Annotated in this window: 60 protein-coding genes, 6 tRNA genes and 3 rRNA genes (2 of these 69 running past the window's edge); 11 read left to right on the plus strand and 58 right to left on the minus strand. The window is 55.7% G+C overall.

Annotation, left to right across the window (positions count from 1 at the left end; genetic code table 11):
* The 8 genes from IH404_RS25340 to IH404_RS25375 form a co-directional block, all read left to right on the plus strand.
* On the plus strand, window positions 1–113 hold the 3' end of the coding sequence (locus IH404_RS25340) for a hypothetical protein (RefSeq protein WP_005791891.1). Its footprint begins 931 nt before the window's first position; 113 of the gene's 1,044 nt are visible here — the last part of the coding sequence; its start codon lies beyond the left edge, outside the window; the stop codon is at window positions 111–113.
* A gap of 13 nt (window positions 114–126) precedes the next feature.
* On the plus strand, window positions 127–750 hold the full coding sequence (locus IH404_RS25345) for a LysE family translocator (protein WP_005791894.1): 624 nt from the start codon (window positions 127–129) through the stop codon (window positions 748–750).
* 89 nt (window positions 751–839) lie between these two features.
* A complete protein-coding gene (locus tag IH404_RS25350) occupies window positions 840–2,681 on the plus strand; it encodes a carbamoyltransferase (RefSeq protein WP_005791895.1) in 1,842 nt (613 codons plus the stop codon).
* A gap of 31 nt (window positions 2,682–2,712) precedes the next feature.
* Window positions 2,713–2,856 (plus strand): hypothetical protein, encoded by a 144-nt coding sequence (locus IH404_RS25355; RefSeq protein WP_005791897.1) that lies wholly within the window; start codon window positions 2,713–2,715, stop codon window positions 2,854–2,856.
* 26 nt (window positions 2,857–2,882) lie between these two features.
* On the plus strand, window positions 2,883–4,202 hold the full coding sequence (locus IH404_RS25360) for an aspartate aminotransferase family protein (protein ID WP_194439370.1): 1,320 nt from the start codon (window positions 2,883–2,885) through the stop codon (window positions 4,200–4,202).
* A gap of 66 nt (window positions 4,203–4,268) precedes the next feature.
* Window positions 4,269–4,871, plus strand: a complete 603-nt coding sequence (locus IH404_RS25365) for a formyltransferase family protein (RefSeq protein WP_005791900.1) — start codon at window positions 4,269–4,271, stop codon at window positions 4,869–4,871.
* Between the two features lie 77 nt (window positions 4,872–4,948).
* Window positions 4,949–5,578 carry a LysE family translocator gene (locus tag IH404_RS25370; RefSeq protein WP_005791901.1) on the plus strand — a complete coding sequence of 210 codons (630 nt, stop codon included), beginning with the start codon at window positions 4,949–4,951 and terminating at the stop codon, window positions 5,576–5,578.
* An 86-nt stretch (window positions 5,579–5,664) separates the two neighbouring features.
* The gene (locus IH404_RS25375) at window positions 5,665–6,276 is read left to right on the plus strand and encodes a LysE family translocator (protein WP_032879215.1); all 612 of its coding nucleotides are present in this window, start codon (window positions 5,665–5,667) and stop codon (window positions 6,274–6,276) included.
* 104 nt (window positions 6,277–6,380) lie between these two features.
* Here the strand turns inward: IH404_RS25375 and IH404_RS25380 are convergent, their stop codons facing one another.
* Window positions 6,381–6,896 (minus strand): single-stranded DNA-binding protein, encoded by a 516-nt coding sequence (locus IH404_RS25380; protein ID WP_005791904.1) that lies wholly within the window; start codon window positions 6,894–6,896, stop codon window positions 6,381–6,383.
* 9 nt (window positions 6,897–6,905) lie between these two features.
* On the minus strand, window positions 6,906–8,300 hold the full coding sequence (locus IH404_RS25385) for an MFS transporter (RefSeq protein ID WP_194439372.1): 1,395 nt from the start codon (window positions 8,298–8,300) through the stop codon (window positions 6,906–6,908).
* Window positions 8,301–8,478: 178 nt separating this feature from the next.
* Between IH404_RS25385 and uvrA the strand changes: the two genes are divergently transcribed.
* Window positions 8,479–11,313, plus strand: coding sequence for an excinuclease ABC subunit UvrA (uvrA, locus tag IH404_RS25390; RefSeq protein WP_005791907.1), 2,835 nt, complete (start codon window positions 8,479–8,481; stop codon window positions 11,311–11,313).
* A gap of 66 nt (window positions 11,314–11,379) precedes the next feature.
* Here uvrA and bfr read toward each other — a convergent pair whose 3' ends face one another.
* The 55 genes from bfr to tyrS all read right to left on the minus strand — a co-directional run bounded on the left by bfr (window position 11,380) and on the right by tyrS (window position 53,956).
* Window positions 11,380–11,844 carry a bacterioferritin gene (bfr, locus tag IH404_RS25395; RefSeq protein WP_003176400.1) on the minus strand — a complete coding sequence of 155 codons (465 nt, stop codon included), beginning with the start codon at window positions 11,842–11,844 and terminating at the stop codon, window positions 11,380–11,382.
* Window positions 11,845–11,999: 155 nt separating this feature from the next.
* Window positions 12,000–13,448: a catalase gene (locus IH404_RS25400; RefSeq protein WP_005791910.1), complete on the minus strand. Its 1,449-nt coding sequence runs from the start codon at window positions 13,446–13,448 to the stop codon at window positions 12,000–12,002.
* Between the two features lie 236 nt (window positions 13,449–13,684).
* Window positions 13,685–14,071, minus strand: coding sequence for a 50S ribosomal protein L17 (rplQ, locus tag IH404_RS25405; RefSeq protein ID WP_003176402.1), 387 nt, complete (start codon window positions 14,069–14,071; stop codon window positions 13,685–13,687).
* A gap of 41 nt (window positions 14,072–14,112) precedes the next feature.
* Window positions 14,113–15,114 (minus strand): DNA-directed RNA polymerase subunit alpha, encoded by a 1,002-nt coding sequence (rpoA, locus tag IH404_RS25410; RefSeq protein ID WP_003176403.1) that lies wholly within the window; start codon window positions 15,112–15,114, stop codon window positions 14,113–14,115.
* Window positions 15,115–15,136: 22 nt separating this feature from the next.
* The gene (rpsD, locus tag IH404_RS25415) at window positions 15,137–15,757 is read right to left on the minus strand and encodes a 30S ribosomal protein S4 (RefSeq protein WP_003176404.1); all 621 of its coding nucleotides are present in this window, start codon (window positions 15,755–15,757) and stop codon (window positions 15,137–15,139) included.
* A gap of 18 nt (window positions 15,758–15,775) precedes the next feature.
* Window positions 15,776–16,165, minus strand: coding sequence for a 30S ribosomal protein S11 (gene rpsK / locus IH404_RS25420; RefSeq protein WP_002555466.1), 390 nt, complete (start codon window positions 16,163–16,165; stop codon window positions 15,776–15,778).
* Between the two features lie 30 nt (window positions 16,166–16,195).
* Window positions 16,196–16,552: a 30S ribosomal protein S13 gene (gene rpsM / locus IH404_RS25425; protein ID WP_003194635.1), complete on the minus strand. Its 357-nt coding sequence runs from the start codon at window positions 16,550–16,552 to the stop codon at window positions 16,196–16,198.
* Window positions 16,553–16,681: 129 nt separating this feature from the next.
* A complete protein-coding gene (gene rpmJ, locus IH404_RS25430; RefSeq protein WP_002555468.1) occupies window positions 16,682–16,798 on the minus strand; it encodes a 50S ribosomal protein L36 in 117 nt (38 codons plus the stop codon).
* Between the two features lie 28 nt (window positions 16,799–16,826).
* Window positions 16,827–18,155 (minus strand): preprotein translocase subunit SecY, encoded by a 1,329-nt coding sequence (gene secY / locus IH404_RS25435; RefSeq protein WP_003194637.1) that lies wholly within the window; start codon window positions 18,153–18,155, stop codon window positions 16,827–16,829.
* The gene (rplO, locus tag IH404_RS25440; RefSeq protein WP_003176407.1) at window positions 18,156–18,593 is read right to left on the minus strand and encodes a 50S ribosomal protein L15; all 438 of its coding nucleotides are present in this window, start codon (window positions 18,591–18,593) and stop codon (window positions 18,156–18,158) included.
* 3 nt (window positions 18,594–18,596) lie between these two features.
* Window positions 18,597–18,773, minus strand: a complete 177-nt coding sequence (gene rpmD, locus IH404_RS25445) for a 50S ribosomal protein L30 (protein ID WP_003176408.1) — start codon at window positions 18,771–18,773, stop codon at window positions 18,597–18,599.
* A 2-nt stretch (window positions 18,774–18,775) separates the two neighbouring features.
* On the minus strand, window positions 18,776–19,276 hold the full coding sequence (gene rpsE / locus IH404_RS25450) for a 30S ribosomal protein S5 (protein ID WP_003176409.1): 501 nt from the start codon (window positions 19,274–19,276) through the stop codon (window positions 18,776–18,778).
* Between the two features lie 3 nt (window positions 19,277–19,279).
* Entirely contained in the window at window positions 19,280–19,630 is a 351-nt protein-coding gene (gene rplR / locus IH404_RS25455) for a 50S ribosomal protein L18 (protein WP_003186037.1), read from the minus strand.
* Window positions 19,631–19,640: 10 nt separating this feature from the next.
* Window positions 19,641–20,174 (minus strand): 50S ribosomal protein L6, encoded by a 534-nt coding sequence (gene rplF, locus IH404_RS25460; protein WP_003194640.1) that lies wholly within the window; start codon window positions 20,172–20,174, stop codon window positions 19,641–19,643.
* Window positions 20,175–20,186: 12 nt separating this feature from the next.
* Window positions 20,187–20,579, minus strand: coding sequence for a 30S ribosomal protein S8 (rpsH, locus tag IH404_RS25465; protein WP_003176413.1), 393 nt, complete (start codon window positions 20,577–20,579; stop codon window positions 20,187–20,189).
* A gap of 208 nt (window positions 20,580–20,787) precedes the next feature.
* Window positions 20,788–21,093 (minus strand): 30S ribosomal protein S14, encoded by a 306-nt coding sequence (rpsN, locus tag IH404_RS25470; protein WP_003176414.1) that lies wholly within the window; start codon window positions 21,091–21,093, stop codon window positions 20,788–20,790.
* Between the two features lie 13 nt (window positions 21,094–21,106).
* A complete protein-coding gene (gene rplE, locus IH404_RS25475) occupies window positions 21,107–21,646 on the minus strand; it encodes a 50S ribosomal protein L5 (protein ID WP_003194642.1) in 540 nt (179 codons plus the stop codon).
* A gap of 22 nt (window positions 21,647–21,668) precedes the next feature.
* Complete coding sequence (gene rplX, locus IH404_RS25480) at window positions 21,669–21,983, minus strand: 50S ribosomal protein L24 (protein WP_003176416.1); 315 nt, start codon at window positions 21,981–21,983, stop codon at window positions 21,669–21,671.
* Window positions 21,984–21,994: 11 nt separating this feature from the next.
* Window positions 21,995–22,363: a 50S ribosomal protein L14 gene (rplN, locus tag IH404_RS25485; protein WP_002555479.1), complete on the minus strand. Its 369-nt coding sequence runs from the start codon at window positions 22,361–22,363 to the stop codon at window positions 21,995–21,997.
* A gap of 23 nt (window positions 22,364–22,386) precedes the next feature.
* Window positions 22,387–22,653, minus strand: a complete 267-nt coding sequence (rpsQ, locus tag IH404_RS25490) for a 30S ribosomal protein S17 (RefSeq protein ID WP_003176419.1) — start codon at window positions 22,651–22,653, stop codon at window positions 22,387–22,389.
* Window positions 22,654–22,655: 2 nt separating this feature from the next.
* Window positions 22,656–22,847: a 50S ribosomal protein L29 gene (gene rpmC / locus IH404_RS25495; protein ID WP_002555481.1), complete on the minus strand. Its 192-nt coding sequence runs from the start codon at window positions 22,845–22,847 to the stop codon at window positions 22,656–22,658.
* A complete protein-coding gene (gene rplP, locus IH404_RS25500) occupies window positions 22,847–23,260 on the minus strand; it encodes a 50S ribosomal protein L16 (RefSeq protein WP_003176421.1) in 414 nt (137 codons plus the stop codon). The genes rpmC and rplP overlap by 1 nt, the downstream gene beginning before the upstream one ends.
* 12 nt (window positions 23,261–23,272) lie before the next feature.
* A complete protein-coding gene (rpsC, locus tag IH404_RS25505; RefSeq protein ID WP_003176422.1) occupies window positions 23,273–23,959 on the minus strand; it encodes a 30S ribosomal protein S3 in 687 nt (228 codons plus the stop codon).
* A 13-nt stretch (window positions 23,960–23,972) separates the two neighbouring features.
* Window positions 23,973–24,305: a 50S ribosomal protein L22 gene (gene rplV, locus IH404_RS25510; RefSeq protein WP_003103908.1), complete on the minus strand. Its 333-nt coding sequence runs from the start codon at window positions 24,303–24,305 to the stop codon at window positions 23,973–23,975.
* 11 nt (window positions 24,306–24,316) lie between these two features.
* On the minus strand, window positions 24,317–24,592 hold the full coding sequence (rpsS, locus tag IH404_RS25515; protein ID WP_002555486.1) for a 30S ribosomal protein S19: 276 nt from the start codon (window positions 24,590–24,592) through the stop codon (window positions 24,317–24,319).
* A gap of 16 nt (window positions 24,593–24,608) precedes the next feature.
* The gene (gene rplB / locus IH404_RS25520; protein WP_003186055.1) at window positions 24,609–25,433 is read right to left on the minus strand and encodes a 50S ribosomal protein L2; all 825 of its coding nucleotides are present in this window, start codon (window positions 25,431–25,433) and stop codon (window positions 24,609–24,611) included.
* Window positions 25,434–25,447: 14 nt separating this feature from the next.
* On the minus strand, window positions 25,448–25,747 hold the full coding sequence (gene rplW, locus IH404_RS25525; RefSeq protein ID WP_002555488.1) for a 50S ribosomal protein L23: 300 nt from the start codon (window positions 25,745–25,747) through the stop codon (window positions 25,448–25,450).
* The gene (gene rplD / locus IH404_RS25530; RefSeq protein ID WP_003176424.1) at window positions 25,744–26,346 is read right to left on the minus strand and encodes a 50S ribosomal protein L4; all 603 of its coding nucleotides are present in this window, start codon (window positions 26,344–26,346) and stop codon (window positions 25,744–25,746) included. Before rplD ends, rplW begins: the two co-directional genes overlap by 4 nt.
* 12 nt (window positions 26,347–26,358) lie before the next feature.
* Window positions 26,359–26,994: a 50S ribosomal protein L3 gene (gene rplC / locus IH404_RS25535; protein WP_003194649.1), complete on the minus strand. Its 636-nt coding sequence runs from the start codon at window positions 26,992–26,994 to the stop codon at window positions 26,359–26,361.
* Between the two features lie 81 nt (window positions 26,995–27,075).
* Window positions 27,076–27,387 (minus strand): 30S ribosomal protein S10, encoded by a 312-nt coding sequence (gene rpsJ / locus IH404_RS25540; protein WP_003186070.1) that lies wholly within the window; start codon window positions 27,385–27,387, stop codon window positions 27,076–27,078.
* 157 nt (window positions 27,388–27,544) lie between these two features.
* Window positions 27,545–28,738, minus strand: coding sequence for an elongation factor Tu (gene tuf / locus IH404_RS25545; protein WP_005791980.1), 1,194 nt, complete (start codon window positions 28,736–28,738; stop codon window positions 27,545–27,547).
* Between the two features lie 30 nt (window positions 28,739–28,768).
* Window positions 28,769–30,874, minus strand: a complete 2,106-nt coding sequence (gene fusA / locus IH404_RS25550; protein WP_005791981.1) for an elongation factor G — start codon at window positions 30,872–30,874, stop codon at window positions 28,769–28,771.
* 30 nt (window positions 30,875–30,904) lie between these two features.
* Complete coding sequence (gene rpsG, locus IH404_RS25555) at window positions 30,905–31,375, minus strand: 30S ribosomal protein S7 (protein WP_002555493.1); 471 nt, start codon at window positions 31,373–31,375, stop codon at window positions 30,905–30,907.
* Window positions 31,376–31,493: 118 nt separating this feature from the next.
* On the minus strand, window positions 31,494–31,865 hold the full coding sequence (rpsL, locus tag IH404_RS25560; RefSeq protein ID WP_002555494.1) for a 30S ribosomal protein S12: 372 nt from the start codon (window positions 31,863–31,865) through the stop codon (window positions 31,494–31,496).
* A 216-nt stretch (window positions 31,866–32,081) separates the two neighbouring features.
* Window positions 32,082–36,281 carry a DNA-directed RNA polymerase subunit beta' gene (gene rpoC, locus IH404_RS25565; protein WP_005791982.1) on the minus strand — a complete coding sequence of 1,400 codons (4,200 nt, stop codon included), beginning with the start codon at window positions 36,279–36,281 and terminating at the stop codon, window positions 32,082–32,084.
* 64 nt (window positions 36,282–36,345) lie between these two features.
* Entirely contained in the window at window positions 36,346–40,419 is a 4,074-nt protein-coding gene (gene rpoB / locus IH404_RS25570; protein WP_034109566.1) for a DNA-directed RNA polymerase subunit beta, read from the minus strand.
* 219 nt (window positions 40,420–40,638) lie between these two features.
* Entirely contained in the window at window positions 40,639–41,004 is a 366-nt protein-coding gene (gene rplL, locus IH404_RS25575) for a 50S ribosomal protein L7/L12 (protein ID WP_005791984.1), read from the minus strand.
* A gap of 78 nt (window positions 41,005–41,082) precedes the next feature.
* Complete coding sequence (gene rplJ / locus IH404_RS25580) at window positions 41,083–41,583, minus strand: 50S ribosomal protein L10 (protein WP_003232405.1); 501 nt, start codon at window positions 41,581–41,583, stop codon at window positions 41,083–41,085.
* Between the two features lie 199 nt (window positions 41,584–41,782).
* Window positions 41,783–42,478 (minus strand): 50S ribosomal protein L1, encoded by a 696-nt coding sequence (gene rplA / locus IH404_RS25585; RefSeq protein ID WP_003176434.1) that lies wholly within the window; start codon window positions 42,476–42,478, stop codon window positions 41,783–41,785.
* The gene (gene rplK / locus IH404_RS25590; RefSeq protein WP_003176435.1) at window positions 42,478–42,909 is read right to left on the minus strand and encodes a 50S ribosomal protein L11; all 432 of its coding nucleotides are present in this window, start codon (window positions 42,907–42,909) and stop codon (window positions 42,478–42,480) included. Before rplK ends, rplA begins: the two co-directional genes overlap by 1 nt.
* A 117-nt stretch (window positions 42,910–43,026) precedes the next feature.
* Window positions 43,027–43,560 carry a transcription termination/antitermination protein NusG gene (gene nusG, locus IH404_RS25595; protein WP_003176436.1) on the minus strand — a complete coding sequence of 178 codons (534 nt, stop codon included), beginning with the start codon at window positions 43,558–43,560 and terminating at the stop codon, window positions 43,027–43,029.
* A gap of 9 nt (window positions 43,561–43,569) precedes the next feature.
* Complete coding sequence (gene secE, locus IH404_RS25600) at window positions 43,570–43,938, minus strand: preprotein translocase subunit SecE (protein WP_005791990.1); 369 nt, start codon at window positions 43,936–43,938, stop codon at window positions 43,570–43,572.
* 45 nt (window positions 43,939–43,983) lie between these two features.
* Window positions 43,984–44,059: transfer RNA gene (locus IH404_RS25605), tRNA-Trp, on the minus strand.
* 163 nt (window positions 44,060–44,222) lie between these two features.
* Window positions 44,223–44,298 (minus strand) — tRNA-Thr (locus tag IH404_RS25610).
* A 26-nt stretch (window positions 44,299–44,324) separates the two neighbouring features.
* A tRNA-Gly gene (locus IH404_RS25615) sits at window positions 44,325–44,398 on the minus strand.
* Between the two features lie 24 nt (window positions 44,399–44,422).
* A tRNA-Tyr gene (locus tag IH404_RS25620) sits at window positions 44,423–44,507 on the minus strand.
* 142 nt (window positions 44,508–44,649) lie between these two features.
* Complete coding sequence (locus IH404_RS25625; RefSeq protein WP_005791992.1) at window positions 44,650–45,096, minus strand: hypothetical protein; 447 nt, start codon at window positions 45,094–45,096, stop codon at window positions 44,650–44,652.
* A gap of 7 nt (window positions 45,097–45,103) precedes the next feature.
* Window positions 45,104–45,853, minus strand: a complete 750-nt coding sequence (locus IH404_RS25630) for a pantothenate kinase (protein WP_005791994.1) — start codon at window positions 45,851–45,853, stop codon at window positions 45,104–45,106.
* Window positions 45,843–46,802 carry a bifunctional biotin--[acetyl-CoA-carboxylase] ligase/biotin operon repressor BirA gene (birA, locus tag IH404_RS25635; RefSeq protein ID WP_005791996.1) on the minus strand — a complete coding sequence of 320 codons (960 nt, stop codon included), beginning with the start codon at window positions 46,800–46,802 and terminating at the stop codon, window positions 45,843–45,845. Before birA ends, IH404_RS25630 begins: the two co-directional genes overlap by 11 nt.
* Before the next feature lie 166 nt (window positions 46,803–46,968).
* Window positions 46,969–47,084, minus strand: a 5S ribosomal RNA gene (gene rrf / locus IH404_RS25640).
* A gap of 157 nt (window positions 47,085–47,241) precedes the next feature.
* Window positions 47,242–50,133 (minus strand): 23S ribosomal RNA (locus tag IH404_RS25645).
* Between the two features lie 247 nt (window positions 50,134–50,380).
* A tRNA-Ala gene (locus IH404_RS25650) sits at window positions 50,381–50,456 on the minus strand.
* Window positions 50,457–50,486: 30 nt separating this feature from the next.
* Window positions 50,487–50,563, minus strand: a tRNA-Ile gene (locus IH404_RS25655).
* Window positions 50,564–50,723: 160 nt separating this feature from the next.
* Window positions 50,724–52,260: ribosomal RNA gene (locus IH404_RS25660) — 16S ribosomal RNA — on the minus strand.
* The 16S, 23S and 5S rRNA genes sit together here with 2 tRNA genes alongside, the layout of an rRNA operon.
* 496 nt (window positions 52,261–52,756) lie before the next feature.
* The gene (tyrS, locus tag IH404_RS25665) at window positions 52,757–53,956 is read right to left on the minus strand and encodes a tyrosine--tRNA ligase (RefSeq protein ID WP_194439374.1); all 1,200 of its coding nucleotides are present in this window, start codon (window positions 53,954–53,956) and stop codon (window positions 52,757–52,759) included.
* Window positions 53,957–54,164: 208 nt separating this feature from the next.
* Here tyrS and IH404_RS25670 point away from each other — a divergent pair, with 208 nt between their 5' ends.
* Together IH404_RS25670 and IH404_RS25675 are read left to right on the plus strand one after the other, a co-directional pair.
* On the plus strand, window positions 54,165–55,577 hold the full coding sequence (locus IH404_RS25670) for a peptidoglycan DD-metalloendopeptidase family protein (protein ID WP_005792000.1): 1,413 nt from the start codon (window positions 54,165–54,167) through the stop codon (window positions 55,575–55,577).
* A gap of 3 nt (window positions 55,578–55,580) precedes the next feature.
* The gene (locus tag IH404_RS25675; RefSeq protein ID WP_032879209.1) at window positions 55,581–56,672 is read left to right on the plus strand and encodes an anhydro-N-acetylmuramic acid kinase; all 1,092 of its coding nucleotides are present in this window, start codon (window positions 55,581–55,583) and stop codon (window positions 56,670–56,672) included.
* Between the two features lie 69 nt (window positions 56,673–56,741).
* Here the strand turns inward: IH404_RS25675 and erpA are convergent, their stop codons facing one another.
* Window positions 56,742–57,014 carry the 3' portion of an iron-sulfur cluster insertion protein ErpA gene (erpA, locus tag IH404_RS25680; protein WP_003176443.1) on the minus strand. The gene runs 78 nt beyond the window's last position, so the window shows 273 of its 351 coding nt (coding positions 79–351); its start codon lies beyond the right edge, outside the window; it ends in the stop codon at window positions 56,742–56,744.

A 57,014-nucleotide genomic window follows, 5' to 3' on the forward strand; every position in this document is an offset into this window, starting at 1 on the left:
ACGGCATCGATGTGGCACCGCTGAAGATGCGCCACGCGCGCAGTCTGAGCGGCGGTTTCCATTGTGTGTCCGTGGACATTCGTCGACAGGGCACGCTGGAAGATTACCGTTGAGCAGGGCATGACCATGCAGGCACTGGATTACTACTCGATCGTGCTGTTCGTGATTGCCACCTGCGTCACGCCAGGCCCGAACAACGTGATGTTGATGTCGTCCGGGGCCAATTTCGGCATCGGCCGTACCTTGCGCCATGTGGCCGGTATCAACATCGGCTTTCCGCTGATGCTGGTGGCGGTCGGGTTGGGGGCCGGGGCGGTGTTCCGCCAGTACCCGTGGTTGCATGACGGCTTGCAGGTGGTCGGCGCGTTGTACCTGTTGTTCCTGGCGTATCAGATTGCCAGTGCCCCCACCACCGATCTGGGTGACCAATCAGGCAAGCCTTTGGGGTTCACCGCTGCGGCGCTGTTCCAGTGGGTCAACCCGAAAGCCTGGGTGATGGCGGTAGGCGCAGTGCTGGCCTACACCTCGCCCTTGGGCTCGTACACGGTGCAGGTGTTTCTGATTGCGCTGTTGTTTTTTTTATTCGGTTCACCGTGTTCGATGGTCTGGGTGTTTTTCGGGCAGTACCTGCGGCGCTTCCTGACCCAGCCACAACGTTTGAAGGCGTTCAATATCACCATGAGCCTGGTGCTCGTGGTGTCCTTGATCCCGGTTCTACGAAGCCTGCCATTCGCGCAATGGTGGCCTTGATACGCAGAGAAGGTTGCCTACACGCCAGCAGTTCGATTGGCGCAGGCGACTCCATGGATTGGCGGAATGTGATGAGGATGCACAGTTAAATGGCTAATTATGTTTTAGGGATTTCTGCCTTCTACCACGACAGTGCTGCCGCCCTGGTCAAGGACGGCGTGCCCGTCGCTGCCGCCCAGGAAGAGCGCTTCACTCGCGTGCGCCATGACCCGGCGTTCCCGGCCCAGGCGATTGCCTATTGCCTGGACGCCGAGGGCATCAGCCTGGATGACCTGGAGGCGGTGGTTTATTACGAAGACCCCCAGGAAAAATTCTCCCGGGTGATTTCGTCGTTTGCCAGCGGCGGCATCGGCGGCGCACGTACGTTCATCAATGCGATGCCGGAATGGATTCGCTGGAAGTGGAACGTGCTCAAGTTCGTCGACGAGCAACTCGAAATCCTGGGCCGGGGCAAGGCGCCGCGCACCCAGGCCTCCCAGCATCACCGCTCCCACGCGGCGGCGGCGTTTTACCCGTCACCGTTCAAGAACGCGGCGGTGTTGTGCATCGACGGCATCGGCGAATGGCATTCGACCACGATCTGGCACGGCCAGGGCACCAATCTTGAACTGAAAAACTCGATTTCCTACCCACATTCGGTGGGTTTGCTGTATTCGGCCATGACCTACTATTGCGGGTTCAAGGTCGACTCAGGGGAATACAAGCTGATGGGCCTGGCGCCCTATGGCCAGCCGATCTACGCCGACAAGATTCGCGACGAGCTGATCAATATCCGCGAGGACGGCTCGTTCACCCTGAACATGAAGTACTTCGAGTACCTGCGCGGTGAGCGCATGGTCGGCGAAGCGTTTGAAGAGTTGTTCGGTGGGCCGATCCGTCAACCCGAAAGCCCGATCTCACAGCGCGAGTGCGACCTGGCCGCATCGATTCAAAAAGTCACCGAGGAAGTGGTGCTGGGCCTGGCCACTGCCGCGGTCAAGCAGACCGGCGAGCGCAATCTGTGCCTGGCCGGTGGCGTGGCCTTGAACTGCGTGGCCAACGGCGTGCTCAGCCGCTCGGGGCGCTTTGATTCGATCTGGATCCAGCCGGCGGCCGGTGATGCCGGTTGCGCCCTGGGGGCGGCGTTGGACTTTGCCGTCAAGCACAGCGGTCGCCCGCACCTGGAAGGTGGCAAGTCTGATGCCATGAGCGGCAGCCTGCTGGGGCCGGGCTTTGGCGACGAAGAAATCGCCCGCTTCCTGCTGGAAAACCACTACCCCTTCACCCGCTATGACGACGCCGGGCTGTATGACCAGGTTGCCAGTCGCCTGGCCGAGGGCGCGGTGGTGGGCTGGTTCCAGGGGCGCATGGAGTTTGGCCCACGAGCCTTGGGCGCGCGTTCGATTCTCGGCGATGCACGCAACCCCGAGATGCAGCGCACCATGAACCTGAAGATCAAATACCGCGAGTCGTTCCGCCCGTTTGCCCCGGCCGTGCTGGCCGAGGACGCCGGCAACTATTTCGATATCTGCGAAAAAAGCCCTTACATGCTGATGGTCGCGCCGGTCACCGACTCGATCAAATCCCAGCAGTCGCGGCAAGAAGGCGGCCCGGAGCGCGGGCTGGGCAGTATCAACAATATCCGCTCGCAATTGCCGGCGGTGACCCACGTCGACCTGTCGGCACGGGTGCAAACGGTGACCGAGGAAAACAACGCACCGTTCACCTACCTGCTGCGCAGTTTCAAGGAACGCACGGGGTGCTCGGTGCTGGTCAATACCTCGTTCAACGTACGCGGTGAGCCCATCGTGTGCAAACCCGAGGAAGCGTACGCCTGCTTCATGCGCACCGAAATGGACGTACTGGTCCTGGGCCGTTACGTGCTGGAACGCCCCGGCCAACCGGCCTTCGTCGAGGCTGTGGACTGGCGCAGCGAGATCCCACTGGATTGATCCTTACCTTTAACTCAATGGAGCTTTTACCGTGCTGAGATTTCTTGCGTTTTTGATGTTTATCGTCGTGTTGCTGCCCATCGGGCTGACGCGTTCGGTGTTTCACTCTTCCCGTTTCGGCCGGCGCTTTCACCAGGCGCCGACAGCCTGGGATCACGCGGTGAGTAAACGGTAACGCCTATTGCCTGAGGAACTGCGCCCATGTCAAAAGTGATCTACAAAAACCTCAACAGCTCACCGATCCTGGCGGTCGGCGGGAGCGGGGTTTGGCTTGAGGATGCAACGGGCAAACGCTACCTCGACACCTGCGGCGGTGTCGCAGTGTCGAGCCTGGGCCATGGGCACCCGCGGATCGCCGCGGCATTCGAGCGCGAAGCGAAGAAACTGGCCTGGGCCCATGCGGGCAGCTTCACCACCGCTGCCGCCGAGGAGCTCGCTGAGCGCCTGGTGGCAGCCAGTGGCGGCCTGGCGCGTGCGCAGTTCTTGTCCGGCGGCTCGGAGGTGATGGAGCTGGCGATGAAAATCGCTTACCAGTACCAGTGCGAGCGCGGCTTGCCCGACAAATCAGTGTTCATTTCCCGCCAACAGAGTTATCACGGCAGCACACTGGGCACCTTGAGCATCTCCGGCAACCCGCAGCGCCAGTCGGTATTTGGTCGACTGTTTGCACCCGCCGAGTTCGTCTCCCCCTGCTACGCCTACCGTGATCAACGGCCCGACGAAAGCCAGGAGCAGTACGCCACGCGCCTGGCCGATGAACTGGACGCCAGGATTCGTAGCCTGGGCAGTGAAAACGTCGCGGCGTTCTTTGCCGAGACCGTAGTGGGCTCCACCAACGGCGCGGTGCCTGCGGTGCCCGGTTATTTTCGCAAGATCAAGGCGGTGTGCGAGCGCCACGATGTGCTGCTGATCCTTGATGAGGTGATGGCCGGCATGGGGCGTACCGGGCAGCTGTTCGCCTATACCGACGACGGCATCGTGCCCGACATGGTCGCGGTCGGCAAAGGCCTGGCGGCGGGTTACATGCCGATCTCGGCGCTGTTGATCAGTGACCGGGTGCATTCGGTGATGGCCCGTGGCTCGGGTGTACTGGGCAACGGCCAAACCCATGTCAACCACCCGCTGGCCTGCGCCATTGCCCTGGAGGTACAGCAAGTCATCGTCGAAGAAGACCTGCTGACGCAAGTGCGCCAACGGGGTGAGCAACTGCGCGTCTGGCTCAGGGAAAGCCTGGCTGACCTGGATATCGTTGGCGATGTGCGCGGGCGCGGATTGTTCGTGGGCGTCGAGTTTGTCGAGAGCCGTTCCACCAAGGCGCCATTCAGAGGCGGCGGCGCCTATGCCGCGGCCCTCAAGCAAGAGGCGCTGCAACGCGGCCTGCTGATTTATCCCGGCAGCGGCACAGTGCAAGGCACACAAGGCAATCATGTGCTGTTCGCACCGCCGTTTATCACCAGCGAAGGGGAACTGGGGCAAATGGTCGAGCGCTTCAATGCAGTGGTCAGGGCTGTCGCCTACTAGCGATCGAGCGGGCTTACCGGGGGACGGTCGTTGTCACCCACATTAGCTGGAAAGGGAGAAGTGAAGATGCAGACGATCGAACCATGCAAGGACAAAGTCCTGCTGTCGGTGTGCACTATGGACTGGTGTGATCACGGCGTGGAATTCGCCAAAACCGTGTTCTCCAACCTCGAGGTGTTTTGCTGGGACCCGGGCGATCCCTACCCTTATCACCTGGATGATTGGGAAGGCGACTGGATCATCTCCTACCGTGGCGACTTCATCTTCCCGCAGAGCATCTACAAGAATGCCCGCAAAGGCGCGATAAACCTGCACCCGGCGCCCCCCAAATATCGGGGCCTGGGCAGCCAGCATTACGCGATCTACTACAACGATGAAACCTACGGTTCGACCTGCCATCACCTGGCCCCTTCGGTGGACAGCGGGCAGATCATCGACGTGGCGCGCTTCAACGTTGCGCCTGCCGAGACGGCTTCCTCGCTGCGCCTGCACGTGGGCGCCTATTGCCTGCAGCAGTTCATTCACCTGCTCACCGACTACATCCTGCAGGGGCGGCCATTGCCGGTCTCGCCGGAAAATTGGGGCGAGCGCCTGTACAAGCAATCGGAACTCAAGCCCTGGATGGAGAAGATTCGCGCCCAAGAGCCGGATCATCGTTGCTTCAAGTAGCTTTTTTGACCATCACTTCAAGCCGCGGTGGCTTGGAGTGCTCACTGCGCGCTGGCGCCACGGGTATGAGTGCACCTATGTTTGAGTTTTCAAGTTTTGCAGCGGCACTGGGGGTCTACGTGATCGGCACCGCCAGCCCGGGCCCAGGCAACCTGGCCATCGCCAATACCTCCTTGAACTACGGGCGCACACCGGGCCTGGCGCTGGCGGCGGGGGTTATTTCCGGGTCGTTGTGCTGGGGCGCGATGACCGCTGCCGGCGTGTCGGCGCTGTTAATGTCCAACACCCAGATCATCCTGTGGCTGAAGGTGTTCGGCGCCTGCTATTTGTTCTTCCTGGCCTGGAAGTCGGTGCGCAGTGCGCTGGCGCATAACGCCACGACGGTGGCCAAAGCGCGAGCAAAACAGACGCGCAACCTGGGCTTCTATCTACAGGGGTTGGGCATTCACCTGACCAACCCCAAGGCGGCCTTGACCTGGTTCACCGTGACCACCGTGGGGCTGAGCGTCAACGCACCGGCATGGGCGAGTTTTGTGCTGGTGGCGGCCTGTGCGTTGTTGGGTTTCCTGATTTTCTGCACCTACGCCCTGGCGTTTTCCGCCCATTCGGCAGAACCTTTTTTTGCCCGGACCCGCAAGTCATTCGGGCTGATTTGCGCAGCGTTCTACTCGATGGTTGCCATCGGCTTTCTCAGTTCGCTGCTCTGACCCCAACTTTAAGTGGCCACCGTGCACCTGTAACCGCGAAACCCGGGTGGCAGGTGACCTGCTAAGGCCCGTTCCAGGAAAAAACCATGTCCTTGTCGTTTGATTTGATGCTGGCGTTTGCTTTATTTGCGTTTGTCACGTCCGTCACCCCTGGCCCCAATAACGCCATGCTGCTGGCCTCGGGGGTTAATTTCGGCTTCCAGCGTACCATCCCGCACATCCTGGGCATCAGCTCCGGATTTCTGGTGCTTGTATTGGCGGTGGGGCTTGGGCTGGGCGCGGCGTTTACCGCCTATCCGGTGCTCTACACCATCCTGCGCTACGCGGGCGCGGCTTACTTGCTGTACCTGGCGTGGAACATCGCCCGTTCGGGCCCGGCATCCGAAGACACTGAAGGTAAAGGCAAGCCTCTGGGGTTCTGGGGCGCGGCGGCGTTTCAATGGGTCAATCCCAAGGCGTGGGTGATGGCAATCGGTGCAATCAGCACCTACACACCGTTGCAGGGCTACACCATGAACGTGGTGATCATCGCTACGGTGTTCGCCCTGATCAATGCGCCGAGCGTGGGGGTTTGGGCAGGATTCGGCAGTGTGTTGCGCAACGTGCTGCGCAACCCGCGCTGGTTACGCGTGTTCAACTTCGGCATGGCGGCGTTGCTGGTGATATCGCTGTATCCGTTGCTGCAGCAGACGAGCTGAGTTCCGGCTCTGTATTTTTTGCACCACCAAGATCTGCGCTCATAAAAAAGCGAAGCCAAATCAATGGCTTCGCTTTTTTGGATTACGTTCTGAAAAGCTGAGTATCAGAACGGAATATCGTCATCAAAGCTGTCGAAATCCTGAGCCGGTTGCGGCGCAGCCTGTTGTGGCGCTGGACGCGACTCACGCTGTGGCTGCTGGGTTGGCTGTGGACGCGACTGCTGTGGACGCGGTGCCGAGTTGGACATGCCGCCCTGGCCCTGTTGGTCGCCCTGTGGACGGCCGCCCAGCAGTTGCATGGTGCCTTGCATGTCGACCACGATTTCGGTGGTGTAACGCTTGATGCCGTCTTTTTCCCACTCGCGGGTTTGCAGTTTGCCTTCGATGTAGACCTGCGAACCTTTGCGCAGATATTCGCCGGCAATCTCAGCGACCTTGCCGAACATCGACACACGGTGCCATTCGGTTTTCTCGACCTTCTGGCCGGTCTGCTTGTCGGTCCACTGTTCGCTGGTCGCCAGACTCAGGTTGGTCACGGCATTACCGTTAGGCAAGTAGCGAACTTCGGGATCCTGGCCGCAAGTACCGACCAATATGACTTTGTTAACCCCACGGGCCATAACGTTCTCCTAGGCTGGGCGCGCTGTCGGCACTGGGTTGACCAGTTGCTCGAGCGTCGCGCGATCCAATAATTCGGTGTCCAATTTGATGTAAATGGCCGCCTCTTCAGCGACCACGACTGCATCCGTTACCCCTACGACGGCCTTCAGGCGCTCTACCAGACCAGCCTCGCGGATCGCCTCGGGCGATAGCGGCAAACGCAGACTTGTGACGTAGGGAGGTTCGCGCATGGTAACAGCAAAGACCAGCCAAAGTGCAGCCAGCCCGGCGCATCCGAGGAAGACAACCGACAAACCGCCATGCTGGAACATCCAGCCACCCATGATGCCGCCCAACGCCGAGCCAAGGAACTGGCTGGTGGAGTACACCCCCATCGCCGTGCCCTTGCCGCCGGCCGGTGAAACTTTGCTGATCAGCGACGGCAGCGAAGCTTCCAACAGGTTGAACGCGGTGAAAAACACCACCGTACCAATGACCAGTGCTCGCAGGCTATCGCCGAACTGCCAGAAGAATAGTTCAGTGAGCATCAATGTCGCGACGGCGCCGAGTAAAACTCGTTTCATTTTGCGTTTCTTCTCGCCATAGATGATGAACGGGATCATGGCGAAGAACGAAATCAGCAGCGCGGTGAGGTAGACCCACCAATGCTGCTCCTTGGGCAGGCCGGCTTTTTCCACCAGGGCCAGGGGCAAGGCGACGAAGCTGCACATCAGCATTGCGTGTAATACGAAGATACCTAAATCCAGGCGCAGCAGGTCCGGGTGCTTGAGCGTCGGCAGCAGCGCCTGACGTGCGACGCCCGATTCTCGGTGCTGCAGCGTGCCGGTAGAGCACGGCACCATAAAGGCTACGATCACAATCCCGACCAGGGCCAGGCCGCCAGTGGCCAGAAACAACCCGTGCAGACCAAAAGCGCTCGTCAGCAACGGGCCGACCACCATGGCCACGGCGAACGACAGACCGATGGTCATGCCGATCATGGCCATGGCCTTGGTGCGGTGCTGTTCGCGGGTCAGGTCCGACAGCAACGCCATGACCGCGGCGGAAATCGCCCCGGCGCCTTGCAGGATGCGCCCGGCGATCACGCCCCAGATCGAATCGGACTGGGCCGCAAGCACACTGCCAAGGGCGAACACGATCAAGCCAAGATAAATCACCGGGCGACGGCCAATGCGGTCGGAAATAATCCCGAACGGGATCTGAAAAATCGCCTGGGTCAGACCATAGGCGCCAATCGCCAGGCCGATCAACGCGGGGGTCGCGCCTGCGAGATCCATTCCATAGGTCGCCAGCACCGGCAACACCATAAACATGCCCAGCATACGGAAAGCGAACACCAGGGCCAGACCGCTTGCCGCTCGGGTCTCGCCGCTACTCATGCGTTCGCTGTGGGGATCGTGCATGGAAAAACCTCGTGTGAACCGGCGGCGATTCTACCAGTCCCATCGATTGAGAGGGTATATGCGGCGCTTTGCCGCGCAGCTTTCATCTAAGGCTGCAAGCGGCCTTTTGACAGTGTATATTCATCCAGTCTTTAGCCGTATACTCCGGCATTATTTACGCCCGCCGTGCGAGGCCATCTTGGACAAGATCCTGATTCGTGGGGCTAGAACCCACAACCTGAAGAACATCGACCTGACCCTGCCCCGGGACAAACTGATCGTCATCACCGGCTTGTCCGGCTCCGGCAAGTCGTCCCTGGCGTTCGACACGCTGTATGCCGAAGGTCAGCGTCGCTATGTGGAATCCCTGTCGGCCTATGCCCGGCAATTCCTGTCGATGATGGAAAAGCCCGACGTCGACACCATCGAAGGCTTGTCGCCGGCCATTTCCATCGAGCAGAAGTCGACCTCCCACAACCCGCGTTCCACCGTGGGCACCATTACCGAAATCTACGACTACCTGCGCCTGCTGTATGCGCGCGTGGGTATTCCGCGCTGCCCGGACCACGATATTCCCCTGGAAGCCCAGACCGTCAGCCAGATGGTCGACCTGGTACTGGCCCAGCCGGAAGGCGCCAAGCTGATGCTGCTGGCGCCCGTCATCCGCGAGCGCAAGGGCGAACACCTTTCGGTCTTCGAAGAGCTGCGTGCCCAGGGTTTTGTACGTGCGCGCATCAACGGCAAGCTCTATGAGCTGGATGAAGCGCCCAAGCTCGACAAGCAGAAAAAGCATTCCATTGATGTGGTGGTCGACCGCTTCAAGGTACGCGCCGACCTGCAGCAGCGTTTGGCGGAATCGTTCGAGACCGCGCTGAAGCTGGCCGACGGCATTGCCCTGGTTGCGCCGATGGATGACGAGCCGGGCGAAGAGATCATCTTCTCCGCGCGCTTCGCCTGCCCAATCTGTGGGCACGCCATCAGCGAACTGGAACCCAAGCTGTTTTCCTTCAACAACCCAGCCGGCGCCTGCCCGACGTGCGATGGCCTGGGCGTGAAGCAGTTCTTCGATATCAAGCGTCTGGTCAATGGCGACCTGACCCTGGCCGAAGGGGCGATACGCGGCTGGGACAGGCGTAACGTCTACTATTTCCAGATGCTCGGGTCATTGGCCTCACACTACAAGTTCAGCCTGGAAGTGCCGTTCAACCAGCTGCCGGCAGACCAGCAGAAGGTCATTCTGCATGGCAGCGGCTCGCAGAATGTCGACTTCAAGTACCTGAACGACCGTGGCGACATCGTCAAGCGCTCCCACCCGTTCGAAGGCATCGTGCCGAACCTGGAACGTCGCTACCGCGAGACCGAATCGGCAAGTGTGCGTGAAGAACTGGCAAAGTTCCTCAGCACACAGCCTTGCCCGGATTGCCGTGGCACACGCCTGCGCCGTGAAGCGCGGCATGTGTGGGTGGGCGAAAAAACGTTGCCGGCAGTGACTAACCTGCCAATCGGCGATGCGTGTGAATATTTTGGTGTCCTCAAGCTCACCGGGCGTCGTGGGGAAATTGCCGACAAGATCCTCAAGGAAATTCGCGAGCGCCTGCAGTTCCTGGTCAACGTTGGCCTGGACTATCTGTCACTGGACCGCAGCGCCGATACCTTGTCGGGCGGTGAAGCACAGCGGATCCGGCTGGCCAGCCAGATCGGTGCGGGCCTTGTGGGCGTGCTGTATATCCTCGACGAACCGTCGATTGGCTTGCACCAACGGGATAACGATCGCCTGCTCGGCACGTTGAAACACCTGCGAGACATCGGCAATACCGTGATTGTGGTCGAGCACGATGAAGATGCCATCCGCCTGGCGGACTACGTGGTCGATATCGGCCCGGGCGCAGGGGTGCACGGCGGACATATCGTTGCCGAGGGCACGCCTGCCGAAGTGATGGCACATCCTGATTCGTTGACCGGCAAGTACCTGTCTGGCCGGGTGAAGATCGAAGTGCCCGCCAAGCGTACGCCGCGTAACAAAAAGATGGCACTGCATCTCAAGGGCGCGCGCGGCAACAACCTGCGCAATGTCGACCTGGAGATTCCGCTGGGCCTACTGACCTGTGTGACCGGTGTTTCCGGTTCGGGCAAGTCGACGCTGATCAACAACACGCTGTTCCCATTGAGTGCCACCGCCCTGAACGGCGCGACCACCCTGGAAGCGGCGGCACACGACAGCATCAAGGGCCTGGAGCACCTGGACAAGGTGGTCGATATCGACCAAAGCCCGATTGGGCGTACCCCACGCTCCAACCCGGCCACCTACACCGGGCTGTTTACGCCGATCCGCGAGCTGTTCGCGGGTGTACCCGAGTCCCGCTCGCGCGGCTATGGACCAGGGCGGTTCTCGTTCAACGTCAAGGGCGGGCGCTGTGAGGCCTGCCAGGGCGATGGCTTGATCAAGGTGGAGATGCATTTTCTGCCGGACATCTACGTGCCGTGCGACGTGTGCAAAAGCAAGCGCTACAACCGCGAAACCCTTGAGATCAAGTACAAGGGCAAGAGCATCCATGAAACCCTGGAAATGACCATCGAGGAAGCTCGCGAGTTCTTCGACGCAGTGCCGGCATTGGCGCGCAAGCTGCAAACGCTGATGGATGTGGGCTTGTCGTACATCAAGCTGGGGCAATCGGCGACCACGCTTTCGGGTGGCGAGGCACAACGGGTCAAGCTGTCTCGCGAGCTGTCCAAGCGCGATACCGGCAAAACCTTGTACATCCTCGATGAACCGACCACCGGTCTGCACTTCGCGGATATCCAGCAATTGCTGGACGTGCTGCACCGGCTGCGAGACCACGGCAATACCGTGGTGGTGATCGAGCACAATCTTGATGTGATCAAGACCGCTGACTGGCTGGTGGACCTTGGGCCGGAAGGTGGCTCCAAGGGTGGTCAGATCATCGCAGTGGGTACGCCGGAGCAAGTTTGCGAAATGCCACAGTCGCACACCGGTTACTACTTGAAACCGTTGCTGGAGCGCGACCGGGCCTGACTTTTTCCGGCCCAATAAAAAGCCCCTGTCACTTTGCGGTGACAGGGGCTTTTTTACAGCTGGGAATCAGAACTGCGATTGCAGGTAATTCTCCAGACCAATCAACTTGATCAGGCCCAACTGTTTTTCCAACCAGTAGGTGTGATCTTCTTCGGTGTCATTCAACTGCACCCGCAATATTTCCCGGGTGACGTAGTCGTTGTGCTGCTCGCAAAGCTCGATGCCCTTGCAGAGCGCAGCGCGAACTTTGTACTCGAGGCGAAGGTCGGCAGCGAGCATGTCCGGTACCGTGGTCCCCACATCGAGATCATCAGGACGCATACGCGGCGTGCCTTCGAGCATCAGAATACGGCGCATCAGTGCGTCGGCGTGCTGTGCCTCTTCTTCCATCTCGTGGTTGATACGCTCGTAGAGCTCGGTAAAGCCCCAGTCTTCGTACATGCGCGAATGGATGAAATATTGGTCACGAGCTGCCAGTTCGCCCGTCAGCAACGTGTTGAGGTAATCGATTACGTCGGGGTGACCTTGCATCGCCCTACATCTCCCTGCTTGAAAGACTGTAGTTTGAACCATGATGACTTGAAGGTCACGGGATCAACGGCAGAAAAGTGAAGATTTCCGTAGAAAAGTAGCTGAAATAACGCAAAAACCGCCCAAATGAGGGCGGTTCTGCTTATCGTTTAGAGTCAGTTAAGCGATACACCCAGTGCCTTTGCGATTGCTTCTCCATAAGCCGGGTCGGCCTTGTAGAAGTGCTGCAATTGACGCTGGACCACATCGCTGGAAACGCCAGCCATCGCACCGGCAATGTTATTGGTCAGCAGGGCTTTCTGCTCATCATTCATCAAGCGGAACAGCGCGCCCGCATGGCTGTAGTAGTCCGTATCTTCGCGGTGATCGTAACGATCAGCAGCGCCGCTCAGGGCCAGTGCCGGCTCTGCGTACTGCGGGGCTTGCTTGGGCGCATCGGCATAGCTGTTTGGCTCGTAGTTGGGAGCCGCACCGCCATTGCTGCCGAAGGCCATAGAACCGTCACGCTGGTAACTGTTAACCGGGTTGCGCGGCGCGTTTACGGGCAGTTGCTGGTGGTTAGTGCCGACACGGTAGCGGTGGGCATCTGCGTAGGCAAACACTCGACCTTGCAACATACGATCGGGTGACAGGCCAACGCCTGGAACCATGTTGCTCGGACCAAATGCAGCCTGCTCCACTTCAGCGAAGTAGTTCTGCGGATTACGGTTGAGCTCAAGCTCGCCCACTTCGATCAGCGGGAACTCTTTTTGCGACCAGGTCTTGGTCACGTCAAACGGGTTCTCATAATGAGCGTTTGCTTGAGCCTCAGTCATGATCTGGATGCAGACGCGCCATTTCGGAAAATCACCGCGCTCGATCGCACCAAACAGATCACGCTGAGCATAGTCAGGGTCGGTACCCGCCAGGCGTGCAGCCTCGGCCGGGGCCAGGTTCTTGATGCCTTGCTTGGTCTTGTAGTGCCACTTCACCCAATGGCGTTCGCCCTTGGCGTTGATCAGGCTGTACGTGTGACTACCGAAGCCGTGCATGTGACGATAGCCGTCTGGAATGCCACGGTCCGAAAACAGAATGGTGACCTGATGCAGCGCCTCTGGAGAGTGCGACCAGAAGTCCCACATCATCTGCGCGCTTTTCAGGTTGCTCTGCGGCAGGCGTTTCTGGGTGTGGATAAAGTCCGGGAATTTCAGCGGATCCCGGATGAAGAACACAGGGGTGTTGTTACCCACGATGTCCCAGTTGCCCTCTTCGGTATAGAACTTCAGGGCAAAACCACGTGGATCACGTTCAGTGTCAGCAGACCCGCGCTCGCCACCTACAGTGGAGAATCGCAGGAATGTAGGCGTTTGCTTGCCAACAGATTCGAACAGCTTGGCACTGGTGTACTGGGTGATGTCCTGGGTAACAGTGAACGTACCGTAGGCACCCGATCCTTTGGCGTGCACGCGACGCTCAGGGATGTTTTCGCGGTTGAAGTGAGCGAGCTTCTCGATCAGATGGAAATCGTCGAGCAACAACGGACCACGAGGGCCGGCGGAACGGGAGTTCTGGTTATCCGCAACGGGGGCGCCGCTGGCGGTGGTAAGGACTTTATTCTGGCTCATGCGCATCTTCCTCAGGTCGGACTTGGAACTGCCGGCTAATCGGCTTGGAGGGAGTATTGATCATCAACACTACACCTACAAATTCATTAAATTGCAGGCTTCGATAGAAAATAACTAACAAGACTCCGCTCGCGATAGTGCAGCGCAGCGTCTATGGAAGCTTGTATAAGTTGCGCTTTTGTTACGCTCACAAAAAACCGGGCGCGAGGCCCGGTTTTTTGTTGCAGCTTGTCGTCTTACTCGGCGCTTACAGCTTCGCCGGCAGTAGCACGATCAACCAACTCGACGTACGCCATAGGCGCGTTGTCGCCAGCGCGGAAGCCGCACTTGAGGATGCGCAGGTAGCCACCCTCACGGGTAGCGTAACGCTTGCCCAGGTCGTTGAAGAGCTTACCAACGATAGCTTTCGAACGAGTACGGTCGAAAGCCAGACGGCGGTTAGCCAGGCTATCTGTCTTGGCCAAAGTGATCAGCGGCTCAGCAACGCGACGCAGTTCTTTAGCTTTCGGCAGTGTAGTTTTGATCAGCTCGTGCTCGAACAGCGACACCGCCATGTTTTGGAACATGGCCTTGCGGTGCGAGCTGGTACGGCTCAGGTGACGACCACTTTTACGATGACGCATGGTTCATTCCTTACCAAACTCACGTTCGGTGATTACGACGATCAGGCAGTCGCCTTGTCGTCCTTCTTAAGACTTGCAGGCGGCCAGTTGTCGAGGCGCATGCCGAGGGACAGACCGCGGGAGGCCAGAACGTCCTTGATTTCAGTCAAGGATTTCTTGCCAAGGTTCGGAGTCTTCAACAGTTCTACTTCGGTACGCTGAATCAGGTCGCCGATGTAGTAAATGTTTTCCGCCTTAAGGCAGTTAGCCGAACGTACAGTCAGTTCCAGATCGTCAACCGGGCGAAGCAGGATCGGATCGATCTCGTCTTCCTGCTCGATTACCACTGGTTCGCTGTCACCTTTGAGGTCGACGAACGCAGCCAACTGCTGTTGCAGAATGGTTGCAGCGCGGCGGATAGCCTCTTCAGGATCCAGGGTACCGTTGGTTTCCAGATCAATAACCAGCTTGTCCAGGTTAGTACGCTGCTCGACACGGGCGTTTTCCACCACGTATGCGATACGGCGAACCGGGCTGAACGAAGAGTCAAGCTGCAAGCGACCAATGCTGCGGCTTTCGTCTTCATCGCTCTGACGCGAGTCGGCCGGTTCATAACCACGACCACGAGCTACAGTGAGCTTCATGTTCAGGGCGCCGTTAGACGCCAGGTTAGCGATTACGTGATCGGGGTTAACGATCTCGACATCATGATCCAGCTGAATATCGGCAGCGGTAACCACCCCCGAACCCTTCTTCGACAAGGTCAGCGTAACTTCGTCACGGCCGTGCAGCTTGATAGCCAGACCTTTAAGGTTCAACAGGATTTCAATTACGTCTTCCTGTACACCTTCGATGGCGCTGTACTCGTGGAGCACACCGTCAATCTCGGCCTCGACTACTGCACAGCCGGGCATTGAGGACAACAGGATGCGGCGCAGCGCGTTGCCCAGGGTGTGGCCAAAACCACGCTCGAGAGGCTCGAGAGTAATTTTGGCGCGGGTTGGACTGACAACCTGCACATCAATGTGGCGGGGTGTCAGGAACTCATTTACCGAAATCTGCATGGATGCACCTATTTTCTAGCCCTTACTTGGAGTAGAGCTCGACAATCAGGCTTTCGTTGATGTCGGCGGACAGATCACTGCGAGCAGGAACGTTCTTGAAAACGCCCGACTTCTTCTCAGTGTCTACTTCTACCCATTCTACGCGGCCACGTTGGGCACACAGATCGAGAGCTTGGACAATGCGAAGTTGGTTTTTAGCTTTCTCGCGAACTGCGACCACGTCACCAGCACGAACCTGGTAAGACGGAACGTTTACGGTCTGACCGTTAACGCTGATCGACTTGTGCGATACCAGCTGACGGGATTCGGCACGAGTCGAACCAAAGCCCATACGGTATACAACGTTGTCCAGACGGCATTCGAGCAGTTGCAGCAGGTTTTCACCGGTTGCACCTTTCTTGCCAGCAGCTTCTTTGTAGTAGCCGCTGAACTGACGCTCGAGAACGCCGTAAATACGACGGACCTTCTGCTTTTCACGCAGTTGGGTGCCGTAATCGGACTGGCGACCGCGGCGTTGGCCGTGGATACCAGGTGCTGCTTCAATGTTGCACTTCGATTCGATCGCGCGCACGCCGCTCTTCAGGAAGAGATCGGTGCCTTCGCGACGAGCGAGTTTGCATTTTGGACCAATGTAACGAGCCATTCTTTACAATCTCCTGGATTACACGCGGCGCTTCTTCGGCGGACGGCACCCGTTGTGCGGGATTGGCGTCACGTCGGTGATGCTGGCGATCTTATAGCCACAGCCGTTCAAAGCACGGACAGCAGACTCACGACCTGGACCTGGACCTTTGACGTTAACGTCGAGGTTTTTCAGGCCGTATTCCAGCGCAGCTTGACCAGCACGTTCAGCAGCTACTTGAGCGGCAAACGGGGTGGACTTGCGGGAACCGCGGAAACCCGAACCACCGGAGGTAGCCCAAGAAAGCGCGTTACCTTGACGGTCGGTGATGGTCACGATTGTGTTGTTAAAAGATGCATGGATGTGGGCGATGCCATCAACCACTGTCTTTTTAACTTTTTTACGAGGACGAGCAGCAGGTTTTGCCATGATAATTTTCCTGTCGATTCGCTGGGGCGATTACTTGCGGATCGGCTTACGCGGACCTTTACGGGTACGCGCGTTAGTCTTGGTACGCTGACCGCGTACTGGAAGACCACGACGATGACGCAGACCGCGATAGCAACCGAGGTCCATCAAACGCTTGATTTTCATGTTGATTTCGCGACGCAGGTCACCTTCAGTGGTGAACTTCGCCACTTCGCCACGCAGCTGTTCAATCTGCTCGTCGCTCAGATCCTTGATCTTAGCGGCTGGGTTTACCCCAGCAACTGCGCAAATTTTCTGCGCAGTAGTGCGACCAACACCATAGATGTAGGTCAGCGAGATAACAGTGTGCTTGTTATCTGGAATGTTAACGCCTGCAATACGGGCCATTCAGTGGGACTCCAATTGACAGCTACCTACGCCCCGGAAGCCAAGAAATAGGGCGCGAGATAATATCGCTGTAATAACAAATAATCAACCCGGCAGCGCACTAGCTGCCGGGCTTCAAGCGGATCACACTCAGCCTTGGCGCTGTTTGTGACGCGGTTCCGCGCTGCAAATTACTCGAACAACACCTTCGCGGCGAATAATCTTGCAGTTACGGCACAGCTTTTTCACCGATGCACGAACTTTCATCACCAACTCCTCGAACCTTATGGGGTACTCAGCGCAACATGCCGCTGCCGTAGCCCTTCAGGTTGGCTTTCTTCATCAGGGATTCGTACTGGTGCGAAACGAGGTGCGATTGTACTTGGGACATGAAGTCCATCACAACCACGACCACGATCAGCAACGAGGTCCCGCCAAGGTAGAACGGAACGTTTGCTGCAACCACCAGGAACTGGGGCAACAGACACACGGCCGTCATATATAGAGCACCGAACAGGGTCAAACGAGTCAGAACGCCATCAATGTAGCGCGCCGACTGCTCACCTGGACGGATGCCCGGAATAAAGGCACCGGACTTCTTCAGGTTTTCCGCTACGTCTTTCGGATTGAACATCAACGCCGTATAGAAGAAGCAGAAGAAAATAATCCCTGCACTAAACAGCAGAATATTCAACGGCTGACCAGGAGCGATCGACTGAGAGAGGTCCTGCAGCCAGCCCATATTTTCAGACTGACCAAACCAGGTACCCAACGAAGCCGGAAACAGCAAGATGCTGCTCGCGAAAATTGCCGGAATAACACCGGCCATATTCACTTTCAGCGGCAAGTGGCTGGTCTGCGCAGCAAAAACCTTACGGCCCTGCTGACGCTTGGCGTAGTGAACAGCAATACGACGCTGGCCACGCTCAATGAACACCACAAAACCGATAATCGCTACTGCCAGCAAACCGATAGCAACCAGGGCGAAGATATTGATATCACCCTGACGCGCAGACTCGAAAGACTGCCCGATTGCTCTCGGAAGACCGGCGACGATACCTGCGAAAATCAACATCGAGATACCGTTACCAACACCACGCTCAGTAATCTGCTCACCCAGCCACATCATGAACATCGCACCAGCCACAAACGTGGATACCGCGACGAAATGGAAGCCAAAGTCACCAGTGAACGCAACGCCCTGCCCTGCCAGGCCAACGGACATGCCGATAGCTTGAACCAGGGCGAGGACTACAGTGCCGTAGCGGGTGTACTGGCTAATCTTGCGACGGCCAGCTTCACCTTCCTTCTTCAACTGCTCCAGCTGCGGGCTGACGGCTGTCATCAGTTGCATGATGATCGAGGCCGAAATGTACGGCATGATCCCCAGTGCAAAGATGCTCATCCGCTCCAGCGCACCGCCGGAAAACATGTTGAACAAGCTAAGAATGGTCCCCTCATTCTGTCGAAACAGGTCTGCGAGTCGGTCCGGGTTGATACCTGGAACCGGGATGTGTGCGCCTATTCGGTAGACGATAATCGCCAGGAACAGAAAACGCAGACGAGCCCAAAGTTCAGACATACCGCCTTTGCCGAGCGCTGAGAGAGCACCTTGCTTAGCCATTTATTCCTCGAACTTGCCGCCAGCTGCTTCGATAGCCGAACGCGCACCTTTGGTGGCGCCGATTCCCTTGCCGATAGTGACAGCGCGAGTCACTTCACCGGACAGCATGATTTTCACACGCTGTACGTTGACGTTGATCACGTTGGCATCTTTCAGGGTCTGCACAGTAACGATGTCGCCTTCCACTTTAGCCAGCTCGGACAGACGCACTTCTGCGCGGTCCATGGCTTTCAGGGATACGAAACCGAACTTAGGCAGGCGACGATGCAGCGGCTGTTGACCGCCTTCAAAGCCTGGAGCGATGGTGCCACCGGAGCGGGAGGTTTGACCTTTGTGGCCACGGCCACCAGTCTTACCCAAACCGCTACCGATACCACGGCCCGGACGATGCTTTTCGCGACGGGAACCCGGCGCTGGACTCAGATCATTGAGTTTCATCGATTAACCCTCTACACGCAGCATGTAGTAAGCCTTGTTGATCATCCCGCGATTCTCGGGAGTATCCTGGACTTCTACAGTGTGACCGATGCGACGCAGACCCAAACCTTTAACACACAGTTTGTGGTTAGGGATGCGGCCGGTCATGCTTTTGATCAGCGTTACTTTAACGGTAGCCATGATCAGAAGATCTCCTTGACAGTCAGACCACGCTTGGCAGCGATGGACTCAGGAGATTGCATAGCTTTCAGACCCTTGAAAGTGGCGTGAACCACGTTTACCGGGTTAGTCGAGCCGTAGCACTTGGCCAGAACGTTCTGAACGCCAGCAACTTCGAGGACAGCACGCATAGCGCCGCCAGCGATGATACCGGTACCTTCAGAAGCAGGCTGCATGTACACCTTCGAAGCGCCGTGAGCGGACTTCATTGCGTACTGCAGAGTGGTGCCGTTCAGATCAACCTGGATCATGTTGCGACGAGCAGCTTCCATTGCCTTCTGGATCGCGGCAGGCACTTCACGTGACTTGCCACGGCCGAAGCCAACACGCCCTTTACCATCACCCACCACGGTCAACGCGGTGAAAGTGAAGATACGGCCGCCTTTAACGGTTTTGGCTACGCGGTTAACTTGAACCAGCTTCTCAATGTAGCCTTCGTCGCGCTTTTGGTCGTTATTTGACATAACTTAGAACTCCAGCCCAGCTTCACGAGCAGCATCAGCCAGCGCTTTCACGCGACCGTGGTACTTGAAGCCAGAGCGGTCGAAAGCCACTTGCGAGACGCCAGCGGCCTTAGCACGCGTAGCGACCAGCTGGCCAACCTTTGTGGCCGCGTCGATGTTGCCAGTGGCACCATCACGCAGTTCTTTATCCAAAGTCGAGGCGCTTGCCAGGACTTTGTTGCCGTCGGCCGAGATGACCTGGGCGTAGATGTGCTGCGACGAGCGGAACACGCAGAGACGCACGACTTCGAGTTCGTGCATTTTCAGGCGTGCTTTGCGAGCGCGACGCAGTCGAGTAACTTTTTTGTCGGTCATTTGCTATGCCCTACTTCTTCTTGGCTTCTTTACGACGGACGACTTCGTCCGCGTAGCGCACACCTTTGCCTTTGTACGGCTCTGGTGGACGGAAGTCGCGGATCTCAGCGGCCACTTGACCTACCAGCTGCTTGTCGATGCCCTTGATCAGGATATCGGTCTGGCTAGGAGTCTCAGCAGTGATGCCCGCTGGCAGTTCGTAATCCACTGGGTGCGAGAAGCCAAGGGCAAGGTTCAAAACCGTGCCTTTTGCTTGCGCTTTGTAACCAACACCGACCAGCTGGAGCTTGCGCTCGAAGCCTTGGCTTACGCCTTGGACCATGTTGTTTACCAACGCACGCGTGGTACCGGCCATTGCGCGAGTTTGTTGATCGCCATTGCGAGCAGCGAAACGCAGCTCACCAGCTTCTTCAACGATCTCAACGGACGAATGGATGTTCAGTTCAAGAGTACCCTTGGCACCCTTCACCGAAAGCTGTTGGCCTGCGAATTTGACTTCGACACCGGCTGGCAGCTTAACGGGGTTCTTAGCGACGCGAGACATGCTTATCCCCCCTTAGAACACAGTGCAAAGAACTTCGCCGCCGACACCGGCAGCGCGCGCAGCACGATCCGTCATCACACCTTTGTTGGTGGAGACGATAGACACGCCCAGACCGCCACGAACTTTCGGCAGATCTTCAGCGGACTTGTACTGACGCAGGCCTGGACGGCTAACGCGCTTCACTTCCTCGATGACCGAACGGCCTTCGAAGTACTTCAGCTCGATGGACAGCAGTGGTTTGATTTCGCTGCTGATCTGATAACCCGCAATGTAGCCTTCGTCTTTCAGGACTTTGGCAACAGCTACCTTCAACTTGGAAGATGGCATGCTTACGACGGACTTTTCAGCCATCTGGGCATTACGGATACGAGTTAGCATGTCCGCTAACGGGTCCTGCATACTCATGGGCTAGACGCTCCTAATACAAAAAAATTAGCCTTGCGGCTACATATGTCGCCGAGAATCTCCGAGCACAAAAAACACGGGCTCAGGCGAGCCGCGTATTTTAGACACACTCCAGAAATGAAACAAGCCCCAAAAGGGGCTTGATCCAGATTCAAGGTCACCGGCGGTCAGTATCTTGCGATTCAGACCACCTTGACGTTGAAAGTACTTACCAGCTGGCTTTAACCAGACCTGGTACGTCACCACGCATTGCCGCTTCACGCAGTTTGTTACGGCCGAGGCCGAACTTGCGGTAAACGCCGTGTGGACGACCGGTCAGGCGGCAGCGGTTACGCATGCGCGAAGCGCTTGCGTCACGTGGCTGCTTCTGCAGAGCAACTGTAGCTTCCCAACGTGCTTCTGGACTTGCGTTCAGATCAACGATGATTGCTTTCAGTGCTGCACGCTTCTTGGCGTACTTGGCAACCGTGAGCTGACGCTTCAGCTCGCGGTTTTTCATGCTCATCTTGGCCATGGTCCTACTCCAATCAGTTGCGGAACGGGAATTTGAAAGCACGCAACAGGGCGCGACCTTCATCATCGTTCTTGGCAGTGGTGGTCAGGGTGATGTCCAGACCGCGGAGAGCATCGATCTTGTCGTAGTCGATTTCCGGGAAGATGATCTGCTCTTTCACGCCCATGCTGTAGTTACCACGACCATCGAAGGACTTGGCATTCAGGCCGCGGAAGTCGCGGACCCGAGGCAGGGAGATCGACAGCAGACGATCCAGGAATTCGTACATACGCTCACGGCGCAGAGTCACTTTGACGCCGATCGGCCAACCTTCACGGACTTTAAAGCCAGCGATGGATTTCCGAGCGTAAGTCACAACGACTTTTTGACCGGTGATCTTTTCCAGGTCGGCAACAGCGTGCTCGATGACTTTTTTGTCGCCGATCGCTTCGCCCAGACCCATGTTCAGGGTGATTTTGGTGACGCGCGGAACTTCCATCACGTTCCCGAGCTTAAGTTCTTCCTTAAGCTTAGGGGCGATTTCCTTCCGGTAAATCTCTTGTAGTCGTGCCATGGTCTAATCTACCTAGCAGTGTTCAAGCATCAACCGCTTTTTGGGTCGACTTGAAGACACGAATTTTCTTACCGTCTTCTACTTTGAAACCAACGCGGTCAGCCTTGTTGGTTTCGCCATTGAAGATGGCGACGTTAGAAGCGTCCAGCGGAGCTTCTTTCTCGACGATACCGCCCTGCACGCCCGACATCGGGTTAGGCTTGGTATGACGCTTGACCAGGTTCAGACCACCGATAACCAGACGGTTATTAGCGAGAACCTTAAGCACCTTACCGCGCTTACCTTTGTCTTTGCCGGCGATCACGATGATCTCGTCGTCACGACGAATCTTTTGCATGTCGGATCTCCTTACAGCACTTCTGGGGCGAGCGAGACGATCTTCATGAACTTCTCAGTACGAAGTTCACGGGTCACTGGCCCAAAGATACGGGTGCCGATCGGCTCTTGCTTGTTGTTCAGAAGAACAGCAGCGTTGCCATCAAAGCGGATAATGGAGCCATCAGCACGACGTACGCCGTGACGAGTGCGGACTACAACAGCAGTCATCACTTGGCCTTTTTTCACTTTACCGCGAGGAATTGCTTCCTTCACGGTAACCTTGATGATGTCACCGATACCAGCGTAACGACGATGGGAGCCACCCAGCACCTTGATGCACATAACACGGCGAGCGCCGCTGTTATCGGCCACATCGAGCATGGATTGAGTCTGAATCATATAATTTCTCCGACCCCTAGTCCTTAGACTTCCACAGCGCGTTCGAGAACATCAACCAGTGCCCAAGACTTGGTCTTGGCCAGCGGACGAGTTTCACGAATAGTGACTTTGTCGCCGATGTGGCACTGATTGGTTTCGTCGTGCGCGTGCAGCTTAGTCGAACGCTTAACATATTTACCGTAGATCGGGTGCTTAACGCGACGCTCGATCAAAACGGTGATGGTTTTGTCCATCTTGTCGCTGACAACACGGCCAGTCAGCGTACGGACAGTCTTTTCGGCTTCAGCCATGATCACTTACCTGCCTGCTGGTTGAGCACAGTCTTCACGCGAGCGATGTCACGCTTAACTTGCGAGAGCAGATGAGACTGCCCCAACTGGCCAGTTGCTTTCTGCATACGCAGATTGAACTGGTCGCGCAGCAGGCCGAGCAGTTGCTCGTTCAGCTGCTGTGCGGATTTTTCACGAAGTTCATTCGCTTTCATCACATCACCGTCCGTTTAACAAAGGAGGTGGCGAGCGGCAGCTTTGCAGCAGCCAGGGCGAAAGCCTCACGCGCCAGCTCTTCAGAAACACCCTCGATTTCATACAGGACTTTGCCTGGCTGAATCTGGGCAACCCAGTATTCCACGTTACCCTTACCTTTACCCATCCGAACCTCGAGAGGTTTTTTGGAGATCGGCTTGTCCGGGAATACACGGATCCAGATCTTGCCGCCACGTTTTACGTGACGGGTCAGAGCACGACGCGCTGACTCGATCTGACGAGCGGTGAGACGACCACGAGCTACAGACTTCAGCGCGAACTCGCCGAAGCTGACTTTGCTACCGCGCTGAGCCAGACCACGGTTGTGGCCTGTCATCTGCTTGCGGAACTTCGTACGCTTAGGTTGCAACATTTGGCGTACCCCTTACTTAGCAGCTTTTTTACGAGGCGCTGGTGCTTGTGGTTTCAGTTCTTCTTGGCGACCACCAATTACTTCGCCTTTGAAGATCCAAACCTTTACACCGATCACACCGTAAGTGGTGTGAGCTTCGTAGTTGGCATAGTCGATGTCGGCACGCAGGGTGTGCAGTGGCACACGACCTTCGCGATACCATTCAGTACGTGCGATTTCAGCACCGCCGAGACGACCGCTCACTTGGATTTTGATGCCTTTGGCACCAATGCGCATGGCGTTCTGTACGGCGCGCTTCATAGCGCGACGGAACATTACGCGACGCTCCAGCTGCTGAGCTACGCTCTGCGCAACCAGCATACCGTCGAGCTCCGGCTTGCGGATCTCTTCGATATTGATGTGCACAGGCACACCCATTTGCTTGGTCAGGTCCTGACGCAGTTTCTCAACATCTTCACCTTTCTTCCCGATAACGATACCTGGACGAGCGGTGTGGATGGTGATACGTGCAGTTTGGGCCGGACGATGGATATCGATACGGCTTACGGACGCGCTTTTTAGTTTGTCTTGGAGATACTCACGCACCTTCAGATCAGCGAACAAATAGTCCGCATAAGTCCGACCGTCTGCGTACCAGACGGAGGTGTGCTCCTTGACGATTCCCAGGCGAATGCCAATGGGATGTACTTTCTGACCCATCTCTTCGACTCCGTTACTTGTCAGCAACCTTGACAGTGATATGGCAAGACCGCTTGACGATGCGATCAGCACGGCCTTTGGCACGTGGCATGATGCGCTTCAGCGAACGCCCTTCGTTGACGAAAACGGTGCTGACCTTCAGGTCATCAACGTCTGCGCCTTCGTTATGCTCGGCGTTGGCTACGGCCGACTCCAGCACTTTCTTCATGATCTCGGCGGCTTTCTTACTGCTGAAAGCCAACAGGTTGAGCGCTTCGCCCACCTTCTTCCCGCGGATCTGGTCGGCGACCAAGCGGGCTTTCTGGGCGGAGATTCGAGCGCCCGACAACTTAGCGGCTACTTCCATTTCCTAACCCCTTAACGCTTGGCTTTCTTGTCTGCCACGTGCCCACGATAAGTGCGGGTACCGGCAAACTCGCCCAGTTTGTGGCCGACCATGTCTTCGTTAACGAGAACTGGGACGTGTTGACGACCGTTGTGTACTGCGATGGTCAGACCGACCATTTGTGGCAGGATCATCGAACGACGCGACCAGGTCTTAACTGGTTTGCGATCGTTCTTTTCCGCCGCCACTTCGATCTTCTTCAGTAGGTGAAGATCAATAAAAGGACCTTTTTTCAGAGAACGTGGCACTGTCGTATCCCTCTATTTACTTGCGACGACGGACGATCATTTTGTCGGTACGCTTATTACCACGAGTCTTCGCGCCCTTAGTCGGGAAGCCCCATGGCGATACCGGATGACGACCACCAGAGGTACGACCTTCACCACCACCGTGTGGGTGGTCAACCGGGTTCATGGCAACACCACGAACGGTTGGGCGAACGCCACGCCAGCGTTTGGCACCAGCTTTACCCAACGAACGCAGGCTGTGCTCGGAGTTCGAGACTTCGCCCAGGGTCGCACGGCATTCAGCCAGCACTTTACGCATCTCACCAGAACGCAGACGCAGGGTCACGTAGACACCTTCACGAGCGATCAGCTGAGCCGAAGCACCAGCGGAACGAGCGATTTGCGCGCCTTTACCTGGCTTCAATTCGATGCCGTGTACGGTGCTACCAACTGGAATGTTACGCAGTTGCAGAGCGTTGCCCGGCTTGATCGGCGCCAGGGCACCTGCGATCAGCTGGTCACCAGCACTCACGCCTTTAGGGGCGATGATGTAGCGACGCTCGCCATCTGCGTACAGCAGCAGAGCGATGTGAGCAGTACGGTTTGGATCGTATTCAATACGCTCGACAGTGGCAGCGATGCCATCTTTGTCATTGCGACGGAAATCGACCAGACGATAATGCTGCTTATGGCCACCACCGATGTGACGAGTGGTAATGCGACCATTGTTGTTACGACCACCAGACTTCGATTTTTTCTCGAGCAGCGGTGCGTGAGGAGCGCCTTTATGCAGCTCCTGGTTGACCACCTTGACCACAAAACGGCGGCCAGGGGAAGTCGGTTTGCATTTAACGATTGCCATGATGCACCCCTTCCTTACTCAGCACTGCTGCTGAAATCGAGATCTTGGCCTGGCTGAAGGGAGATAACTGCCTTCTTCCAGTCATTACGCTTGCCCAGACCGCGAGCAGTGCGCTTGCTCTTACCCAGAACATTCAGGGTAGTAACACGCTCTACTTTCACGCTGAACAGGCTTTCGACGGCCTTCTTGATTTCCAGCTTGGTTGCGTCAGTTGCAACCTTGAAAACGAACTGGCCTTTCTTGTCAGCCAGAACCGTAGCCTTTTCGGAAACGTGCGGGCCAAGCAGAACTTTAAATACGCGTTCCTGGTTCATCCCAGCAGCTCCTCGAATTTCTTCACGGCCGACACGGTGATCAACACCTTGTCGTATGCGATCAGACTAACTGGATCGGAACCTTGCACGTCACGTACATCAACGTGTGGCAGGTTGCGAGCAGCCAGGTACAGGTTCTGATCAACAGCTTCAGACACGATCAAAACGTCGGTCAGGCTCATGTTGTTCAGTTTGCCCAGCAGATCTTTGGTTTTTGGACTTTCAACAGCGAAGTCCTGAACCACGACCAGACGATCAGTACGCACGAGTTCAGCAAGGATGGAGCGCAGAGCTGCGCGGTACATCTTCTTGTTGAGCTTCTGAGAGTGATCCTGTGGACGAGCTGCGAAAGTGGTACCGCCGCCACGCCAGATTGGGCTACGGATAGTACCGGCACGAGCACGGCCAGTGCCTTTCTGACGCCAAGGGCGCTTACCGCCACCACGTACGTCGGAACGGGTCTTTTGCTGCTTGCTACCTTGACGGCCGCCGGCCATGTAGGCCACGACTGCTTGGTGAACCAGCGTCTCGTTGAATTCGCCGCCAAATGTCAGTTCGGAAACTTCGATCGCTTGAGCGTCATTTACATTTAATTGCATGTCAGCTTCCCCTTAACCGCGAGCCTTGGCCGCTGGACGTACAACCAGGTTGCCGCCAGTAGCGCCAGGAACAGCACCCTTGACCAACAACAGATTGCGTTCAGCGTCGACGCGCACTACTTCGAGGGACTGCACGGTCACGCGCTCAGCGCCCATATGACCGGACATTTTTTTGCCCTTGAATACACGACCAGGAGTCTGGCACTGGCCAATAGAGCCCGGGACGCGGTGGGAAACGGAGTTACCGTGAGTGTTGTCTTGACCACGGAAATTCCAACGCTTGATCGTACCCTGGAAGCCTTTACCTTTGGACTGACCGGTTACATCAACCAGTTGACCAGCGGCGAAGATTTCAGCGTTGATCAGATCGCCAGCCTGGTAGTCGCCGTCTTCAAGACGGAACTCCATAACAGTACGACCAGCTGCAACGTTTGCTTTAGCGAAGTGACCTGCTTGAGCAGCAGTCACGCGCGAAGCACGACGCTCGCCGACAGTGACTTGCACTGCACGATAGCCATCGGTTTCTTCAGTTTTGAACTGGGTGACGCGATTCGGTTCGATCTCAATGACCGTGACCGGAATGGAGACACCTTCTTCGGTGAAAATACGGGTCATACCGCATTTACGACCGACTACACCAATAGTCATGTTGTAAACCTCATGAGTGTACGGGGCTTTCACCCGCTATGGCCGCCCATTTCAGAGCGTTACACGACTAAGACCCAAGTCTTAGCCGAGGCTGATCTGTACTTCCACACCGGCCGCCAGATCGAGCTTCATAAGTGCATCAACGGTTTTATCCGTTGGCTGGACGATGTCCAGTACGCGCTTATGAGTACGGATCTCGTACTGGTCACGCGCGTCTTTGTTGACGTGCGGGGAGACCAGAACGGTGAACCGCTCTTTACGGGTAGGCAGTGGAATTGGACCACGCACTTGAGCACCAGTACGTTTCGCGGTTTCCACGATTTCCTGGGTGGATTGGTCGATCAGGCGATGGTCAAAAGCCTTCAACCTGATACGGATTTGCTGATTTTGCATTGGATTTCAGACTCCGGCTGCTATTCCCACCGGGCGCAATACGCCCGTTAAAAGGAGGCGCAATTCTATAGACGCCCTAGATAGGTGTCAACCCAATAAAAAAGCCCCCGCTAAGCGGGGGCTTTCTCAAAACATCAAAGCTCACTCAAAAGAGAGATTACTCGATGATTTTAGCTACAACGCCAGCACCAACGGTACGGCCGCCTTCACGGATTGCGAAGCGCAGACCGTCTTCCATTGCGATGGTTTTGATCAGGGTAACAGTCATTTGAATGTTATCACCTGGCATTACCATTTCAACGCCTTCTGGCAATTCGCAGTTACCGGTCACGTCAGTAGTACGGAAGTAGAACTGTGGACGGTAGCCTTTGAAGAACGGAGTATGACGACCGCCTTCTTCTTTGCTCAGAACGTAAACTTCTGCGGTGAACTTGGTGTGCGGCTTGACCGAACCTGGCTTAACCAGAACCTGGCCACGCTCAACGTCGTCACGCTTGGTACCACGCAGCAGAACGCCGCAGTTCTCGCCAGCACGACCTTCGTCGAGCAGCTTGCGGAACATTTCAACACCGGTGCAGGTGGTGACGGTAGTGTCACGCAGACCAACGATTTCCAGTGGATCCTGAACGCGAACGATACCGCGCTCGATACGACCAGTCACAACAGTACCGCGACCGGAGATCGAGAATACGTCTTCGATTGGCATCAGGAACGGCTTGTCGGTCAGACGAACTGGTTCTGGGATGTAGCTGTCCAGAGTTTCAACCAGTTTACGAACGGCAGTGGTGCCCATTTCGTTTTCGTCGTTGCCTTCCAGAGCCATACGAGCAGAACCGATGATGATCGGAGTGTCGTCACCTGGGAAGTCGTAAGTGCTCAGCAGGTCGCGCACTTCCATCTCAACCAGTTCCAGCAGCTCAGCGTCGTCTACCAGGTCAGCCTTGTTCAGGAAAACCACGATGTACGGAACGCCAACCTGGCGGGACAGCAGGATGTGCTCACGAGTTTGTGGCATCGGACCATCAGCGGCCGAGCAAACCAGGATCGCGCCGTCCATCTGGGCAGCACCAGTGATCATGTTCTTCACATAGTCAGCGTGACCTGGGCAGTCAACGTGAGCGTAGTGACGAATAGTCGAGTTGTACTCAACGTGCGCGGTGTTGATGGTGATACCACGAGCTTTTTCTTCTGGTGCGCTGTCGATCTTGTCGAAGTCAACACGAGCCGAACCGAAAACTTCGGAGCAGACGCGAGTCAGAGCAGCGGTCAGAGTGGTTTTACCGTGGTCAACGTGGCCGATGGTGCCAACGTTTACGTGCGGTAGGGAACGATCAAATTTTTCTTTAGCCACGACAATTAACTCCTTGCCTAAAGGACTGAATCAGCCTTGTTTTTTGGATACAGTTTCAGCGATGTGCGCCGGAGCTGTGTTGTATTTTTTGAATTCCATAGAGTAGCTTGCGCGACCCTGGGACATGGAGCGAACGTCGGTCGCATAACCGAACATCTCACCCAACGGAACCTCGGCGCGAATCACTTTGCCGGAAACCGTGTCTTCCATACCCAAGATCATGCCGCGACGACGGTTAAGGTCGCCCATGACATCACCCATATAGTCTTCAGGTGTAACAACTTCTACCGCCATGATTGGCTCAAGCAACTCACCACCGCCCTTCTGGGCCAGTTGCTTGGTTGCCATGGAAGCAGCCACCTTAAACGCCATCTCGTTGGAGTCGACGTCGTGGTAAGAACCGTCAAAAACGGTTGCTTTCAGGCCGATCAGCGGATAGCCGGCAACAACACCGTTCTTCATCTGCTCTTCGATACCCTTCTGGATAGCAGGGATGTATTCCTTAGGAACCACACCACCTACTACTTCGTTCACGAATTGCAGACCTTCCTGACCTTCGTCAGCAGGAGCAAAACGGATCCAGCAGTGACCGAACTGACCACGACCGCCGGATTGACGAACGAACTTGCCTTCGATTTCACAGTTCTTCGTGATGCGCTCACGATAGGAAACCTGAGGCTTACCGATGTTGGCTTCGACGTTGAACTCACGGCGCATCCGGTCAACCAGGATGTCCAGGTGCAGCTCGCCCATGCCAGAGATGATCGTTTGACCAGTCTCTTCATCAGTCTTGACGCGGAAAGATGGATCTTCCTGAGCAAGCTTGCCCAGAGCGATACCCATTTTTTCCTGGTCATCCTTGGTCTTAGGCTCTACGGCAACCGAGATAACCGGCTCCGGGAAGTCCATGCGAACCAGGATGATTGGCTTGGCAGCGTCGCACAAAGTCTCACCAGTGGTGACGTCCTTCATGCCGATCAGGGCCGCGATGTCACCAGCGCGTACTTCCTTGATCTCTTCGCGAGCGTTTGCGTGCATTTGCACCATACGGCCCACGCGCTCTTTCTTGCCTTTAACCGAGTTGATCACGCCGTCGCCGGAGGCCAACACGCCCGAGTAAACGCGAACGAAGGTCAAAGTACCCACGAATGGGTCGGTTGCGATCTTGAACGCCAGAGCCGAGAACGGCTCGTTGTCGTCAGCATGACGCTCCATCTCTTCTTCCTCGTTATCAGGGTTGGTACCCTTGATAGCAGGAATGTCGGTTGGAGCAGGCAGGTAGTCGATAACGGCATCGAGAACCAGGGGAACACCCTTGTTCTTGAAGGAAGAACCGCAAACAGCCAAGACGATCTCACCAGCGATAGTACGCTGACGCAGAGCGGCCTTGATTTCCACGTTGGTGAGTTCTTCACCTTCGAGGTATTTGTTCATCAGTTCTTCGCTGGCTTCGGCAGCAGCCTCAACCATGTTGTTGCGCCACTCGTCAGCCAGCTCCTGAAGCTCTTCAGGGATAGGCTTGCGAACAGGAACCATACCTTTGTCGGAATCATTCCAGTAAACAGCTTCCATGTTGATCAGATCGATCTGACCCTGGAAGTTGTCTTCGGAACCGATAGCCAACTGGATAGGCACCGGAGTGTGACCCAGACGCTGCTTGATCTGACCGATCACGCGCAGGAAGTTGGCGCCAGCACGGTCCATCTTGTTTACATAAACAAGACGTGGAACGCCGTACTTGTTGGCTTGACGCCATACGGTTTCCGACTGAGGCTCAACACCCGAGGTGCCGCAGAACACAACGACAGCGCCGTCGAGTACACGCAGGGAACGCTCAACTTCAATAGTGAAGTCTACGTGGCCCGGGGTATCGATTACGTTGAAGCGATGCTCGTCTTTGTACTGCTTCTCGGAACCTTTCCAGAAGGCGGTAATAGCAGCAGAAGTAATGGTAATACCACGCTCCTGCTCCTGAACCATCCAGTCTGTGGTCGCGGCGCCGTCATGCACCTCGCCCATTTTGTGACTTTTGCCGGTGTAAAACAGTACGCGCTCGGTGGTGGTGGTTTTACCAGCATCCACGTGAGCGACGATACCGATGTTACGGTAGCGGCTAATCGGAGTAGTACGAGCCATAAAGCCCTCGCAAAATTAGTGAAGCTAAAATTAGAAGCGGTAGTGCGAGAAAGCTTTGTTAGCTTCAGCCATACGGTGCACGTCTTCACGCTTCTTAACAGCAGCACCTTTACCTTCAGCAGCGTCCAACAGTTCGCCGGCCAAACGCAGAGCCATAGACTTCTCGCCGCGCTTACGGGCGAAGTCTACCAACCAGCGCATTGCCAGAGCGTTACGACGGGACGGGCGAACTTCAACCGGAACCTGGTAAGTAGCACCGCCTACACGGCGCGACTTCACTTCGACCAGCGGAGCGATGGCGTCGAGAGCTTTCTCGAAGATTTCCAGGGGGTCGCTGTTCTTGCGTTCTTTAACCTTTTCCAGCGCGCCATAAACGATACGCTCGGCAACGGCTTTTTTGCCGCTTTCCATCACGTGGTTCATGAACTTGGCCAGAATTTGGCTTCCGTATTTTGGATCGTCAAGCACTTCGCGCTTGGCTGCTACGCGTCTTCTTGGCATGGATAAGCCCTCAAACGGTCTTCAGGTTCGCTCGGAATCGGTGCCCTTTCGGGACGCCTCCGACCTTACTCTTATCGACTCAGAAAATAAGATGATTCAGGTTTACAAAAAGCCGCTACTACTTAGGCTTCTTGGTACCGTACTTCGAACGACCCTGGTTACGACCTTTAACGCCGGAAGTATCCAAGGAGCCGCGTACGGTGTGATAACGAACACCTGGCAAGTCTTTTACACGACCGCCGCGGATCAGTACCACGCTGTGCTCTTGCAGGTTGTGGCCTTCACCGCCGATGTACGAGGAAACCTCGAAACCGTTGGTCAGACGCACACGGCATACTTTACGCAGTGCCGAGTTAGGTTTTTTCGGCGTGGTGGTATACACACGGGTGCATACGCCACGACGTTGCGGGCAGTTCTGCAGCGCAGGTACGTCGGATTTCTCGACGATACGCTTACGCGGCTGACGTACCAGCTGGTTGATAGTTGCCATCTACTAGCTCCACTGTTGTCTTGCGACGCTATTGTCTTGCAAGAAAAGCAAAATGGCAGGAACGAATTCCCGCCAAATTTAGGGGTACAAGAGTCTAAAGAGGATCTTGTCCCCAGTCAAGGCAAGGCCCCGACCTCCCCTCGCGCCGAACCGGGGCAAAAATGCCTCGATCCGACGAACGGGAGTGTCAGGGCCCAGACTCATCTATCGCAGAACTCAGTTACCGCTTGAGTTCAGTGCTTCGGTCAGTGCAGCTTCCACTTCACTGGCGCTCACGCGCAGCGGCTTGTCAGCATCACGGCGACGCTTACGCTCGCTGTGGTAAGCCAAACCGGTACCCGCCGGGATCAGACGACCCACGACCACGTTTTCTTTCAGGCCGCGCAGGTAATCGCGCTTGCCAGTTACCGCTGCTTCGGTCAGTACGCGAGTGGTCTCCTGGAAGGAGGCCGCCGAGATGAACGACTCAGTGGACAACGACGCCTTGGTGATACCCAGCAGCACGCGAGTGAACTTGGAAACGAATTTCTCTTCGTTCGCCAGGCGCTCGTTTTCTACCAGTACGTGAGTCAGTTCCATCTGGTCGCCCTTGATGAAACTGGAATCGCCGGATTCAGCGATTTCAACTTTACGCAGCATCTGACGCAGGATGGTCTCGATGTGCTTGTCGTTGATCTTCACGCCTTGCAGACGGTAAACGTCCTGGATCTCGTTAACGATGTACTTGGCCAGCGCACTCACACCCAGCAGACGCAGGATGTCGTGTGGATCGCTCGGGCCGTCGGAGATAACTTCGCCGCGGTTTACCTGTTCGCCTTCGAACACGTTCAGGTGACGCCACTTCGGAATCAGCTCTTCATACGGATCGCTACCGTCGTTCGGAGTAATGACCAGACGGCGCTTGCCTTTGGTTTCTTTACCGAACGCGATGGTGCCGCTGACTTCAGCCAGAATCGACGCTTCTTTCGGACGACGAGCTTCGAACAAGTCGGCAACACGCGGCAGACCACCGGTGATGTCACGGGTCTTCGAAGTTTCTTGCGGGATACGCGCGATAACATCACCGATCGCGATCTTCGCACCATCCGCTACACCGACCAGGGCGTTGGCTGGCAGGAAGTACTGAGCGATTACGTCAGTGCCTGGCAGCAACAGATCCTTGCCGTTGTCATCAACCATCTTCACGGCAGGACGGATGTCTTTACCGGCAGCTGGACGATCTTTGGCGTCGAGTACTTCAATGTTGGTCATACCGGTCAATTCGTCAGTCTGACGCTTGATCGTGATGCCTTCTTCCATGCCCACGTAGGTCACGGTACCTTTCATTTCGGTAACGATTGGGTGAGTGTGCGGATCCCACTTGGCCACGATTGCGCCAGCGTCGACCTTGTCACCTTCTTTAACCGAAATCACAGCACCGTACGGCAGCTTGTAACGCTCGCGCTCACGACCGTAGTCATCAGCGATTGCCAGCTCACCGGAACGGGACACAGCAACCAGGTGGCCATCCACTCGCTCAACGTGCTTGAGGTTGTGCAGGCGGACGGTACCGCCATTCTTCACCTGAACACTGTCGGCTGCGGAGGTCCGGCTTGCCGCACCACCGATGTGGAACGTACGCATGGTCAGCTGGGTACCCGGCTCACCGATGGACTGGGCAGCGATAACGCCGACCGCTTCACCGATGTTTACCTGGTGACCACGAGCCAAGTCACGGCCGTAGCACTTGGCGCAAATGCCATAGCGGGTTTCGCAGCTGATCGGCGAGCGAACGATCACTTCGTCGATGCTGTTGAGTTCGATGAACTCGACCCACTTTTCGTCAACCAGGGTGCCAGCAGGAACGATAACTTCCTCGGTACCTGGCTTGAACACGTCACGGGCTATCACACGACCCAATACGCGCTCACCCAGCGGCTCTACAACGTCACCGCCTTCAATGTGCGGAGTCATCAGCAGGCCGTGCTCGGTGCCGCAATCGATCTCGGTTACAACCAGATCTTGTGCAACGTCTACCAGACGGCGAGTCAGGTAACCGGAGTTAGCGGTTTTCAACGCGGTATCCGCAAGCCCCTTACGAGCACCGTGAGTGGAGATGAAGTACTGAAGTACGCTCAAACCTTCACGGAAGTTCGCAGTGATCGGCGTTTCGATGATGGAGCCATCCGGCTTGGCCATCAGGCCACGCATACCGGCGAGCTGACGGATCTGCGCAGCAGAACCCCGTGCGCCCGAGTCGGCCATCATGTACATCGAGTTGAAGGATTCCTGGTCAACTTCGTCGCCGTGACGGTCGATGACTTTCTCTTTCGAGAGGTTGGCCATCATCGCCTTGGAAACTTCGTCGTTCGCCTTGGACCAAAGGTCGATCACCTTGTTGTACTTCTCGCCCTGGGTTACCAGGCCGGAGGCGTACTGGCTCTCGATCTCTTTCACTTCGTCAGTGGCGGCACTGATGATGCGAGCTTTTTCATCCGGGATAACGAAGTCGTTAACACCGATGGAAACGCCGGAGATAGTGGAGTAAGCGAAACCTGTGTACATCAACTGGTCAGCGAAGATAACGGTCTCTTTCAAACCAACCACGCGGTAGCACTGGTTGATCAGCTTGGAGATCGCCTTCTTCTTCATCGGCAGGTTGACGACATCGTACGACAGACCTTTTGGCACAACCTGGTACAACAGCGCGCGGCCGACAGTGGTGTCGACGATACGGGTGTTGCTCACGCTGCCGCCGTCACGATCATTGACGGTTTCGTTGATCCGCACTTTGACCTTGGCGTGCAGTGCGGCTTCGCCGGCACGGAACACACGGTCAACTTCCTGCAGGTCAGCGAACACACGACCTTCGCCCTTGGCATTGATCGCTTCACGGGTCATGTAGTACAGACCCAATACAACGTCCTGCGACGGAACGATGATTGGCTCACCGTTGGCTGGCGACAGAATGTTGTTGGTCGACATCATCAACGCGCGCGCTTCCAACTGGGCTTCCAGTGTCAGCGGTACGTGCACGGCCATTTGGTCGCCGTCGAAGTCGGCGTTGTACGCGGCACAGACCAGAGGGTGCAGCTGAATAGCCTTACCTTCGATCAGTACTGGTTCAAACGCCTGGATACCCAGACGGTGAAGGGTCGGTGCACGGTTGAGGAGAACCGGGTGTTCGCGGATCACCTCGGCGAGAACGTCCCAAACCTCTGGCAGTTCGCGCTCGACCATTTTCTTGGCCGCTTTGATGGTGGTCGCGAGACCGCGCATTTCCAGCTTGCCGAAGATGAATGGCTTGAACAGCTCGAGTGCCATCTTCTTGGGCAGACCGCACTGGTGCAGACGCAGGGTCGGGCCTACGGTAATTACCGAACGACCGGAGTAGTCAACACGCTTACCGAGCAAGTTCTGACGGAAACGACCTTGCTTACCCTTGATCATGTCAGCCAGGGATTTCAGAGGACGCTTGTTGGAACCGGTGATAGCGCGGCCACGACGACCGTTGTCGAGCAAGGCATCGACAGCTTCCTGCAACATACGCTTTTCGTTGCGCACGATGATGTCCGGAGCGGACAGGTCAAGCAGGCGCTTCAAGCGGTTGTTACGGTTGATCACGCGGCGATACAGGTCGTTGAGGTCGGACGTCGCGAAACGACCACCGTCCAACGGTACCAGCGGACGCAGGTCTGGCGGCAGAACCGGCAGAACGGTCAGCACCATCCACTCTGGCAAGTTGCCGGAACCCTGGAAGGCTTCCATCAACTTCAGACGCTTGGACAGTTTCTTGATCTTGGTTTCGGAGTTGGTTTGCGGAATTTCTTCACGCAGGCGGCCAATCTCGTGTTCCAGGTCGATAGCGTGCAGCAGTTCGCGGACAGCTTCGGCACCCATGCGGGCATCGAAATCGTCACCGAATTCTTCCAGCGCTTCGAAGTACTGCTCGTCGTTCAGCAGCTGACCTTTTTCAAGGGTGGTCATGCCTGGATCGATAACGACATAGCTCTCGAAGTAGAGAACGCGTTCGATATCACGCAGAGTCATGTCCATCAGCAAGCCGATACGGGACGGCAGGGATTTCAGGAACCAGATGTGGGCGACTGGCGAAGCCAGTTCGATGTGCGCCATACGCTCACGACGAACCTTGGCCAGTGCGACTTCAACGCCGCACTTCTCGCAGATCACACCACGGTGCTTCAAGCGCTTGTACTTACCGCACAGGCACTCGTAATCCTTTACCGGGCCAAAGATCTTGGCGCAGAACAGGCCGTCACGCTCAGGTTTGAACGTACGGTAGTTGATGGTTTCCGGCTTTTTAACTTCACCGAACGACCACGAACGGATCATCTCAGGCGATGCCAATCCAATACGGATGGCGTCGAACTCTTCGACTTGACCCTGGTTTTTCAGCAAATTCAGTAGGTCTTTCAAGGCCTTTCCTCCTGGCGGAGCAGAGAGCGGACCAAACGGCCACGCTCTCGATTCGCGTCACGTGTTATTCGGTTTCCAGATCGATATCGATGCCGAGGGAACGAATTTCTTTGATCAACACGTTGAAGGACTCGGGCATGCCCGGCTCCATACGGTGATCGCCGTCCACGATGTTTTTGTACATCTTGGTACGACCGTTCACATCGTCCGACTTCACTGTGAGCATTTCTTGCAGAGTGTATGCAGCACCGTATGCTTCCAGTGCCCAGACCTCCATCTCCCCGAAACGCTGACCACCGAACTGAGCCTTACCACCCAGCGGCTGCTGGGTAACCAGGCTGTACGAACCAGTAGAACGAGCGTGCATCTTGTCGTCTACCAAGTGGTTCAGCTTCAGCATGTACATGTAGCCAACAGTAACCGGGCGCTCGAACTTGTTGCCGGTACGACCGTCGAACAGCTGCATCTGGCCGCTTTCCGGCAGGTCTGCCAGTTTCAGCATGGCCTTGATTTCGCTTTCCTTGGCACCGTCGAACACCGGGGTAGCCATTGGAACGCCGCCGCGCAGGTTCTTCGCCAGATCCAGGATTTCCTGGTCGGAGAAGGTATCCAGCTCTTCGTTGCGACCGCCGATCTCGTTGTAGATCTCGTGCAGGAACTTGCGCAGGTCTGCGACCTTGCGCTGCTCTTCGATCATACGGTTGATCTTCTCGCCCAGACCTTTGGCCGCGAGGCCCAGATGGGTTTCAAGGATCTGACCAACGTTCATACGCGAAGGTACGCCCAACGGGTTGAGGACGACGTCGACCGGGGTGCCATTGGCATCGTGCGGCATGTCTTCAACCGGCATGATCACGGAGACCACACCTTTGTTACCGTGACGACCGGCCATCTTGTCGCCCGGCTGGATGCGGCGACGGATTGCCAGGTAAACCTTGACGATTTTCAGCACGCCTGGAGCCAGGTCATCGCCCTGCTGCAGTTTGCGCTTCTTGTCTTCGAACTTGTCGTCCAGCAGACGGCGGCGATCAACGATGTAGGCCTGGGCCTTCTCGAGCTGCTCGTTCAGAGCGTCTTCAGCCATGCGCAGTTTGAACCACTGGCCGTGCTCAAGACCGTCGAGAACTTCGTCGGTGATGTCCTGACCTTTCTTCAGACCTGCGCCGCCTTCGGCCTTGTGGCCTACCAGAGCGGAGCGCAGGCGTTCGAAGGTCGCGCCTTCAACGATACGGAACTCTTCGTTCAGGTCCTTGCGGATCTCGTCGAGCTGGGTCTTCTCGATGGACAGTGCACGAGCATCACGCTCAACGCCGTCACGGGTGAAGACCTGTACGTCGATGACAGTACCTTTGGTACCGGTAGGTACACGCAGGGAGGTGTCTTTAACGTCGCTGGCTTTTTCACCGAAGATGGCACGCAGCAGCTTCTCTTCCGGAGTCAGTTGGGTCTCGCCTTTCGGAGTGACCTTACCCACCAGGATGTCGCCTGCGCCAACTTCAGCACCTACGTAAACGATACCGGCTTCGTCCAGCTTGTTCAGTGCAGCTTCACCCACGTTCGGGATGTCTGCAGTGATTTCCTCAGGACCAAGCTTGGTGTCACGTGCCACACAGGTCAGTTCCTGAATGTGGATCGTGGTGAAGCGGTCTTCTTGAACCACACGCTCGGACAGGCAGATGGAGTCTTCGAAGTTGAAGCCGTTCCATGCCATGAACGCGATGCGCATGTTCTGACCCAGAGCCAGTTCACCCATGTCGGTGGACGGGCCATCGGCCATGATGTCGCTACGCTGAACGCGATCACCCTTGCTCACCAGCGGACGCTGGTTGATGCAGGTGTTCTGGTTCGAGCGGGTGTATTTGGTCAGGTTGTAGATGTCGACACCGGCTTCGCCAGTTTCAACTTCGTCATCGGCAACACGAACCACGATACGGCTGGCATCAACGGAGTCGATAACGCCGCCACGACGAGCCACGACGCAAACGCCGGAGTCACGGGCTACGTTCCGCTCCATGCCGGTACCTACCAGCGGCTTGTCAGCACGCAGGGTCGGTACAGCTTGACGCTGCATGTTGGAACCCATCAACGCACGGTTGGCGTCATCGTGCTCCAGGAACGGGATCAGCGACGCAGCAACCGAAACTACCTGCTTCGGAGAAACGTCCATCAAGGTGACGTCTTCCGGCGCCTTGACGGTGAACTCGTTCAAGTGACGAACAGCTACCAGCTCGTCGATCAGGACTTTCTTGTCGTTCATCGTGGCCGAAGCCTGAGCGATCACGTGATCAGCTTCTTCGATGGCGGACAGGAACACGATCTCGTCGGTGACCAGAGCGTCTTTCACCACACGGTACGGGCTCTCGAGGAAGCCATACTGGTTGGTACGCGCATAAGCGGCCAGGGAGTTGATCAGACCGATGTTCGGACCTTCCGGCGTTTCGATCGGGCAAACACGACCGTAGTGCGTCGGGTGTACGTCACGAACTTCGAAGCCAGCACGCTCACGGGTCAGACCGCCCGGGCCCAGTGCGGATACACGGCGCTTGTGGGTGATCTCGGACAGCGGGTTGTTCTGGTCCATGAACTGGGAAAGCTGGCTGGAACCGAAGAACTCTTTCACTGCCGCGGCCACTGGCTTGGCGTTGATCAGGTCTTGCGGCATCAGGCCTTCGCTTTCAGCCATCGACAGACGCTCTTTGACCGCGCGCTCAACACGCACCAGGCCAACGCGGAACTGGTTCTCGGCCATTTCGCCTACGCAGCGAACACGACGGTTACCCAGGTGGTCGATGTCATCGACGATGCCTTTGCCGTTACGGATGTCGACCAGCGTCTTCAGTACCGCGACGATGTCTTCCTTGCACAGCACGCCCGAACCTTCGATCTCGGTACGACCGATACGACGGTTGAACTTCATCCGGCCGACCGCAGACAGGTCATAGCGCTCAGGGCTGAAGAACAGGTTGTTGAACAGGGTTTCGGCAGCGTCTTTGGTTGGTGGCTCGCCAGGACGCATCATGCGATAGATCTCGACCAGCGCTTCCAATTGGTTGCTGGTGGAGTCGATCTTCAGAGTGTCGGAGATGAACGGACCGCAGTCGATATCGTTGGTGTACAGGGTCTCGATGCGAACAACCTGGGCCTTGGCGATTTTCGCCAGGATCTCGGTGTTCAGCTCGGTATTGCACTCAGCCAGGATTTCGCCTGTAGCCGGGTGAACGATGACCTTGGCGGTCGTGCGACCCAGAACGTAGTCCAGAGGCACTTCCAGCTCTTTGATACCGGCCTTTTCGATCTGGTTGATGTGGCGCGCAGTGATACGACGGCCAGCCTCAACGATGACCTTGCCCTTCTCATCCTGGATGTCCAGGACGGCAATTTCACCACGCAGACGCGAAGCGATCAGCTCCAGCTTGAGGGTTTCATCCTTCAGGCTGAATACGTTGGTGGTATAGAACGCGTCCAGCACTTGCTCAGTGGTATAGCCGAGCGCGCGCAGCAGTACCGAGGCCGGCAGCTTGCGACGACGGTCGATACGCACGAATACGCAGTCTTTCGGGTCGAACTCGAAGTCCAACCACGAACCGCGGTACGGAATGATCCGCGCGGAGTACAGGAGTTTGCCGGAGCTGTGCGTCTTGCCGCGGTCGTGGTCGAAGAACACGCCCGGGGAACGGTGCAGCTGGGAAACGATTACACGCTCGGTACCGTTGATAACGAAGGTACCGTTTTCAGTCATCAATGGGATTTCGCCCATGTAGACTTCTTGCTCTTTGATGTCCTTGATCGCTTTGTTCGACGATTCTTTGTCGAAAATGATCAGACGGACTTTTACCCGCAACGGTACGGCGTACGTAACGCCACGCAACACGCATTCTTTGACATCAAATGCCGGTTCGCCCAGGCGATAACCGACGTACTCCAGCGCAGCATTGCCGGAGTAGCTGATGATCGGGAAAACGGATTTGAAGGCCGCATGCAGGCCCACGTCGCGGAACTGATCTTTGGTCGCTCCCGCCTGCAAGAATTCACGATACGAATCCAGCTGGATAGCCAGAAGGTACGGGACATCCATGACGTCCGGCAACTTGCTAAAGTCCTTGCGGATACGTTTTTTCTCAGTATATGAGTAAGCCATCAGCGTTCCCCAGCTTGGTCACCTGCTTGTTTGGCCCCTCCGACGGGAGCAGCCAGAAAATCTTGCAAACCCCATGGTTTGCACCACCGCTTCGGGTGGCTACAGCGCGTTAATGGCGGCGACCGAGTCGACAGCCAAGAACGGAAAAAGGCCGGTGGCAAGAGCCACCAGCCATCAGCCTTCAGCTTAACGCTTGGGCTGGAGACGCAAGGTCGATGCTTACTTCAGCTCGACTTTAGCGCCTGCTTCTTCCAGAGTAGCTTTGGCTTTGTCAGCTGCGTCTTTGGCAACAGCTTCCAGAACCATGGCAGGAGCGCCGTCAACTACAGCCTTGGCTTCTTTCAGGCCCAGACCGGTCAGTTCACGTACTGCCTTGATCACGTTTACTTTCTTCTCGCCAGCTTCGGTCAGCATGACGTTGAATTCGGTTTGCTCTTCAACAACGGCAGCAGCAGCAGCTGGGCCAGCGGAAGCAGCGGCAGCGGAAACGCCGAATTTTTCTTCGAAAGCTTTGATCAGCTCAACAACCTGCAGAACCGACATTTCAGCTACGGCGTTGAGGATATCGTCTTGGGAGATAGACATTGCTGTATTTCCTGAATTGGGGGACGGCCTACGCGGCCATCGAAATAAACAAAAATACGCGAGAGAAGTTGCTCAGCTTTAGGCTGCGGCAGCTTCTTTTTGCTCGCGAACTGCAGCCAGAGTACGAGCCAGCTTGCTGGTAGCGCCTTGAATCACGCTCATCAGCTGCGAAATGGCTTCGTCGCGGGTCGGCAGTGTTGCCAGTACGTCGATTTGGTTAGCTGCGAGGAACTTGCCCTCGAACGCAGCTGCCTTGATCTCGAACTTATCCTGACTCTTGGCGAACTCTTTGAACAAACGGGCAGCAGCGCCTGGATGGTCCTTGGAGAACGCGATCAGAGTCGGGCCAGTGAACACGTCGTTGAGAACACTGTATTCAGTGTCCGCAACAGCGCGCTTGAGCAGGGTGTTACGTACAACACGTACGTATACGCCAGCTTCACGAGCCTCTTTACGGAGTCCGGTCATAGCGCCTACTGTCACACCACGGGCATCAGCCACGACAGCGGACAGAGCAGCTTTGGCAGCCTCGTTGACTTCAGCGACGATGGCCTTCTTGTCTTCGAGATTAATTGCCACGGGTTTAACTCCTGCTTGTTACCGTTTCATCTGGCCGAGGCCGGATGTCGTTTTGGTGTCTGATTCGGTAAGGAACCGGGAGCACCATCTGCGTAGGCTTGTTGGTTTAAGACTTGCGTCGCCTACGGTCTTGGATAGCCCCCGCCAGGCAGGGACCCCAATCTTTCAATTGGCGCAATCGCTTGCGCCAATTTGTGTCTTATACGTCCAGCGAGCCTTGGTCGATGACCAGACCTGGGCCCATAGTGGTGCTCAGGGTAACGCGCTTGACGTAGATGCCTTTCGAGGAAGCTGGCTTGATACGCTTCAGATCAGCGATCAGGGCTTCAACGTTTTCCTTCAGCTTGACGGCGTCGAAGCCGACCTTGCCAACGGAAGTGTGAATGATGCCGTTTTTGTCGGTGCGATAACGAACCTGACCAGCCTTGGCGTTTTTAACCGCGGTAGCTACGTCTGGCGTTACGGTGCCGACTTTAGGGTTAGGCATCAGGCCACGTGGACCCAGGATCTGACCCAACTGACCTACAACGCGCATTGCATCCGGGGAAGCAATAACGACGTCATAGTTCAGGTCGCCGCCTTTCATTTCGGCAGCCAGGTCGTCCATACCAACGCGATCAGCGCCGGCAGCCAGAGCAGCTTCAGCCGCCGGGCCCTGAGTGAAGACAGCAACACGTACAGTCTTGCCAGTACCGTGTGGCAGCACAGTAGCGCTACGAACGACCTGGTCGGATTTACGCGGGTCAACACCCAGGTTCACAGCAACGTCAACAGACTCGCTGAACTTGACAGTCGACAGCTCGGTCAGCAGAGCAGCAGCGTCTACGAAGTTGTAGGACTTGCCTGCTTCGATTTTGCCGGCGATAGCCTTTTGGCGCTTGGTCAGCTTAGCCATTACACACCCTCCACGTTAAGGCCCATGCTACGAGCAGAACCGGCGATGGTACGCACGGCTGCATCCATATCAGCTGCAGTCAGATCCGCGTTTTTGGTTTTCGCGATTTCTTCCAGCTGAGCACGAGTTACGGTGCCAACCTTAACGGTGTTCGGACGAGCGGAACCGCTAGTCAGACCAGCAGCTTTCTTCAACAAAACCGAAGCCGGGGTCGACTTGGTTTCGAAAGTAAAGCTACGGTCGCTATATACAGTGATGATCACTGGAGTCGGCAGACCTGGCTCAAGACCCTGAGTACGGGCGTTGAAGGCCTTGCAGAATTCCATGATGTTCACGCCGTGCTGACCCAGAGCTGGACCGACGGGTGGGCTAGGGTTGGCCTGAGCGGCCTTCACTTGCAGCTTGATGTAAGCGGTAATCTTCTTGGCCATGAGGCACTCCAATTACGGGTTCAAACGCCTAAAAAGGCTCCCCGGTTACTTGCGCGTTTATCCCAGTGACGACAAAACCCCACAGCCTAAGGCTGCGGGGTTGGGATGCTTTTTCAGCTAGACCTTCTCGACCTGGCTGAACTCCAACTCTACCGGAGTAGAGCGACCGAAAATGAGCACTGCCACTTGGATCCGGCTCTTTTCGTAGTTAACTTCTTCGACGGTGCCATTGAAATCAGCGAACGGACCATCTGTAACACGAACAACCTCACCCGGCTCGAACAATGTCTTCGGCTTGGGTTTGTCGCTACCGTCAGCAACACGACGCAGAATTGCTTCTGCCTCCTTGTCAGTGATCGGAGCAGGCTTATCAGCAGTACCGCCAATGAAACCCATGACACGAGGAGTGTCCTTGACCAAGTGCCAAGTACCTTCATTCATGTCCATCTGTACCAGCACGTAGCCAGGGAAGAACTTGCGCTCACTCTTGCGCTTCTGGCCATTCCGCATTTCAACCACTTCTTCAGTGGGAACCAGAATTTCGCCGAAGCCATCTTCCATGCCTGCCAGCTTTACGCGCTCCAGCAAAGAGCGCATAACATGCTTCTCGTAACCCGAGTAAGCATGCACAACGTACCAACGCTTAGCCACGGGACACCCTTAGCCAACAATCAAGGAAACAAGCCAGCCGAGCAGGGAATCGAGCCCCCACAACAGCAACGCCATAACCAGAACAACAGCCACAACAATCAATGTGGTCTGCGTGGTTTCTTGGCGAGTCGGCCAAACGACTTTACGAATTTCGGTGCGAGCTTCCTTCACCAGGACCGCGAAAGACTTGCCTTTGGCAGTCTGCAGGCCTACAAAGGCAGCTACAGCAGCGAGGGCGAGCAATGCGAGGACACGGTACAGGATCGGCGAAGCAGAATAGTACTGATTGCCAACAACGCCTACGACCACCAAGGCGACTACAGCGAGCCACTTGAACAGATCGAAACGAGAGCTTTGAGCTTCAGCCTTAGGAGTCATCTATGAAGATCCTGTGAAAAGAAAGCCAGACACACCACGTGAATCTGGCAGGTCAGGAGGGAATCGAACCCCCAACCTACGGTTTTGGAGACCGTCGCTCTGCCAATTGAGCTACTGACCTAAAACAAAATCAGGCCGACCATTATGCAGGCCTGAAAAAGACTTTACAACAACCAACCCCAACAGACTTGAAATCACCTGACAATCTCAGCCAGACATAACACGATACAAGCCGAGGCAGCTGTTAAAACAAAGGCAGATATTTTCATATCTGCCTTGTTATATGGAGCTCTTGAGCGGATTTGAACCGCTGACCTCACCCTTACCAAGGGTGTGCTCTACCAACTGAGCTACAAGAGCAAAACACCTTGCACAACCTGCAAACTTGGAGCGGGTAGCGGGAATCGAACCCGCATCATCAGCTTGGAAGGCTGAGGTTCTACCACTAAACTATACCCGCGGAGCTTGCAGCTCACGCTAAAAATGGTGGAGGGGGAAGGATTCGAACCTTCGAAGTCGTAGACGTCAGATTTACAGTCTGATCCCTTTGGCCGCTCGGGAACCCCTCCTAAGCGAGCCGGCATTCTACATCACGCCGGCCTTCTGTCAAGCATTTTCTCATTAAAAATATGAGGTTAGCTGCGTTGACCTTCGATTCGCGCTGAAGCCCTTAAAGGTCTTCACTGCGAAGCGGGCGCCATTCTATGCAAACTATTCGAGAGTTGCAATGCCTTCGCACAGCATTATTTTATGTTTTAACTCATTGAATTCATTAGCAAGGCTTTCAAAGGGCAGATCGTCAGCCAAGCGCCTACTCTCAGGGGCTACTCGCAACCAGTAACCCGAGGCTTCAGGCGCGCTCAACAATTGAAGCCTGACCCTTATGTCCAAGCTTGTCAGCCGCTGCTCGAGAGAGAGCGCCTGGTGACGATCCGAGAAACCACCAATGTACAGACAGGTGCTTTGTGCATCAGCCCCCCTTGCTCGATCACGCCGCGCCACCGTGTCGGCAGACTCACTCAGGAGCCGAATATCTTGCTGCGTTCCACGATAGAGACTCAACGGTGTGACGTCCTTGGCACGCAATGGCGCTTCTTGCTGATGCCAGACGTAGTAGAAAACATTGAGGACAAGTAAAAGCAAAAACAGCCAGCGCATAATCACCTCAAGACAAAGGACACGCCATTGCCAAACCAACAAACACAAGGTCCGGGACCAAACAAGCCTGAGGCGCAGCATCCCTCACCAGGTCGGCATCCCCACCCGTCAGGAAGACAGTGAAATCCTCGCCCCAATAGCCTCGCGCCAATTCAAGCTGGGTCAACACGAACCCTCTTAGCATAAGCGTACAACCGCGCTCGACAGCCTCTACGGTCGTCCGCCCAGGAGAGAGACGCTCAAGAGCTCTCTCAGCCGCGGCATCGTCATAACGTATCTTGCGCGTATGGGTTCGCAACTGATTGCGCATAAGTGGCAAGCCCGGGCAAATAAACCCACCCAAGTGCTCACCATCCACATCAATAAAGTCTGCGGTCGCCGCCGTACCAAAATCGAGCACTACGCATGCGCCGGACGCTAACTTATATGCCCCCAGCATCGCCAACCAACGATCCAGCCCAAGCCGCTCGAACTCTTCGTAGCCATTGCGCACACCGGCCATTTGTCGCGCGGAACCCGCACAGGAAACGGTAACGCCAAATGCCTTCACCAACGCCGCTACCAGCTTGTCGGTTTCCTCAAGCGCTCGAACACTCACTAACCGACAACGCGTGAGCAGAAGGCCAGGAAGCGCTATCAGGCTCTCAATCAACGCATTATCCGAACCCACCACGCCTTCGGCGGAGACACTTGCATCACTCGCCTCAAGCACGCGCCACTTTATGAAGCTGTTCCCACAGTCGAGCTCAAGAATCATCACGCAACCTCAGGCTTAACTCACCACCGCTGTATATTTTCTCGACGCCATCGACATTCAAGCGCAACGCGCCCTGATGATCCACGCCCAACACCACCCCATCAATCTGGGTAACACCCGCAACGAGAGACACAGGCTTGCCCTGCCACAAGTGATGCCGCTCCCACTCATCTTGCAGCCCGGCAAAACCGGCAGTCTTATGTCGATCCAGATAGCCTTGCAACTGCATCCCCAGACGCGCCACCAATTGGTTGCGATCAATAGCAGAACCGGTCTCGAGCTGAATTGAAGTCCATTGCTGATCCACATCATCGGCTTTCTGCATATTCACATTGATGCCTATCCCTAGGACAACGTGACAGATATCCGCAGGATCCCCCACCAGCTCCAGCAAGATGCCAGAAATTTTCTTGCTCCCGACCAAGACGTCGTTTGGCCATTTCAAAGCCGCGCCCTGTACACCGGTCTCACGCAACGCCTGCATAACGGCTAAGCCAACTACGAGACTCAACCCCTCCAACTGTCGCAGACCACCTTCAATGCGCAGCACGAGGCTGTAGTAGACATTTTGCGCAAACGGACTGACCCATTTTCGACCACGCCTTCCCCTACCAGCCGTCTGCTGCTCCGCCAGTACGACAAAGGGGGCTGCGCACCCTGAGTCAACAAGACGCAAAGCTTCGGCGTTAGTGGAGTCGATGGAATCGAAAATATGAACTGGCCAGGTTAAAGAGGCCGTATTCAGGGAAATTTGCTCTGCACTCAAGAACACCAACGGCGCAGCCAATTGATACCCACGACCTCGGACCTTATGAATGGGCAGCCCTAACTCTGCCTCAAGATGCTGAAGCTGCTTCCACACAGCGCTGCGACTGACGCCCAGGGCGGCGCCAAGCGCTTCTCCAGAATGGAATCGACCGTCTTTCAGTAGTTTCAACAACATCAGCATGCAAATATCGCCTCACAATGAGGCACGCATAATAGCCATGCGTAAGGTCATTGCATAGAAACGCCGGGCGTTTGCACCCAGGACATGAGCGGTGGTTTTTTAGTTTTTTCGACCGCCCAAAACAAAACCCCTGTTTGCGTTAGCAAACAGGGGTTTCGGAATTTAATCTTGACGATGACCTACTCTCACATGGGGAAACCCCACACTACCATCGGCGATGCATCGTTTCACTGCTGAGTTCGGGATGGGATCAGGTGGTTCCAATGCTCTATGGTCGTCAAGAAATTCGGGTACTGAGTCGCGACCAGTTGGTCTCGCTTCAGCAAATTGGGTATGTGACAGCTTTCGGTGTTTTGTGAGCGTCGAACTTTCGGTTCATCTTCGTCTTCACACACCGCAATCTGATGCTCTTTCGAGAAACAAATTGCTTGGGTGTTATATGGTCAAGCCTCACGGGCAATTAGTATTGGTTAGCTCAACGCCTCACAGCGCTTACACACCCAACCTATCAACGTCGTAGTCTTCGACGGCCCTTCAGGGAACTCAAGGTTCCAGTGAGATCTCATCTTGAGGCTAGTTTCCCGCTTAGATGCTTTCAGCGGTTATCTATTCCGAACATAGCTACCCGGCAATGCCACTGGCGTGACAACCGGAACACCAGAGGTTCGTCCACTCCGGTCCTCTCGTACTAGGAGCAGCCCCTCTCAAATCTCAAACGTCCACGGCAGATAGGGACCGAACTGTCTCACGACGTTCTAAACCCAGCTCGCGTACCACTTTAAATGGCGAACAGCCATACCCTTGGGACCGGCTTCAGCCCCAGGATGTGATGAGCCGACATCGAGGTGCCAAACACCGCCGTCGATATGAACTCTTGGGCGGTATCAGCCTGTTATCCCCGGAGTACCTTTTATCCGTTGAGCGATGGCCCTTCCATACAGAACCACCGGATCACTAAGACCTACTTTCGTACCTGCTCGACGTGTCTGTCTCGCAGTCAAGCGCGCTTTTGCCTTTATACTCTACGACCGATTTCCGACCGGTCTGAGCGCACCTTCGTACTCCTCCGTTACTCTTTAGGAGGAGACCGCCCCAGTCAAACTACCCACCATACACTGTCCTCGATCCGGATAACGGACCTGAGTTAGAACCTCAAAGTTGCCAGGGTGGTATTTCAAGGTTGGCTCCACGCAGACTGGCGTCCACGCTTCAAAGCCTCCCACCTATCCTACACAAGCAAATTCAAAGTCCAGTGCAAAGCTATAGTAAAGGTTCACGGGGTCTTTCCGTCTAGCCGCGGATACACTGCATCTTCACAGCGATTTCAATTTCACTGAGTCTCGGGTGGAGACAGCGCCGCCATCGTTACGCCATTCGTGCAGGTCGGAACTTACCCGACAAGGAATTTCGCTACCTTAGGACCGTTATAGTTACGGCCGCCGTTTACCGGGGCTTCGATCAAGAGCTTCGCGTTAGCTAACCCCATCAATTAACCTTCCGGCACCGGGCAGGCGTCACACCCTATACGTCCACTTTCGTGTTTGCAGAGTGCTGTGTTTTTAATAAACAGTCGCAGCGGCCTGGTATCTTCGACCGGCATGAGCTTACGGAGCAAGTCCTTCACCCTCACCGGCGCACCTTCTCCCGAAGTTACGGTGCCATTTTGCCTAGTTCCTTCACCCGAGTTCTCTCAAGCGCCTTGGTATTCTCTACCCAACCACCTGTGTCGGTTTGGGGTACGGTTCCTGGTTACCTGAAGCTTAGAAGCTTTTCTTGGAAGCATGGCATCAACCACTTCGTTAACTAAAAGTTAACTCGTCATCAGCTCTCGGCCTTAGAATCCCGGATTTACCTAAGATTCCAGCCTACCACCTTAAACTTGGACAACCAACGCCAAGCTGGCCTAGCCTTCTCCGTCCCTCCATCGCAATAACCAGAAGTACAGGAATATTAACCTGTTTTCCATCGACTACGCTTTTCAGCCTCGCCTTAGGGACCGACTAACCCTGCGTCGATTAACGTTGCGCAGGAAACCTTGGTCTTTCGGCGTGGGTGTTTTTCACACCCATTGTCGTTACTCATGTCAGCATTCGCACTTCTGATACCTCCAGCAAGCTTCTCAACTCACCTTCACAGGCTTACAGAACGCTCCTCTACCGCATCACTTACGTGATACCCGTAGCTTCGGTGTATGGTTTGAGCCCCGTTACATCTTCCGCGCAGGCCGACTCGACTAGTGAGCTATTACGCTTTCTTTAAAGGGTGGCTGCTTCTAAGCCAACCTCCTAGCTGTCTAAGCCTTCCCACATCGTTTCCCACTTAACCATAACTTTGGGACCTTAGCTGACGGTCTGGGTTGTTTCCCTTTTCACGACGGACGTTAGCACCCGCCGTGTGTCTCCCATGCTCGGCACTTGTAGGTATTCGGAGTTTGCATCGGTTTGGTAAGTCGGGATGACCCCCTAGCCGAAACAGTGCTCTACCCCCTACAGTGATACATGAGGCGCTACCTAAATAGCTTTCGAGGAGAACCAGCTATCTCCGAGCTTGATTAGCCTTTCACTCCGATCCACAGGTCATCCGCTAACTTTTCAACGGTAGTCGGTTCGGTCCTCCAGTTAGTGTTACCCAACCTTCAACCTGCCCATGGATAGATCGCCCGGTTTCGGGTCTATTCCCAGCGACTAGACGCCCTATTAAGACTCGCTTTCGCTACGCCTCCCCTATTCGGTTAAGCTCGCCACTGAAAATAAGTCGCTGACCCATTATACAAAAGGTACGCAGTCACCCAACAAAGTGGGCTCCCACTGCTTGTACGCATACGGTTTCAGGATCTATTTCACTCCCCTCTCCGGGGTTCTTTTCGCCTTTCCCTCACGGTACTAGTTCACTATCGGTCAGTCAGTAGTATTTAGCCTTGGAGGATGGTCCCCCCATATTCAGACAAAGTTTCTCGTGCTCCGTCCTACTCGATTTCATGACTAAGAGATTTTCGCGTACAGGGCTATCACCCACTATGGCCGCACTTTCCAGAGCGTTCCGCTAATCTCAAAGCCACTTAAGGGCTAGTCCCCGTTCGCTCGCCACTACTAAGGGAATCTCGGTTGATTTCTTTTCCTCAGGGTACTTAGATGTTTCAGTTCCCCTGGTTCGCCTCTTGCACCTATGTATTCAGTACAAGATAACCATCTTATGATGGCTGGGTTCCCCCATTCAGACATCTCCGGATCAAAGTCTGTTTGCCGACTCCCCGAAGCTTTTCGCAGGCTACCACGTCTTTCATCGCCTCTGACTGCCAAGGCATCCACCGTATGCGCTTCTTCACTTGACCATATAACCCCAAGCAATCTGGTTATACTGTGAAGACAACATTCGCCGAAAATTCGAATTTCTCGATTAAGAGAACTCACAAATTTTACCTTAGCCTGATCCGTTACCAGTGAAAGTAACGTTCAGTCTATCTTTCTATCACATACCCAAATTTTTAAAGAACGAACTAGTCAAAGACTAGAAATCAACATTCACCATCACAACGATGGAATGCTCATTTCTAAGCTTTATACAAACAGAAGCAGTAGTGGTGGAGCCAAACGGGATCGAACCGTTGACCTCCTGCGTGCAAGGCAGGCGCTCTCCCAGCTGAGCTATGGCCCCGTATTTCTACAGGCGTTTCCCACACAAAATTGGTGGGTCTGGGCAGATTCGAACTGCCGACCTCACCCTTATCAGGGGTGCGCTCTAACCAACTGAGCTACAGACCCAATTTCGAGCTGCTAAGGCCGACCTCACCCTGCTCTTTACCACAGAGCATGGGGTGCGCTCTAACCAACTAAGCTACAACCCTTTAGGCTGCTTCTTTCGTCTTCTTCAATGAATCAAGCAATTCGTGTGGGAACTTATGGAGCAGCTGATGTCGTCGATTAAGGAGGTGATCCAGCCGCAGGTTCCCCTACGGCTACCTTGTTACGACTTCACCCCAGTCATGAATCACACCGTGGTAACCGTCCTCCCGAAGGTTAGACTAGCTACTTCTGGTGCAACCCACTCCCATGGTGTGACGGGCGGTGTGTACAAGGCCCGGGAACGTATTCACCGCGACATTCTGATTCGCGATTACTAGCGATTCCGACTTCACGCAGTCGAGTTGCAGACTGCGATCCGGACTACGATCGGTTTTGTGGGATTAGCTCCACCTCGCGGCTTGGCAACCCTCTGTACCGACCATTGTAGCACGTGTGTAGCCCAGGCCGTAAGGGCCATGATGACTTGACGTCATCCCCACCTTCCTCCGGTTTGTCACCGGCAGTCTCCTTAGAGTGCCCACCATGACGTGCTGGTAACTAAGGACAAGGGTTGCGCTCGTTACGGGACTTAACCCAACATCTCACGACACGAGCTGACGACAGCCATGCAGCACCTGTCTCAATGTTCCCGAAGGCACCAATCCATCTCTGGAAAGTTCATTGGATGTCAAGGCCTGGTAAGGTTCTTCGCGTTGCTTCGAATTAAACCACATGCTCCACCGCTTGTGCGGGCCCCCGTCAATTCATTTGAGTTTTAACCTTGCGGCCGTACTCCCCAGGCGGTCAACTTAATGCGTTAGCTGCGCCACTAAAAGCTCAAGGCTTCCAACGGCTAGTTGACATCGTTTACGGCGTGGACTACCAGGGTATCTAATCCTGTTTGCTCCCCACGCTTTCGCACCTCAGTGTCAGTATTAGTCCAGGTGGTCGCCTTCGCCACTGGTGTTCCTTCCTATATCTACGCATTTCACCGCTACACAGGAAATTCCACCACCCTCTACCATACTCTAGTCAGTCAGTTTTGAATGCAGTTCCCAGGTTGAGCCCGGGGATTTCACATCCAACTTAACAAACCACCTACGCGCGCTTTACGCCCAGTAATTCCGATTAACGCTTGCACCCTCTGTATTACCGCGGCTGCTGGCACAGAGTTAGCCGGTGCTTATTCTGTCGGTAACGTCAAAATTGCAGAGTATTAATCTACAACCCTTCCTCCCAACTTAAAGTGCTTTACAATCCGAAGACCTTCTTCACACACGCGGCATGGCTGGATCAGGCTTTCGCCCATTGTCCAATATTCCCCACTGCTGCCTCCCGTAGGAGTCTGGACCGTGTCTCAGTTCCAGTGTGACTGATCATCCTCTCAGACCAGTTACGGATCGTCGCCTTGGTGAGCCATTACCCCACCAACTAGCTAATCCGACCTAGGCTCATCTGATAGCGCAAGGCCCGAAGGTCCCCTGCTTTCTCCCGTAGGACGTATGCGGTATTAGCGTCCGTTTCCGAACGTTATCCCCCACTACCAGGCAGATTCCTAGGCATTACTCACCCGTCCGCCGCTCTCAAGAGAAGCAAGCTTCTCTCTACCGCTCGACTTGCATGTGTTAGGCCTGCCGCCAGCGTTCAATCTGAGCCATGATCAAACTCTTCAGTTCAAACATCTTTGGGTTTTTAAGAAACCCTAAACTTGGCTCAGCAATCGTTGGTTACATCTTTGATTTCTCGCGGAGTAACTTGTGATGCTGATAATCTTGTTGACTATCAGTCTGACCCCACAAGCACCCACACGAATTGCTTGATTCAGTTGTTAAAGAGCGGTTGGTTAAGATCTTTCGTCTCAACCGAGGCGCGCATTCTACAGCAGCCTCATTTGCTGTCAAGTGATTATTTTCAGAAGCTTTCGAAGATTTCTTCAACAACTTCAACCACTTGCGCTTAAGATCTCTCCGAAGCGGGATGCGAATTCTACAGCGTTACACGCTGCTGTCAACACCTCTTTTTCAACTTCCTTTTGGCTTCGATGAACTGAAGCAACTTGCTGTCGAAAACTGCGTAACTCATTGTTTACCAAGGAGTTTTCCGTTTCGACTGCGCCGGAAGTGGGGCGAATTATAGACAGATATAATTCGCCGTCAACATCTATTTTCAGACTTATTCGGATTTGAGCGTAATTCGCGCGAACGCCTTCTTGCCCGCCTGACAAACGTGCGTGGCGCCCAGCTCATATATAAATGTGCGATCAACCACTTCACCATCTATACGTACACCACCCGACCCCAAGAGATCACGAGCGACCGCCGAGTTCTTCACCAAGCCCGCCTTATTAAGGACAGCCGCAATCGGCATAGCCTCGGCAGCGGTCAGTTCAATCTCCGGCAGATCATCCGGCAGCTCACCATCCTTCATACGGTTACCAGCGGCACGATGCGCACTGGCAGCAGCCTCTTCGCCATGGAAGCGCGCGACAATCTCCTCAGCCAGCTTGATCTTCACATCACGCGGATTGGCGCCCGCCTCTACGTCCGCACGCAACGCATTGATTTCGTCCATCGAGCGGAAGCTCAACAGCTCGAAGTAACGCCACATCAGCGCATCAGGAATGGAAACCAGCTTGCCGTACATTACGCCCGGCGCCTCCTGGATACCAACATAGTTACCCAGGGACTTGGACATCTTCTTGACGCCATCCAATCCTTCCAGCAACGGCATAGTCAGAATGCACTGAGCCTCCTGACCGTATGCGCGCTGCAACTCACGCCCCATCAGCAGGTTGAACTTCTGATCGGTACCACCCAATTCAACATCCGCACGCAGCGCCACCGAGTCATACCCCTGGACCAATGGGTAGAGGAACTCATGAATCGCGATCGGCTGATTAGTGGAGTAGCGCTTGTCGAAGTCATCGCGCTCGAGCATACGTGCCACGGTGTACTGGGAGGTCAGGCGAATAAAGTCTGCCGGCCCCATCTTGTCCATCCAGGTGGAGTTGAATGCCACCTCGGTCTTGGCCGGATCAAGGATCTTGAACACTTGGGTCTTGTAGGTCTCGGCATTATCGAGAACCTGCTCGCGAGTCAGCGGCGGGCGCGTAGTACTTTTGCCGCTGGGATCACCGATCATTCCCGTGAAGTCACCGATAAGAAAGATGACTTGATGGCCCAACTCCTGGAACTGACGCAGCTTATTAATAAGCACGGTATGACCCAGGTGCAGATCCGGCGCAGTCGGATCAAAGCCAGCCTTGATACGCAGGGGCTGGCCACGCTTAAGCTTTTCGATCAGCTCAGCTTCAACCAACAGTTCTTCCGCACCACGTTTTATCAGCGCTAGCTGCTCTTCAACCGACTTCATAACAGACCCGCAAGGCTCAGATTCAAAAGGGAACCAACCATACAAGATCAGGGACTAATTACAAGTTTTGCCCTGCGCACGGACACCATTCAGCGAGCCCAACATTCGCGAGCTTGCGCCACAGATGATTTGGTTATATTTTATACAGTTATTTCATCTTCATCATGTCATTCATCTTTTCCATTTCATCTTCAAAGTCAAATTACCTATGACCACTGAACCGTCTAAAGCGCCGCCGCTTTACCCGAAGACCCACCTGCTCGCCGCAAGTGGTATCGCCGCCCTTCTCAGCCTGGCACTGCTGGTATTCCCTTCCAGTGACGTAGAAGCCAAACGAACATCCCTGAGCCTTGATCTGGAAAGCCCAGTTGAACAACTGACACAAGATCAAGACGCTTCCGACGCCCAACAAGCCACAAACACTGCAACTGAATCACCTTTCGCACAGATCGAAAGCGCTCCCGAAGACACCCAGCAAGCCGCCCAGGAAGCACCTGCGGCAGCTGCCGCAAAGAATCCCCAGCATCGCGAAGTCATCGTGGGCAAAGGCGACACGCTATCCACCCTGTTCGAAAAGGTTGGGCTGCCTGCCACCGCTGTCAATGAAGTGCTGGCCAGTGATAAGCAAGCCAAGCAATTCACCCAGCTCAAACGCGGCCAGAAGCTTGAATTTGAACTGACGCCAGACGGCCAGTTGAACAACCTGCACACTAGCCTCAGCGACCTGGAAAGCATCAGCCTGAGCAAAGGTGCTAAAGGCTTCGCCTTCAACCGCATCACCACCAAGCCGGTTATGCGCTCCGCCTACGTACACGGGGTGATCAACAGCTCCTTGTCACAATCGGCTGCCCGCGCCGGCCTGTCCCACAGCATGACCATGGACATGGCCAGCGTATTTGGCTATGACATCGACTTCGCTCAGGACATCCGCCAGGGCGACGAATTCGATGTGATCTACGAACAGAAAGTGGCCAACGGCAAAGTGGTGGGCACTGGCAACATTCTTTCTGCGCGCTTCACCAACCGCGGCAAAACCTACACAGCCGTTCGCTACACAAACAAACAAGGCAATAGCAGCTATTACACGGCCGACGGCAATAGCATGCGCAAGGCCTTCATCCGTACGCCCGTGGACTTCGCCCGTATTAGCTCGCGTTTCTCCATGGGCCGCAAGCATCCAATTCTGAACAAAATTCGCGCACACAAGGGTGTGGACTATGCCGCTCCGCGTGGCACGCCCATCAAGGCGGCGGGCGACGGCAAGGTACTGCTGGCGGGGCGCCGGGGTGGTTACGGCAATACGGTGATCATCCAGCACGGCAACACTTACCGTACGCTATACGGCCACATGCAAGGGTTCGCCAAGGGCGTCAAAACCGGCGGCAACGTGAAGCAAGGTCAAGTGATCGGCTACATCGGCACCACCGGCCTGTCCACCGGACCGCACTTGCATTATGAGTTCCAGGTCAACGGCGTACACGTCGACCCCCTGGGTCAAAAACTGCCAATGGCCGATCCGATCGCCAAGGCCGAACGCGCACGCTTCATGCAACAGAGCCAGCCGTTGATGGCACGGATGGATCAAGAGCGCTCTACCTTGCTGGCTTCGGCGAAGCGTTAAGGTATGCCGCTCTATATCGGTGTGATGTCCGGAACCAGCCTTGATGGACTGGATATCGCCCTTATCGAACAAGGTGCGGCGATCAAGCTGATCGCCACGCACTACATCCCGATGCCAGACACCTTGCGGGCTGAACTGCTGAGCCTGTGCGCCAGCGGCCCGGATGAAATCGCCCGCTCGGCAATCGCCCAGCAACAGTGGGTAACACTCGCCGCACAAGGCATCCGGGCCTTGCTGGAGCAAAACCGCTTCAAGCCTCAGGACATCCGCGCAATTGGCAGCCATGGGCAAACGATCCGCCATGAACCCGCTCGAAGCTTTACCGTGCAGATCGGCAACCCTGCCCTGCTCACCGAGCTGACAGGGATCAGCGTAGTCAGCGACTTCCGCAGCCGTGATGTTGCCGCCGGAGGCCAGGGAGCCCCTCTGGTTCCAGCGTTTCATGAAGCTCTGTTTGGCGAGCACACTGGCAATCGCGCAGTGCTGAATATCGGCGGGTTCAGCAACCTCAGCCTCATCGAGGCGAATAAGCCTGTAGCGGGTTTCGACTGCGGTCCCGGGAATGTTCTTCTGGATGCGTGGATTCACCACCAGCGCGGTGAACACTTCGACCGCGACGGGCAATGGGCCGCCAGCGGCAAGGTTCAGCCTCAACTACTCAACGCATTGCTCAGCGACCCGTTCTTCTTGACCAAAGGCCCCAAAAGCACAGGTCGCGAAGTGTTCAATCTGGCCTGGCTGCAACAGCACCTGAGCCCGTTGCCCGTCTTTGAGCCCGAAGACGTGCAGGCCACTCTGCTGGAGCTGACGGCCCTCACCATCGTCGAATCTCTGCAAAGCGCACAGACGAGCACTGAGACGTTACTCATCTGCGGCGGCGGCGCGCACAACACGATGCTGATGAATCGGCTGACCGCGCTATTGCCTTCTACTCACGTCAGTAGCACAGCCACTTACGGGGTAGACCCGGACTGGGTCGAAGCCATGGCCTTCGCCTGGCTGGCGCACTGCTGCCTGGAAGGCATCGCCGCCAACCGCCCTAGCGTAACCGGCGCCCGTGGGTTACGGGTGCTCGGCGCCATCTACCCGGCCTAAACTAGCTTCAGACAGCAAAACGCCGCTTGACCCATAAAAGCCAAGCGGCGTTTCTGTATCCGCTAGCGATCAGATCGAGAACGAAGATCCGCAGCCACAGGTAGTGGTGGCATTAGGGTTCTTGATCACGAAACGCGAACCTTCCAGACCTTCCTGATAATCCACCTCGGCACCAGCCAGGTATTGGAAGCTCATCGGATCCACGACCAGGCTGACGCCCTCGCGCTCGACGATGGTGTCGTCATCGGCCACATCTTCATCGAAGGTAAAACCGTACTGAAACCCTGAACAACCGCCGCCCGTAACAAATACGCGCAGCTTCAAGCGATCATTACCCTCTTC

Origin of the sequence: Pseudomonas sp. OST1909 (genome assembly GCF_015277575.1) — a bacterium.
Taxonomy (GTDB): domain Bacteria; phylum Pseudomonadota; class Gammaproteobacteria; order Pseudomonadales; family Pseudomonadaceae; genus Aquipseudomonas; species Aquipseudomonas synxantha_A.

Coding starts and splice junctions, on each gene's coding strand:
- IH404_RS25345 (WP_005791894.1), top strand. CDS start 127: ATGCAGGCACTGGATTACTACTCGATCGTGCTGTTCGTGATTGCCACC.
- IH404_RS25350 (WP_005791895.1), top strand. CDS start 840: ATGGCTAATTATGTTTTAGGGATTTCTGCCTTCTACCACGACAGTGCT.
- IH404_RS25360 (WP_194439370.1), top strand. CDS start 2,883: ATGTCAAAAGTGATCTACAAAAACCTCAACAGCTCACCGATCCTGGCG.
- IH404_RS25365 (WP_005791900.1), top strand. CDS start 4,269: ATGCAGACGATCGAACCATGCAAGGACAAAGTCCTGCTGTCGGTGTGC.
- IH404_RS25370 (WP_005791901.1), top strand. CDS start 4,949: ATGTTTGAGTTTTCAAGTTTTGCAGCGGCACTGGGGGTCTACGTGATC.
- IH404_RS25375 (WP_032879215.1), top strand. CDS start 5,665: ATGTCCTTGTCGTTTGATTTGATGCTGGCGTTTGCTTTATTTGCGTTT.
- IH404_RS25380 (WP_005791904.1), bottom strand. CDS start 6,896: ATGGCCCGTGGGGTTAACAAAGTCATATTGGTCGGTACTTGCGGCCAG.
- IH404_RS25385 (WP_194439372.1), bottom strand. CDS start 8,300: ATGCACGATCCCCACAGCGAACGCATGAGTAGCGGCGAGACCCGAGCG.
- bfr (WP_003176400.1), bottom strand. CDS start 11,844: ATGCAAGGTCACCCCGACGTAATCGATTACCTCAACACGTTGCTGACG.
- IH404_RS25400 (WP_005791910.1), bottom strand. CDS start 13,448: ATGAGCCAGAATAAAGTCCTTACCACCGCCAGCGGCGCCCCCGTTGCG.
- rplQ (WP_003176402.1), bottom strand. CDS start 14,071: ATGCGTCATCGTAAAAGTGGTCGTCACCTGAGCCGTACCAGCTCGCAC.
- rpoA (WP_003176403.1), bottom strand. CDS start 15,114: ATGCAGATTTCGGTAAATGAGTTCCTGACACCCCGCCACATTGATGTG.
- rpsD (WP_003176404.1), bottom strand. CDS start 15,757: ATGGCTCGTTACATTGGTCCAAAATGCAAACTCGCTCGTCGCGAAGGC.
- rpsK (WP_002555466.1), bottom strand. CDS start 16,165: ATGGCAAAACCTGCTGCTCGTCCTCGTAAAAAAGTTAAAAAGACAGTG.
- rpsM (WP_003194635.1), bottom strand. CDS start 16,552: ATGGCCCGTATTGCAGGCGTTAACATTCCAGATAACAAGCACACTGTT.
- rpmJ (WP_002555468.1), bottom strand. CDS start 16,798: ATGAAAGTTCGTGCATCGGTGAAAAAGCTGTGCCGTAACTGCAAGATT.
- secY (WP_003194637.1), bottom strand. CDS start 18,155: ATGGCTAAGCAAGGTGCTCTCTCAGCGCTCGGCAAAGGCGGTATGTCT.
- rplO (WP_003176407.1), bottom strand. CDS start 18,593: ATGAAACTCAATGATCTGAGTCCAGCGCCGGGTTCCCGTCGCGAAAAG.
- rpmD (WP_003176408.1), bottom strand. CDS start 18,773: ATGGCTACCGTTAAAGTAACGCTGATCAAAAGCATGACCGGCCGCATC.
- rpsE (WP_003176409.1), bottom strand. CDS start 19,276: ATGTCAAATAACGACCAAAAGCGCGACGAAGGCTACATTGAGAAGCTG.
- rplR (WP_003186037.1), bottom strand. CDS start 19,630: ATGACCGACAAAAAAGTTACTCGACTGCGTCGCGCTCGCAAAGCACGC.
- rplF (WP_003194640.1), bottom strand. CDS start 20,174: ATGTCTCGCGTCGCTAAGAACCCCGTTAAGCTGCCAGCCGGTGTCGAA.
- rpsH (WP_003176413.1), bottom strand. CDS start 20,579: ATGAGTATGCAGGACCCGTTAGCGGACATGCTAACTCGTATCCGTAAT.
- rpsN (WP_003176414.1), bottom strand. CDS start 21,093: ATGGCCAAGATGAGCATGAAAAACCGCGAGCTGAAGCGTCAGCTCACG.
- rplE (WP_003194642.1), bottom strand. CDS start 21,646: ATGGCACGACTACAAGAGATTTACCGGAAGGAAATCGCCCCTAAGCTT.
- rplX (WP_003176416.1), bottom strand. CDS start 21,983: ATGCAAAAGATTCGTCGTGACGACGAGATCATCGTGATCGCCGGCAAA.
- rplN (WP_002555479.1), bottom strand. CDS start 22,363: ATGATTCAGACTCAATCCATGCTCGATGTGGCCGATAACAGCGGCGCT.
- rpsQ (WP_003176419.1), bottom strand. CDS start 22,653: ATGGCTGAAGCCGAAAAGACTGTCCGTACGCTGACTGGCCGTGTTGTC.
- rpmC (WP_002555481.1), bottom strand. CDS start 22,847: ATGAAAGCGAATGAACTTCGTGAAAAATCCGCACAGCAGCTGAACGAG.
- rplP (WP_003176421.1), bottom strand. CDS start 23,260: ATGTTGCAACCTAAGCGTACGAAGTTCCGCAAGCAGATGACAGGCCAC.
- rpsC (WP_003176422.1), bottom strand. CDS start 23,959: ATGGGTCAGAAAGTACATCCCATTGGCATTCGCCTGGGAATCGTCAAG.
- rplV (WP_003103908.1), bottom strand. CDS start 24,305: ATGGAAGTAGCCGCTAAGTTGTCGGGCGCTCGAATCTCCGCCCAGAAA.
- rplB (WP_003186055.1), bottom strand. CDS start 25,433: ATGGCAATCGTTAAATGCAAACCGACTTCCCCTGGCCGCCGTTTTGTG.
- rplW (WP_002555488.1), bottom strand. CDS start 25,747: ATGAACCAGGAACGCGTATTTAAAGTTCTGCTTGGCCCGCACGTTTCC.
- rplD (WP_003176424.1), bottom strand. CDS start 26,346: ATGCAATTAAATGTAAATGACGCTCAAGCGATCGAAGTTTCCGAACTG.
- rplC (WP_003194649.1), bottom strand. CDS start 26,994: ATGACTATTGGTGTAGTCGGTCGTAAATGCGGTATGACCCGTATTTTC.
- rpsJ (WP_003186070.1), bottom strand. CDS start 27,387: ATGCAAAATCAGCAAATCCGTATCAGGTTGAAGGCTTTTGACCATCGC.
- fusA (WP_005791981.1), bottom strand. CDS start 30,874: ATGGCTCGTACTACTCCGATTAGCCGCTACCGTAACATCGGTATCGTC.
- rpsG (WP_002555493.1), bottom strand. CDS start 31,375: ATGCCAAGAAGACGCGTAGCAGCCAAGCGCGAAGTGCTTGACGATCCA.
- rpsL (WP_002555494.1), bottom strand. CDS start 31,865: ATGGCAACTATCAACCAGCTGGTACGTCAGCCGCGTAAGCGTATCGTC.
- rpoB (WP_034109566.1), bottom strand. CDS start 40,419: ATGGCTTACTCATATACTGAGAAAAAACGTATCCGCAAGGACTTTAGC.
- rplL (WP_005791984.1), bottom strand. CDS start 41,004: ATGTCTATCTCCCAAGACGATATCCTCAACGCCGTAGCTGAAATGTCG.
- rplA (WP_003176434.1), bottom strand. CDS start 42,478: ATGGCTAAGCTGACCAAGCGCCAAAAGGCTATCGCCGGCAAAATCGAA.
- rplK (WP_003176435.1), bottom strand. CDS start 42,909: ATGGCCAAGAAGATTACCGCTTACATCAAGCTGCAAGTGAAGGCCGCT.
- secE (WP_005791990.1), bottom strand. CDS start 43,938: ATGACTCCTAAGGCTGAAGCTCAAAGCTCTCGTTTCGATCTGTTCAAG.
- IH404_RS25625 (WP_005791992.1), bottom strand. CDS start 45,096: ATGCGCTGGCTGTTTTTGCTTTTACTTGTCCTCAATGTTTTCTACTAC.
- IH404_RS25630 (WP_005791994.1), bottom strand. CDS start 45,853: ATGATTCTTGAGCTCGACTGTGGGAACAGCTTCATAAAGTGGCGCGTG.
- birA (WP_005791996.1), bottom strand. CDS start 46,802: ATGCTGATGTTGTTGAAACTACTGAAAGACGGTCGATTCCATTCTGGA.
- tyrS (WP_194439374.1), bottom strand. CDS start 53,956: ATGAAGTCGGTTGAAGAGCAGCTAGCGCTGATAAAACGTGGTGCGGAA.
- IH404_RS25670 (WP_005792000.1), top strand. CDS start 54,165: ATGACCACTGAACCGTCTAAAGCGCCGCCGCTTTACCCGAAGACCCAC.
- IH404_RS25675 (WP_032879209.1), top strand. CDS start 55,581: ATGCCGCTCTATATCGGTGTGATGTCCGGAACCAGCCTTGATGGACTG.